Annotated in this window: 40 protein-coding genes (1 of these 40 only partly in view); 19 read left to right on the top strand and 21 right to left on the bottom strand. The window is 73.1% G+C overall.

All coding sequences use genetic code 11. The features are described 5' to 3' along the window. On the top strand, positions 1 to 200 hold the end of the coding sequence (locus Cba03nite_RS40450; protein WP_203755371.1) for a hypothetical protein. The gene continues 880 nt to the left of window position 1, outside the view; the window shows 200 of its 1,080 coding nt (coding positions 881–1,080); its start codon lies beyond the left edge, outside the window; its stop codon occupies positions 198 to 200. 225 nt (positions 201 to 425) lie between these two features. Then, positions 426 to 1,109 carry a YcnI family copper-binding membrane protein gene (locus Cba03nite_RS33855; protein ID WP_203755373.1) on the top strand — a complete coding sequence of 228 codons (684 nt, stop codon included), beginning with the start codon at positions 426 to 428 and terminating at the stop codon, positions 1,107 to 1,109. Between the two features lie 116 nt (positions 1,110 to 1,225). Here the strand turns inward: Cba03nite_RS33855 and Cba03nite_RS33860 are convergent, their stop codons facing one another. After that, positions 1,226 to 1,816, bottom strand: coding sequence for a sigma-70 family RNA polymerase sigma factor (locus tag Cba03nite_RS33860; protein ID WP_203755375.1), 591 nt, complete (start codon positions 1,814 to 1,816; stop codon positions 1,226 to 1,228). A 127-nt stretch (positions 1,817 to 1,943) separates the two neighbouring features. On the opposite strand from Cba03nite_RS33860, the gene Cba03nite_RS33865 reads away from it, so the two are divergent. The 3 genes from Cba03nite_RS33865 to Cba03nite_RS33875 all read left to right on the top strand — a co-directional run bounded on the left by Cba03nite_RS33865 (position 1,944) and on the right by Cba03nite_RS33875 (position 6,311). Then, the gene (locus Cba03nite_RS33865; protein ID WP_203755377.1) at positions 1,944 to 2,759 is read left to right on the top strand and encodes a zf-HC2 domain-containing protein; all 816 of its coding nucleotides are present in this window, start codon (positions 1,944 to 1,946) and stop codon (positions 2,757 to 2,759) included. 134 nt (positions 2,760 to 2,893) lie between these two features. Beyond that, a complete protein-coding gene (locus tag Cba03nite_RS33870) occupies positions 2,894 to 4,771 on the top strand; it encodes an ABC transporter ATP-binding protein (RefSeq protein WP_203755380.1) in 1,878 nt (625 codons plus the stop codon). A 79-nt stretch (positions 4,772 to 4,850) separates the two neighbouring features. After that, positions 4,851 to 6,311 carry a hypothetical protein gene (locus Cba03nite_RS33875; protein ID WP_203755383.1) on the top strand — a complete coding sequence of 487 codons (1,461 nt, stop codon included), beginning with the start codon at positions 4,851 to 4,853 and terminating at the stop codon, positions 6,309 to 6,311. 97 nt (positions 6,312 to 6,408) lie between these two features. On the opposite strand, the gene Cba03nite_RS33880 is transcribed toward Cba03nite_RS33875, so the two are convergent. The 5 genes from Cba03nite_RS33880 to Cba03nite_RS33900 all read right to left on the bottom strand — a co-directional run bounded on the left by Cba03nite_RS33880 (position 6,409) and on the right by Cba03nite_RS33900 (position 10,386). Further along, positions 6,409 to 7,011, bottom strand: coding sequence for an HIT family protein (locus tag Cba03nite_RS33880; RefSeq protein WP_239126219.1), 603 nt, complete (start codon positions 7,009 to 7,011; stop codon positions 6,409 to 6,411). A gap of 307 nt (positions 7,012 to 7,318) precedes the next feature. Then, positions 7,319 to 8,272 carry an NAD(P)-dependent alcohol dehydrogenase gene (locus tag Cba03nite_RS33885; RefSeq protein WP_203755385.1) on the bottom strand — a complete coding sequence of 318 codons (954 nt, stop codon included), beginning with the start codon at positions 8,270 to 8,272 and terminating at the stop codon, positions 7,319 to 7,321. A 74-nt stretch (positions 8,273 to 8,346) separates the two neighbouring features. Then, entirely contained in the window at positions 8,347 to 8,949 is a 603-nt protein-coding gene (locus tag Cba03nite_RS33890; protein ID WP_203755387.1) for a GNAT family N-acetyltransferase, read from the bottom strand. Positions 8,950 to 8,972: 23 nt separating this feature from the next. Next, a complete protein-coding gene (locus Cba03nite_RS33895; RefSeq protein ID WP_203755389.1) occupies positions 8,973 to 9,707 on the bottom strand; it encodes a class I SAM-dependent methyltransferase in 735 nt (244 codons plus the stop codon). Positions 9,708 to 9,786: 79 nt separating this feature from the next. Then, complete coding sequence (locus Cba03nite_RS33900; RefSeq protein ID WP_203755391.1) at positions 9,787 to 10,386, bottom strand: hypothetical protein; 600 nt, start codon at positions 10,384 to 10,386, stop codon at positions 9,787 to 9,789. Between the two features lie 281 nt (positions 10,387 to 10,667). Here Cba03nite_RS33900 and Cba03nite_RS33905 point away from each other — a divergent pair, with 281 nt between their 5' ends. The 5 genes from Cba03nite_RS33905 to Cba03nite_RS33925 all read left to right on the top strand — a co-directional run bounded on the left by Cba03nite_RS33905 (position 10,668) and on the right by Cba03nite_RS33925 (position 17,854). Continuing rightward, on the top strand, positions 10,668 to 13,484 hold the full coding sequence (locus tag Cba03nite_RS33905; RefSeq protein WP_203755393.1) for a PQQ-dependent sugar dehydrogenase: 2,817 nt from the start codon (positions 10,668 to 10,670) through the stop codon (positions 13,482 to 13,484). Between the two features lie 125 nt (positions 13,485 to 13,609). Next, complete coding sequence (locus Cba03nite_RS33910; protein WP_239126226.1) at positions 13,610 to 15,649, top strand: ThuA domain-containing protein; 2,040 nt, start codon at positions 13,610 to 13,612, stop codon at positions 15,647 to 15,649. 152 nt (positions 15,650 to 15,801) lie between these two features. Then, positions 15,802 to 16,557 carry a DUF6745 domain-containing protein gene (locus tag Cba03nite_RS33915; RefSeq protein WP_203755398.1) on the top strand — a complete coding sequence of 252 codons (756 nt, stop codon included), beginning with the start codon at positions 15,802 to 15,804 and terminating at the stop codon, positions 16,555 to 16,557. 134 nt (positions 16,558 to 16,691) lie between these two features. Beyond that, positions 16,692 to 17,189 (top strand): Imm61 family immunity protein, encoded by a 498-nt coding sequence (locus Cba03nite_RS33920; protein WP_203755399.1) that lies wholly within the window; start codon positions 16,692 to 16,694, stop codon positions 17,187 to 17,189. 119 nt (positions 17,190 to 17,308) lie between these two features. Continuing rightward, positions 17,309 to 17,854, top strand: a complete 546-nt coding sequence (locus tag Cba03nite_RS33925; RefSeq protein ID WP_203755402.1) for an EF-hand domain-containing protein — start codon at positions 17,309 to 17,311, stop codon at positions 17,852 to 17,854. Positions 17,855 to 17,962: 108 nt separating this feature from the next. Here Cba03nite_RS33925 and Cba03nite_RS33930 read toward each other — a convergent pair whose 3' ends face one another. Beyond that, entirely contained in the window at positions 17,963 to 19,162 is a 1,200-nt protein-coding gene (locus tag Cba03nite_RS33930; RefSeq protein WP_239126220.1) for an MFS transporter, read from the bottom strand. Positions 19,163 to 19,353: 191 nt separating this feature from the next. Between Cba03nite_RS33930 and Cba03nite_RS33935 the strand changes: the two genes are divergently transcribed. Further along, complete coding sequence (locus Cba03nite_RS33935; protein ID WP_203755406.1) at positions 19,354 to 19,866, top strand: hypothetical protein; 513 nt, start codon at positions 19,354 to 19,356, stop codon at positions 19,864 to 19,866. Positions 19,867 to 19,914: 48 nt separating this feature from the next. Here the strand turns inward: Cba03nite_RS33935 and Cba03nite_RS33940 are convergent, their stop codons facing one another. After that, positions 19,915 to 20,499: a hypothetical protein gene (locus Cba03nite_RS33940; RefSeq protein ID WP_203755409.1), complete on the bottom strand. Its 585-nt coding sequence runs from the start codon at positions 20,497 to 20,499 to the stop codon at positions 19,915 to 19,917. Between the two features lie 2 nt (positions 20,500 to 20,501). Then, positions 20,502 to 21,173 (bottom strand): class I SAM-dependent methyltransferase, encoded by a 672-nt coding sequence (locus tag Cba03nite_RS33945; protein ID WP_203755411.1) that lies wholly within the window; start codon positions 21,171 to 21,173, stop codon positions 20,502 to 20,504. 132 nt (positions 21,174 to 21,305) lie between these two features. Between Cba03nite_RS33945 and Cba03nite_RS33950 the strand changes: the two genes are divergently transcribed. Both Cba03nite_RS33950 and Cba03nite_RS33955 read left to right on the top strand, forming a co-directional pair. Beyond that, entirely contained in the window at positions 21,306 to 22,091 is a 786-nt protein-coding gene (locus tag Cba03nite_RS33950; protein WP_239126221.1) for a TIGR03089 family protein, read from the top strand. A gap of 69 nt (positions 22,092 to 22,160) precedes the next feature. Continuing rightward, positions 22,161 to 22,304, top strand: coding sequence for a hypothetical protein (locus Cba03nite_RS33955; protein WP_203755413.1), 144 nt, complete (start codon positions 22,161 to 22,163; stop codon positions 22,302 to 22,304). A 75-nt stretch (positions 22,305 to 22,379) separates the two neighbouring features. Here Cba03nite_RS33955 and Cba03nite_RS33960 read toward each other — a convergent pair whose 3' ends face one another. Then, entirely contained in the window at positions 22,380 to 23,444 is a 1,065-nt protein-coding gene (locus Cba03nite_RS33960; RefSeq protein ID WP_203755415.1) for a dipeptidase, read from the bottom strand. Beyond that, positions 23,441 to 24,742: an amidohydrolase family protein gene (locus tag Cba03nite_RS33965; RefSeq protein ID WP_203755424.1), complete on the bottom strand. Its 1,302-nt coding sequence runs from the start codon at positions 24,740 to 24,742 to the stop codon at positions 23,441 to 23,443. Before Cba03nite_RS33965 ends, Cba03nite_RS33960 begins: the two co-directional genes overlap by 4 nt. 81 nt (positions 24,743 to 24,823) lie before the next feature. Between Cba03nite_RS33965 and Cba03nite_RS33970 the strand changes: the two genes are divergently transcribed. After that, entirely contained in the window at positions 24,824 to 25,588 is a 765-nt protein-coding gene (locus Cba03nite_RS33970) for an IclR family transcriptional regulator (RefSeq protein ID WP_203755426.1), read from the top strand. Beyond that, positions 25,585 to 26,526, top strand: coding sequence for an ornithine cyclodeaminase family protein (locus Cba03nite_RS33975; RefSeq protein ID WP_203755428.1), 942 nt, complete (start codon positions 25,585 to 25,587; stop codon positions 26,524 to 26,526). Before Cba03nite_RS33970 ends, Cba03nite_RS33975 begins: the two co-directional genes overlap by 4 nt. A gap of 6 nt (positions 26,527 to 26,532) precedes the next feature. Here Cba03nite_RS33975 and fdhA read toward each other — a convergent pair whose 3' ends face one another. Next, positions 26,533 to 27,735 (bottom strand): formaldehyde dehydrogenase, glutathione-independent, encoded by a 1,203-nt coding sequence (fdhA, locus tag Cba03nite_RS33980; RefSeq protein ID WP_203755431.1) that lies wholly within the window; start codon positions 27,733 to 27,735, stop codon positions 26,533 to 26,535. 166 nt (positions 27,736 to 27,901) lie between these two features. Between fdhA and Cba03nite_RS33985 the strand changes: the two genes are divergently transcribed. Then, entirely contained in the window at positions 27,902 to 30,820 is a 2,919-nt protein-coding gene (locus tag Cba03nite_RS33985) for an RNA repair domain-containing protein (protein WP_203755433.1), read from the top strand. Positions 30,821 to 30,826: 6 nt separating this feature from the next. Here the strand turns inward: Cba03nite_RS33985 and Cba03nite_RS33990 are convergent, their stop codons facing one another. The 5 genes from Cba03nite_RS33990 to Cba03nite_RS34010 all read right to left on the bottom strand — a co-directional run bounded on the left by Cba03nite_RS33990 (position 30,827) and on the right by Cba03nite_RS34010 (position 35,978). Further along, the gene (locus Cba03nite_RS33990) at positions 30,827 to 31,681 is read right to left on the bottom strand and encodes a universal stress protein (protein WP_203755436.1); all 855 of its coding nucleotides are present in this window, start codon (positions 31,679 to 31,681) and stop codon (positions 30,827 to 30,829) included. A 172-nt stretch (positions 31,682 to 31,853) separates the two neighbouring features. After that, positions 31,854 to 32,741 (bottom strand): GNAT family N-acetyltransferase, encoded by an 888-nt coding sequence (locus Cba03nite_RS33995; RefSeq protein WP_203755439.1) that lies wholly within the window; start codon positions 32,739 to 32,741, stop codon positions 31,854 to 31,856. A gap of 119 nt (positions 32,742 to 32,860) precedes the next feature. Further along, entirely contained in the window at positions 32,861 to 33,937 is a 1,077-nt protein-coding gene (locus tag Cba03nite_RS34000) for a DUF3103 family protein (protein WP_239126222.1), read from the bottom strand. Between the two features lie 164 nt (positions 33,938 to 34,101). Then, on the bottom strand, positions 34,102 to 35,289 hold the full coding sequence (locus Cba03nite_RS34005) for an RtcB family protein (protein ID WP_203755445.1): 1,188 nt from the start codon (positions 35,287 to 35,289) through the stop codon (positions 34,102 to 34,104). A 65-nt stretch (positions 35,290 to 35,354) separates the two neighbouring features. Continuing rightward, the gene (locus tag Cba03nite_RS34010; protein ID WP_203755448.1) at positions 35,355 to 35,978 is read right to left on the bottom strand and encodes a PadR family transcriptional regulator; all 624 of its coding nucleotides are present in this window, start codon (positions 35,976 to 35,978) and stop codon (positions 35,355 to 35,357) included. Between the two features lie 53 nt (positions 35,979 to 36,031). On the opposite strand from Cba03nite_RS34010, the gene Cba03nite_RS34015 reads away from it, so the two are divergent. Together Cba03nite_RS34015 and Cba03nite_RS34020 are read left to right on the top strand one after the other, a co-directional pair. After that, positions 36,032 to 36,916 carry a CE1 family esterase gene (locus tag Cba03nite_RS34015; RefSeq protein ID WP_203755450.1) on the top strand — a complete coding sequence of 295 codons (885 nt, stop codon included), beginning with the start codon at positions 36,032 to 36,034 and terminating at the stop codon, positions 36,914 to 36,916. Between the two features lie 92 nt (positions 36,917 to 37,008). After that, complete coding sequence (locus tag Cba03nite_RS34020; protein ID WP_203755452.1) at positions 37,009 to 37,776, top strand: hypothetical protein; 768 nt, start codon at positions 37,009 to 37,011, stop codon at positions 37,774 to 37,776. Positions 37,777 to 37,814: 38 nt separating this feature from the next. Here Cba03nite_RS34020 and Cba03nite_RS34025 read toward each other — a convergent pair whose 3' ends face one another. Then, positions 37,815 to 38,444, bottom strand: coding sequence for a class I SAM-dependent methyltransferase (locus Cba03nite_RS34025; RefSeq protein ID WP_239126223.1), 630 nt, complete (start codon positions 38,442 to 38,444; stop codon positions 37,815 to 37,817). Positions 38,445 to 38,578: 134 nt separating this feature from the next. Between Cba03nite_RS34025 and modA the strand changes: the two genes are divergently transcribed. Beyond that, positions 38,579 to 39,364 carry a molybdate ABC transporter substrate-binding protein gene (gene modA / locus Cba03nite_RS34030; RefSeq protein ID WP_203755456.1) on the top strand — a complete coding sequence of 262 codons (786 nt, stop codon included), beginning with the start codon at positions 38,579 to 38,581 and terminating at the stop codon, positions 39,362 to 39,364. Between the two features lie 39 nt (positions 39,365 to 39,403). On the opposite strand, the gene Cba03nite_RS34035 is transcribed toward modA, so the two are convergent. From Cba03nite_RS34035 to Cba03nite_RS34045, 3 genes are all read right to left on the bottom strand, one after another. Beyond that, positions 39,404 to 39,844 (bottom strand): GNAT family N-acetyltransferase, encoded by a 441-nt coding sequence (locus tag Cba03nite_RS34035; protein WP_203755458.1) that lies wholly within the window; start codon positions 39,842 to 39,844, stop codon positions 39,404 to 39,406. A gap of 133 nt (positions 39,845 to 39,977) precedes the next feature. Beyond that, on the bottom strand, positions 39,978 to 42,173 hold the full coding sequence (locus Cba03nite_RS34040; RefSeq protein WP_203755460.1) for a xanthine dehydrogenase family protein molybdopterin-binding subunit: 2,196 nt from the start codon (positions 42,171 to 42,173) through the stop codon (positions 39,978 to 39,980). Continuing rightward, positions 42,170 to 42,670, bottom strand: coding sequence for a (2Fe-2S)-binding protein (locus Cba03nite_RS34045; RefSeq protein WP_203755463.1), 501 nt, complete (start codon positions 42,668 to 42,670; stop codon positions 42,170 to 42,172). The genes Cba03nite_RS34040 and Cba03nite_RS34045 overlap by 4 nt, the downstream gene beginning before the upstream one ends. Positions 42,671 to 42,965: the final 295 nt, after the last annotated feature.

Consider the following 42,965-nt stretch of genomic DNA (forward strand, 5'->3'; position numbering starts at 1 on the left):
CGGGCGGGCCTGCCCCCGACGCCGAGCACGGCGCGGGCGGTGCGGGCGGCTCCGGTGGCGCGGGCGGCCGGGGCGGCGACGGCGGCCGCGGCGCCTACCACCGCAGCCTCGCAGCCGAGGGCGGCTCCGCCGGCGGCAGCTCCCGCCCCGGCGCCACCGGCACCCCCGGCACCGACGGCTACGCCCGCCTCACCTGGTAAAAGAAAGGAAGGGCACCTTCTTAACGCTATGCGTATAAGAAGGTGCCCTTCCTAACGTGCGTCGTCTGTCGCGGCAGAAAGTTCCCGGCAAAGTGGTGAGGATGCACACGAACGTGGGGGAACCGCCGGTGCGGCGGCGGCGACTCGTGTGTCGCGGCGGTCCTGCCCGGACGCCGCCCGGCGCGCCGCGGGCGTGCCGTTCCTCCACACAGGAAGGGCACGCTGATGAGGTTCGGTGTGAAGGCCGGGGTGGTCGCCGTCGCGGCGGCGCTGCTGGCCGGGCTGGCCGCGGTGCCGGCCGCGGCGCACGTGACGGTGAACCCGAAGGAGGTCACGGCGGGCGGCTACGCCCGGCTGACGTTCCGGGTGCCGAACGAGCGCGACGACGCCTCCACGGTGAAGGTCGAGGTGGTGCTGCCCGAGGACGCGCCGCTGGCGAGCGTCTCGATCAAGCCCGCGCCCGGCTGGACGGCCGTGGTGGAGAAGCGCACGCTGGCCACTCCGATCAAGAGCCACGACCGGGAGATCACCCAGGTCGCCTCGAAGATCACCTGGACCGCGGACGCCTCCTCGGCGATCAGGCCGGGCCAGTTCCAGGAGTTCGACGTGTCCGCCGGGCCGGTGCCCGAGGTCGGCCAGCTGGTGTTCAAGTCGCTGCAGACCTACTCCAGCGGCGAGATCGTGCGCTGGATCGAGGAGGCCAAGCCGGGCGAGGAGGCCGAGCACCCGGCCCCGGTGCTGAAGGTGCTGCCCAAGGCGGGCGCGCCGAGTGCCCCGGCCCCGGCCGCCGCGGGCGCCGCCCCCGCCGGCGACGACCCCTGGCCGCTCGTCCTGAGCATCGCCGCCCTGGCCGTCGCGCTGGCCGCGCTCACCCTCGCCCTGCGCCGCCGCCCGGCCCCGCCGGCCTGACGGCCATACCCCCCAAGATCATCAGACTTGCCTGGCAACTGGGCGAACTCACGCGCAAGATTCGCCCGGCTGCCAGGCGAGTTCAAAGATCTTGAGGGGGTACGCCCGCCGCGGCGTCACACCGCGCGCAGGTGGCGGCGCGGGGTGGGGGTGCCGTCGGCGAGCGCGGCGGTGAGGTCGTCGCGGGCACGGGCGACCCGGGAACGGATGGTGCCGACCGGGCAGCCGACCACCTCGGCGGCCTCGGCGTAGGACAGCCCCAGCAGCTGGGTGGCCACGAACGCCTCGCGCCGGTCCGGGTCGAGCCCGCCGATCAGCTGGTCGAGCAGGATCTGCTCGTCGAACCGGGCCCCCGTTCCGGCCTGCGCGGCGTCGGCGACGCTCGCCCAGTCGGCGAGGTCGGCCGCGCGCGGGCGGCGCGACACCGAGCGCAGGTGGTCGACCACGGTGTGCCGGGCGATCGCGAGCAGCCAGGTGCGCGCCGAGGAGCGGCCCTCGAACGACGGCAGCGCCCGCATCGCCCGCAGGTAGGTGTCCTGGGCCAGGTCGTCGGCGTCGGCCGGGCCGGCCAGGTGCGCCACGAACCGGGTCACGTCCCGCTGGGTCGCCGCGACGAACGCCTCCGCGGCGCCGCGGTCGCCGCCCCGGGCAGCCAGGGCCAGCGCCGTGACGCGATCGTCGTCGCCGCCGTGGGAGCCGTAGGACATGACCGGAAGCGTAGCGTTCGCCGCCCGTCGATGCGATCCCCCCGGTGCGGGACGGCGCCGCAGGTCACAGCGTGGTCCGGGAACCAACTGGCGGCTACGGGCGACAATGTGTCGCATGGGAGTGGGCATGGATTGCGAGCAGGTACGCGAGCTGCTGTCGGCCCGCCTGGACGGCGAGGACGACCCGGCCGGCCGCGCAGCGGTCGACGCGCACCTGACCGGCTGCGCGGGCTGCGCGCGGTGGCTGGAGCGCGCCGAGTCGGTGACCCGGCTCGCACGTACGGCCGCCGCCCTGCCCGTGCCCCCGCTGCGCCCTGACGCGCTGGCCGCCGTGCTGGCCGCGGCCCCCGCCCCCGCCCCGGCCCCGAAGCGGCGCCGCCTGGAGGTGGCGCGGCTGCTGCGGGTGCTGCTGCTGGCGGTGGGGCTGGGCCAGCTGCTGCTCGGCGTCGCACAGATCAGCAGCCTGGCCGCCGCCGACCGGCACGCCCACCCGGCCGTCGGCTCGGTGTCGTCCGGCCACCTGTGGCACGAGTCGGCCGCGTGGAACGTGGCCATCGGCGCGGCGCTGGCCTGGCTGGCGTGGCGGCGCACCCGCCCCGCCGCGCTGCTGCCCGTGATGACGGCGTTCGTGGTGATGCTGACCCTGCTCACCGCCAACGACGCGCTCGCCGGCCGGGTCGAGGGCGCGCGGATCATGTCGCACGGCCTGGTGCTGGCGGGATACGGCCTGCTGCTGGCGCTGAACCTGCGCCGCTTCCGGGGTGAGGAGCCGCCCGGCGCGCGGCGGCGGCCGCCGTCGGCGTGGTCGCTGCGCGGCGGCGACGAGGACGACGGCCCGCTCGCGCCGGTGTACCCGTTCCCGGTCCGGGTCGCGGTCACCGAGGCACCCGTCCGAGTCGGTGGACACGGACGGGTGGATTCTGCCCTCCGGCGCGCCGCCTGACGGCGGTTCTTGTCCCACCCCTGCGGTAGACGTCGTGCGAAACGAAGTTGACGTCAACCTCGCTTGAGGTTCTACCGTGGCCAGCGGCGGCACCCGCCCGCCGTGCGCCCGTACACAGGGGAGAGGCAAGCCCGATGAGCATGGAGATGGCGGCGTGGAACTCGCTCTACCACGCCATGAACGCCCAGGACGAGAAGCGGCCGTTCTCGCGTGCCACGCTGAAGCGCATCCTCGGCTTCGCCCGCCCGCACCGCGGGCAGCTGCTGGCCTTCCTCGCGCTGAGCGTGGTCGGCGCGGTCCTCGCGGTGGCGACCCCCGTGCTGGCCGGGCGCGTGGTCGACACCATCACCAACAACGGCGCGGCCGAGACGGTGGTGTGGCTCGCGGTGATCATCGCGGTGCTGGCGCTGGCCGAGGCCGGGCTGAGCCTGGCCACCCGCTGGCTGTCCGCCACCATCGGTGAGGGCCTGATCCTGGACCTGCGTACGGCGGTCTTCGACCACGTACAGCGGATGCCGGTCGCGTTCTTCACCCGCACCCGCACCGGCGCGCTGGTCAGCCGGCTCAACAACGACGTGATCGGGGCGCAGCGGGCGTTCAGCGACACCCTGTCCGGGGTGGTGGCGAACCTGGTGATGCTCGCGCTGACGCTGGTCGTGATGATCCAGCTGTCCTGGCAGATCACCCTGCTGTCGCTGGTGCTGCTGCCGGTGTTCGTGCTGCCCGCCCGGCGCATGGGCAACCGGCTCGCCAAGCTGGAGCGCGAGGCCGCCGAGCACAACGCGACGATGAGCACCACCATGACCGAGCGCTTCTCCGCACCCGGCGCGACGCTGGTCAAGCTGTTCGGGCAGCCGGAGCGGGAGTCGGCGGAGTTCGCGGCGCGGGCGCGGCGGGTGCGCGACATCGGCGTACGCACCGCGATGGTGCAGTGGGTGTTCGTCACCGCGCTGATGCTGGTCTCCTCGCTCGCCCTGGCCCTGGTGTACGGCCTGGGCGGGGTGTTCGCGCTGCGCGGCACCCTGGACACCGGCGCGGTGGTCGCGCTGGCGCTGCTGCTGGCCCGCCTCTACGCTCCGCTGACCTCGCTGGCCAGCGCGCGGGTCGAGGTGATGAGCGCGCTGGTCAGCTTCGAGCGGGTGTTCGAGATCCTCGACCTCAAGCCGCTGATCGCCGAGCCCGCGCAGCCCAAGCAGGTGCCGGACGGGCCGGTCTCGGTGCAGTTCGACGGCGTCGACTTCGCGTACCCGTCGGCGGACAAGGTGTCGCTGGCCTCGCTGGAGGAGGTCGCGGTGCTGGACACCCGGGGCGGGGCGCAGGTGCTGCACGACGTGTCGTTCACGGCCGAGCCGGGCCAGCTGGTCGCGCTCGTCGGCTCGTCCGGGGCGGGCAAGTCGACGATCGCGCAGCTGCTGCCGCGCCTGTACGACACCGACGGCGGCACGGTCCGGCTGGCCGGGGTCGACGTACGCGACCTGCCCCAGCAGACGATCCGCGAGACGCTGGGCATGGTCACCCAGGACGGACACCTGTTCCACGAGTCGGTGCGGGCGAACCTGCTGCTGGCCCGGCCGCAGGCCACGGACGAGGAGCTGTGGGACGCGCTGCGCCGCGCGCGGCTGGCGGACCTGGTCGAGGCGCTGCCCGACGGGCTCGACACGATCGTGGGGGAGCGCGGCTACCGGCTGTCCGGCGGCGAGCGGCAGCGGCTGACCATCGCCCGGGTGCTGCTGGCCCGGCCGCGTGTGGTGGTGCTGGACGAGGCCACCGCGCACCTGGACTCCACGTCGGAGGCGGCGGTGCAGGAGGCGCTGGGCGAGGCGCTGGCCGGGCGGACCTCGGTGGTGATCGCGCACCGGCTGTCCACGGTGCGCCAGGCCGACCAGATCCTGGTCATCGAGGCCGGGCGGATCGTCGAGCGGGGCACCCACGCGGAACTGCTGGCGCGCAACGGCCGGTACACCGAGCTCTACCGCACCCAGTTCGACCAGCCGGTGCCCGCGGCGGCCTGACCGGATGGCTGTTTCGCCAAATAAGGGTCTGTTTGTCCGGATTGTGCCACGATGAGGCCTGATCGAGTGGAGGCCTCGAATGACAGCAACATCGGCGCACCGACCCTGGTCGCCCACCCGCAGAAGCCTGCTCACCGCAGGGCTGTCCGCCCTCGCGCTGGTGACCACGGCGGCGGGAGCCGTCGCGGCTCCCGCCGCACCGCCCGTGGCACCCCCGCCCGCGAACGGCCTCGGACACCTGGACCCGCCCTTCGGCGCCAACGGGACCGTGGTCACCACCTTCCCCGACCTCGCGTCGGGCGCGAGCGCGATCGCCGTACACGGTGACGGGTTCGTCGCGGCAGGAGGGTCGCTGCAGGACGACTCGCCGGACTTCCTGCTCGCCCGCTACCGCGCCGACGGCAGGCTCGACCGCCGGTTCGGCACCGGCGGCCAGGTGGTGACCCCGTTCTCGGCGGTCGCCGGCGCCGGCGGCGCCGAGGGCGTGGCGGTCCAGCGCGACCGCCGCATCGTCGCGGTCGGCACGGCCGGGCTGGGCACGGACAGCGACATCGGCTTCGCGTTCGCGCGCTACCGCGAGGACGGCAGGCTGGACCGCGGCTTCGGCGGCGGCGACGGCATCGCGGTCCTGCCGGTCGGCCCGGCGGGCGACTCCGGCGCCGCCGACGTCGCCGTGCAGCGCGACGGCAGGATCGTCGCGGTCGGTGGCGCGAACGACGCCGCGGGCAACGCCGTCTTCGCGGCGGTGCGGCTGCTGCCCGACGGCAGGCCGGACCCCTCCTTCGGCGACGGCGGCACCGCCCTCGTGCTCATCCCCGGTGGCGACGCCGCGGCGTCCGCGGTCGCCCTGCAGCCCGACGGCAGGATCGTGCTGGCGGGTACGGCCATCGGCCCCGGCCTGACCGGCCAGCAGTTCGCGGTGGTCCGGCTCACCGACCGCGGCGTGCCCGACAGCACGTTCGGCGAGGACGGGATCGCGGTCGCGCAGAACCAGCCCGAGCAGGGCAAGGGCGGCGCGGAGGACGTGGTCGTCGGCCGCGACGGCCGGATCCTGGTCGCCGGGCTCGGGCAGAACGCCGCCGGGCAGGGCGCCTTCGGGCTGGTGCGGTTCCTGCCGGACGGCTCGCCGGACCCGTCGTTCGGCGGCGGCACCGGCCTGGTGCTGACCGAGTTCCCGGAGGGCGAGTCGGTGGCCGCGAGCGTGCTGCTGCGGCGCGACGGTCGCATCGTCGCGGTGGGCAGCGCCGGGTTCCCGTCGCGGTTCGCGCTGGCCGGATACCTGCCCGACGGCACCCTGGACCCGGCCTTCGGCAGCTGCGGGCGTACCACGACGGTGATCGGCGAAGGGTCGGGCGCGACCGGCGCGGTGCTGCTCGACCGGGGTGCGGTCGTCGCGGCCGGATCCACGTTCGACAGCACCCAGACGAACGGCGGCTTCGCGCTGGCCCGCTACCTGGGCGACCCGCGCCGGCCCCAGCGCCCGGCCGAGGCCGCCGCACCGGTGGCAGCGGGCCTGGCGGCACCGGTCTGCCTGGGCTAGCGGCCGCGGCGTGCCGAGCTGAACAGCCGCCGCAGGTGCAGGAAGCTCCCGCCGCGCTGCGTCGTCAGCGTGGCGGGAGCTTCCTGCACGCTGCGGTTCAGGCGTAGGCGGTGCCGCCGTCCGCGGCCAGGGCCTGGGCGACGTGGGCCAGGTTGGCCTGCCACTCCTCGACCGGGGCCTTCGGCAGCACGTCGTCCCAGATGGCCAGGCATGCGCCGCGCAGCTGCAGCATGCCCTCGGGCCGGGCGATGAACCAGATGTGCAGGTGAGCACCGCCGTCGCCCCACCGGTTGACGTGCACCCGGGCGATGCCGCCCAGCGACAGGATCGCCCTCTCGATGCGCTGCATGAGCGGGCCCAGCTCGGCGGACCGCGCGGCGGGCAGGTCGAGGAGGTCGTGGTGGCCGCGCGGGTGCAGCATCACCAGCAGCGGCAGGCCGGACGGGTCGCCGACGTGGGTCACCACCCAGTGCTCGTCACCCCAGATGACGTTGCGCTCGGGGTTCTGGCAGCGGCGGCAGGTGTCCGGCCCGTCCTCGCCGTGGCGGGGCGGCTCCGGCAGCACCGGCGGCTCCAGCACCCGGACCTGGAACTCGCCCTCGAACGGGAAGACGTCCCAGCCGTTCATGGCGTTCTCGGGCAGGGGGATGCGCTCGCCGACGGGCAGGCGGGCGACGAAGGGATGCGGCGTCGAAGTCACCCGCGACATCCTCCCACCGCGGCCCGCCCCGCGCGGTCCCTCTCGTGCCTGGCGACGCCCCCGGTCGCGTTCGTGGCCCGCACCTGCCGCGCCGGCCGCCAAGATCGGTGTCTCGTGTCGAAACCTGTGGTCTGAGCAGAGGTTTCGACACGAGACACCGATCTTCGGGCGCCGGTGGGGCGCGGTGACGCGTGGCAGCGGCCGAAGGCGGTGGTGGGGTGGGTCAGCGGGCGGCGCGCTCGCGGCGGTCCGGTTCGGTCACCGTGCACTCGGAGCGGAGCGGAGCGGACGTCAGTCGCCGGCCTGGTCAGTGCACGCTCACGACGACCTTGCCGAGGGCGTGTCCCTCGCCAACCCAGGCCAGCGCCTGGGGCACCTCATCGAGGGTGAACGTGCGGTCGATGTGGATGGCGAGGTCACCCGCCACACACAGCTCGGCGACCGGTTCGAAGTGCGCCGGACCTTCCTTGACGGCGAGCACGCCCAGCCGGCGGTGCGTGAGCAGGCCGACCGCCGAGCCGATCGTCAGCACGCGCAGCAGCGCTCGTACCGATCCGCCGACGCACCGGTATCGGCCGCCGGGGGCCAGTGCCCGCCGGTAGGCGAACACCGACCGGTGCGCGACCAGGTCGAGAATGAGATCGTATGGACCGCTGCGAGTGAAGTCCTGCCTGCGGTAGTCGATCACCTCGTCCGCCCCGACCGACCGCATGAAGTCGAGCTTGGCCGCGTTGTCGACGCCGATCACCTCAGCGCCGAGTTGCTTGGCCAGCTGAATCGCGAACGCTCCCGAGCCTCCGCCGGCCCCGTTGATCAGGACCCGCTGCCCGGCCACAGCACCGGCGATGCCCTGGTGCGCGATGACGCCCGCCTGCGGAATCGTCGACGCCTCGGCGAAGGTCAACGCCGCGGGCTTGTGCGCCAGCGCCGACTCGGGAGCGATCGCGTACTCGGCGAAACCGCCCTTGAGCATGAGGTTGTCGCCGTACACCTCGTCACCGGGCCGGAACCGGGTGACGTCCGGGCCGACCGCGTCAACCCAGCCCGCGATGTCCGAACCGAGCACCCGGCGGGCCGGCGTGCGCAGCCCACCGATACGCGAGTACATCGGCGAGCCGAGCAAGGTCTCCCAGTCGCTGAGGTTGATCGACGTCGCCGCGACCTTGACGAGCACCTGCCCCGAGCCCGGCGCCGGCTTGGCGACGTCCTCGATCCGCAGCACGTCCGGCGGGCCGTAACGGTCGTACACCACTGCTCTCATCGGCAGACCCCTAATCCGTCCTGGGCCCGGCGGCCTCCCGGCCATCAGTAGCACCCGGGCACAAGCAGCGCCCGTCAGGGCAGGTCGAGTACCATGTCGACGCTCGGCCCGGCGGAGGTGGTGAACGTGCCCGCCTCGGTGAAGCCGCAGCGGCGGTAGAACCGGCGAGCGCGGTGGTTGTCCGCGTGCACACCGCCGAACAGCACGACGCGGTCGCGGCCGAGCAGGCGCACGGCCTCCCAGGTCGGCGGCACCAGAGCACCGGCGAGGCCGCGACCGTGCCAGGCGTCGGCGACACACGGCCCGAACCGGACGGTCCTGGTGGGATCCAGCACGATGCCGTAGCTCGCGTACCGCTCCGGTTCGGCGTCGGCAGGCAGGGAGAAGCTGAGGTCGACCACGGCGTCGAGCCGGTCGGCGCGGTCAGGATGATGGACGACGAGCCGCAGCTTGTCGTAGCGGCCGATGGCCTCGATCCACCCGGCGGCCTCACCCGCATGGTCGGCGTGGCCGTGCCAGAACCGGCGGCTGGTGTCGGACAGCCCGGCGAGAAACGACGTCAGCGCCGCGGCGTCCTCAGCTTGCAGCGCCCGGAAGGCGAACGCGGTGTCCGCCACCGTGAACCGCCGTGCCAGTGGGGCAGGATCAACGGCGAGAGCAGCGAGAACAGGCAACATCGCCGGAACCTCCACAGGCCCTGTCACGTGTTCGCGGGGCGGCGCGCGATGAAGACCATCTCGCGGCCCGGCCGGTCGGGTGCGCCACGCACCTCGTCCACGACGTAACCGGCCGCCTCCAGGGAGGCGGTCACCTCCGCGCGGCTGCGGAAGCGCAGTGTCGAGTCCGACGTCAGCACCGCGCCGTCGGCGTCGAAGACGTAGGTCCGCCGGAACGAGACCAGCTCACCCTCGACGGCGATCAGGTCGTACCAGGTGCGCAGGCCGCCGACGTCCGGCACGACCGTGTACTCCTCGGTCTGCTCGCGGATCCACTCCCGCCAGGCCTGCGCCGCCGGTTCGCGGGTCTCGAAGACCAGGCGCCCGCCGGGCCGCAGCGCGGCGTACGCGGCGAGCAGCACGGCCGACCATGCGGCGTCGGTCAGGAAGACCTGGGCGACGTTGCCGGTCATGGTCGCCAGGTCGACCTGGAGCGGGGGCAGGTCACCGCCCTGCCCGTGCACCCAGCGCACCCGGCCGGCGCCGGGTTTGCGCCGGGCGAGCTCCAGCGACGCGGCCGCCGGGTCGAGTCCGGTCACGGCCAGGCCGCGCTCGGCGAGCAGGCACGCGAAGGTGCCGGTGCCGCAGCCGATGTCGAGCACGGAGCGCGCCCCGAACTCGTCCGCGATCGCCGCGTAGACGTCCAGGTCGCCGCGGTCGGGATCGAGCGGGTCGTAGAGCGCGGCGAGACGGGGCTCGGTGAAGGCGGCATCGGGCATGGTCGCGACGTTAGATCCCGCCACGTGCGGCCGCCACGGGATATCGAGCCGGGTCCGCGGTTACGGGACGCCGGGCGGATCAGGACGGCGGCTCGGGAACGGTGTCCGGCGGGCGGCTGACGGCCGGTGTCGTGCCGCCCGCCGTCCCGGACGGGCCGGGCTGCTCGCGGAGGGCGCGCAGAACGCCGTGGTGGTGCAGGCGGCGAACCAGGCGGCGAGCGGTGCGGTGGCGCGCCAGCAGCACGATCACCTCGGCGAGCAGGGCGAGGCGGCGACGGCGGACGCCGTCCTCGGCGACCCGCAGCAGCAGCCCGCGCAGCCGCGGAGTCTCCAGGGTGGCGCGCAGGTCGGCGCGTACGACCGGGTCGTCGAGCGCGGCCGCGATGGTGACGACCAGCGCGGGCCGGTCGGCCAGCTCCTCGGCGACGGCCGCGACGATCTCGCGGCGGATGCGGTCGCTCTCCACGAGCAGCAGCACGGCCTCGCGGACCTCGGCGGAGTCCAGGGCCGACCGGATCAGGTCCACCGCGCGCCGCTCCTGCTCATGGTCCCCGGTCTCCGTGGACAGGGCGGCTAGCAGCGCGGACACCTCGTCGAGGTCGACGGCCCGCTGCAGTCCGGTGCGGAACTCGGGGTACTGCCAGGCGAACAGCAGGGCCCGGATCAGGTTGCGGTTCATGCCCGCTGGTACCCAGCCGTCAGGGTGGGGAAACAGGCCCGTCGAGCAGGCGAAGCGATCCACTTTCGATGGTGCGATCAGAACTTTCCGTCGACTGATCCGAAAGTATGGACACGTCGATGGAAAGTCCCTAGTGTGTCCGTCACGCAAGTGTTTCACCTTTGTAACCGGCGGCGCGGTTACCCTGGCCCACCCCCGGCATCAGGCGCGTCGGCGCGCGCCCTGCCTGGCCCATCCCCAGTCAGGAAGGGTTGGACGGCATGTCCAGAAGACATCCACGCATGAACATTCCGCTATGGCGTGCGGTCGCTGCCGCGCTTTTGACGGCCGGCACCGCGCTGGTCGGGGTCACCGCCACCACCGCGCCCGCGGCCGCGCACACCATCGATCCGACCAAGTTCCAGCAGGTCGAGCTGGCCCGCGGCGTCGCCGAGATGGGCGAGCCCATGTCGCTGGCCGTGCTCCCGGACCGCTCCGTGCTGCACACCGCCCGCAACGGCACGCTGCGCCGCACCGACGCCAACGGCGTCACCTCGGTCGTCGGCACCATCCCCGTCTACACCCACGACGAGGAGGGCCTGCAGGGCGTCGGCGTCGACCCCGGCTTCGCCACCAACCGTTTCATCTACCTGTACTTCGCGCCGCCGCTGTCCACCCCGGCCGGTGACGCGCCCGCGACGGGCACGAGCTGGTCGCAGTGGCAGGGCGTCAACCGGCTGGCCCGGTTCACCCTCAACGCCGACTTCACGGTGAACATGTCCAGCCAGGTCACGGTGCTGGACGTGCCCGCCGACCGGGGCCTGTGCTGCCACGTCGGCGGCGACATCGACTTCGACGCGGCGGGCAACCTCTACCTGTCCACCGGTGACGACACCAACCCGTTCGCCTCCGACGGGTACGCCCCGCTGGACGAGCGCACCGACCGCAACCCCGGTTACGACGCGCAGCGCTCGGCGGGCAACACCAACGACCTGCGCGGCAAGATCCTGCGCATCAAGGTCAACGCCAACGGGTCGTACTCGATCCCGTCGGGAAACCTGTTCGCGCCCGGCACCTCCGGCACCCGCGCCGAGATCTACGCGATGGGCTTCCGCAACCCGTTCCGGATGAGCGTCGACAAGGCCACGGGCGTGGTGTACGTCGGCGACTACGGCCCGGACGCGGGCACCACCAACGCCAACCGGGGCCCGAGCGGGCAGGTCGAGTTCAACCGGATCACCTCGCCCGGCAACTACGGCTGGCCGTACTGCACCGGCGCGAACACCACGAACGAGATCTACAACGAGTGGAACTTCGCCACCGCCTCGACCGGCCCGAAGTTCAACTGCGCAGGCGGCCCGACGAACAACTCGTTCCGCAACACGGGCCAGTCCACGCTGCCCGCCGCCCGCGCGGCCTGGATCAAGTACGGCGGCGACAGCGGCACGCCCACCGAGTTCGGCGGCGGCTCCGAGTCGCCGATGGGCGGCCCGGTGTACCGGTACAACGCGTCCTCGACGTCCACGGTGAAGTTCCCGCAGGACATGGACGGGCAGTTCTTCGCGACTGAGTTCGGCCGCGGCTGGATCAAGCCGATCCACGTCAACGCCGACGGCTCGCGGGGCACCATCGACGCGTTCCCGTGGACCGGCAAGCAGGTCATGGACTCCGCGTTCGGCCCGGACGGCGCGCTGTACGTGCTCGACTACGGCACCGGCTACTTCAACGGCGACGCCAACTCGGCGCTGTACCGCTTCGAGTACATCGGCTCCGGCAACCGGGCCCCGACCGCGGCCGCCTCGGCGACCCCGACCTCGGGCAGCGCGCCGCTGACGGTGCAGTTCTCCTCGTCCGGCTCCTCGGACCCCGAGGGCGGGGCGCTGACGTACTCGTGGGCGTTCGGCGACGGCACCAGCTCCACGGCCGCCAACCCGAGCAAGACCTACACCGCCAATGGCACGTACACCGCGACGCTGACGGTGCGGGACCCGCAGGGCGCCACCGCCAGCGACAGCGAGATCATCACGGTCGGCAACACCGCGCCGGTGGTCACGATCAACAGCCCCGGCAACGGGCAGCTGTTCGCCTTCGGTGACACGGTCAGCTACTCGATCGCGGTCAGCGACGCCGGTGACGGCACGATCGACTGCGCCCGGGTCAAGATGACCTACGTGCTCGGCCACGACCAGCACGGACACCAGATCACGTCGAAGACCGGCTGCTCGGGCACCATCACCATCCCGGTGGACGGCGAGCACGACGACGCGGCGAACATCTTCGCGATCTTCGACGCGGAGTACACCGACAACGGCGGCCTGACCACGCACACGCAGCACACGCTGCAGCCGCGGCACCGGCAGGCCGAGCACTTCGGCACCTCGTCCGGGATCAACACGTTCACCAAGGCCACGGCCGAGGGCGGCAAGACCGTCGGTGACATCCACAACGGCGACTGGATCTCGTTCACCCCGTACCGGCTGAGCAACGCCACGGGCTTCACCGCCCGGGTGTCCTCCGGCGGCGTCGGGGGCACGCTGCAGATCCGCGCGGGCTCGGCCACCGGGACCGTTCTCGGTACGGCGACCGTCCCGGTGACCGGCGGCTGGGAGACCTTCACGACCGTCACGGGCACCATCAGCAACGCGCCGAACAACACCACGCCGCTGTTCCTCACCTTCGCGGGCGGTACCGGGGCGCTGTTCGACCTGGACTCGTTCACGTTCACCACCGCCGCCGGGGTGGGCCCGATCAAGGGCCTGGCCGGCAAGTGCCTGGACGTGCGCAGCGGCGCCACCGCCGACGGCACCCAGATCCAGATCTACACCTGCAACGGCACCGGCTCGCAGACCTGGACCCGCAACGGCCAGACCCTGCGCGCCTTCAACAAGTGCCTGGACATCGCCGGCGGCGCCACCGCCGACGGCACCAAGATCCAGCTCTACACCTGCAACGGCTCCGGCGCGCAGAACTGGACCTACCAGACCAGCGACCAGACCCTGCGCAACCCGCAGTCCGGCAAGTGCCTGGACGTGTCCGGCAACAACTCCGCCGACAGCACGATCGTCCACCTCTGGACGTGCGTCGCGAACGCCGCCAACCAGAAGTGGACCCTGCCCTGATGAACCCGTTCCGGGTGGGACAGCCCCGTCCCACCCGGACCGCCGTCCCTGAAAGGAGCTCCGACGTGCGAACTTTCCTCAAGCCCGTGCTGGGCGCGGCCGCGGCCGCGCTCACCGTCGTGGCGATGACCGCGTGCCCGGCGGCCGCCGCCGACGCCCCGTACGACGTGCTGGTCTTCTCCAAGACCGCCGGCTTCCGGCACGACTCGATCGCCGTGGGCACCCAGGCCATCCGTGACCTGGGCGCCGCCAACAGCTTCACCGTCACCGCCACCGAGGACGCGAACGCGTTCACCACCGCCAACCTGGCCCAGTACGAGGCCGTCGTCTTCCTGAACACCACCGGCGACGTGCTCAACGACACCCAGCAGGCTGCGTTCGAGAGCTACATCCGCTCGGGCAGAGGCTACGTGGGCGTGCACGCCGCCGCCGACACCGAGTACGGCTGGGCCTGGTACGGCAACCTGGTCGGCGCGTGGTTCGCCTCGCACCCGGCGATCCAGCAGGCCAACGTCAAGGTCGAGGACCGCGGCCACGCCGCGACCGGGCACCTGCCGCAGACCTGGACCCGCACCGACGAGTGGTACAACTACCAGACCAACGCCCGCTCCACCGCGCACGTGCTGGCCACGCTCGACGAGTCGTCGTACACCGGCGGCGGCATGGGCGCCGACCACCCGCACGCCTGGTGCAAGGCGTTCGACGGCGGCCGCTCGTTCTACACCGGCGGCGGCCACACCCAGGCCTCCTACAGCGAGGCGAACTTCCGCAACCACCTGCTCGGCGGCATCCGGTACGCGGCCGGGCGCAGCAAGGCCGACTGCCGCCCCGAGACCGGCTACACCGCGATCTACAACGGCTCGACCACGGGCTGGTCGCAGGCCGGGCCGGGCAGCCTGACCAACTCCGACGCCACCCTGACCACGGTCGGCGGCATGGGCCTGTACTGGTACAGCGCCAAGCAGTACACCTCCTACTCGCTCAAGCTGGACTGGAGGCTCACCGGCGACTCGAACTCCGGCGTCTTCATCGGCTTCCCGGCGTCGACCGACCCGTGGTCGGCGGTCAACAACGGCTACGAGATCCAGATCGACGCCACGGACGCCGCCGACCGCACCACCGGCGCGGTATACACGTTCCAGTCGGCCAACATCGCGGCCCGCGACGCGGCGCTCAACGCCGCCGGCGAGTGGAACACCTACGAGCTGCTGGTCGAAGGCGAGCGGCTGCGCATCTACCTCAACGGCTCGCTGATCAACGATTTCACCAACACCAACCCCGCCCGTGACCTGGCCGGCTACATCGGCATCCAGAACCACGGCGCGGGCGACACCGCCGCGTTCCGCAACATCCGGATCAAGGAGCTGAGTGCCCCGCCGACCGGTGACGTGACCGTGCAGGCGGAGTCGTTCAGCACCCAGAGCGGCGTGCAGGCGTTCACCAAGGCGGGCGCGAACAACGGCCAGACGCTGGGCTACATCGAGCCGGGCGACTGGGCGTCGTACAGCAACGTGAACGTCGGCGGCGCGACCACCTTCCGGGCGCGGGTCGTGTCCGGCGGCGCGGGCGGCGGCATCCAGGTCCGCACCGGCTCCACGACCGGGCCGATCCTCGGCACGGTCGCGGTGCCCAACACCGGCGGCTGGAGCACGTTCGCCAACGTGCAGACCACGCTGACCGGGGTGCCGTCGGGCAACGCCAACGTGTTCCTGACGTTCACCGGCACCGGCACCGGCCTGTTCGACGTCGACGACTTCACCTTCGTGAAGACCGCGACGCCGGGCGTCGGGCCGATCAAGGGCCTGGGCGGCAAGTGCCTCGACGTCCGCAGCAGCGGCACCGCCGACGGCACCCAGATCCAGATCTACACCTGCAACAACTCGACCGCGCAGACCTGGACCCGCAACGGCCAGACCCTGCGCGCCCTGGGCAAGTGCCTCGACGTGTCCGGCGGCGGCAGCGCCAACGGCACGAAGATCCAGCTGTGGACCTGCAACGGATCCGGCGCGCAGAACTGGACCTACCAGACCAGCGACCAGACCCTGCGCAACCCGCAGTCGGGCAAGTGCCTCGACGTCTCCGGCAACAACTCCGCCGACAGCACCGTCGTCCACCTCTGGCAGTGCATCGCCGGCGCGGCCAACCAAAAGTGGACCCTGCCCTAACCAGCAAGGAAGGGCACCTTCTTAACGCTATACGTTGTAGAAGGTGCCCTTCTTAACGCCGCACCGTTAATCCGTTGCCCACGCCTCGGGCGCGCTGCCATCATCGTCGCCATGATTACCGCTGTACGAAAGGGCGTGCGCGCCCTCGCTCGATGAGCGCCCCGCGGCACCAGCGTGCCGCCTCCTGGCAGCGAGCGGCCGAGATCCGCGACGAGTGGGCGGCCCACGGGATCGCCTGCGGCCCGGCCGACCGGGCCCTCGCCGAGGACGCCGTCACCCGGCTCTACCACCGCATCGGCCGCCCCCGGCCGGAGTTCACGTGGGTCCGCTCGCCGCACGAAGCCCAGTCCCTCGTCACGCACCTGCCCACGCTGCAGGACCTGTACCGCTGGGTGAAGCATCCGCCCGTAGGGGAGCGGCCACCGCTGGCCAGCGACCTCGCCGCCGCCCTGTCCCACCTGCGCGGGGCCATGGACGACCGCATCAGCACACCGTGGTTCGATCCGAAGCCGCCCAAGCGGGAGAAGGACAAGCCGTGGCCCGACCAGGCGCCCGATAAAGCGCTGGACTTCGGCATCCCGTTCGTCGACATCATGCGCCGCCACGTGCGGGACACCCTGTACGCGCGGCTCGCCCACGGGTTCTACCTGCCCGGCAGGCGGTCTCTGGGCGCGCCGGGCCCGGTCTGCTGGTACGGCCAGCAGGAGGCGCACTGGATCGCCTACTACGACGCCTGGCGCCGCACGGGCCTGGCCGCCTACGGCTCCACACTCGACACCGAGCTGGACAACTGGCAGACGCTCGCCCGCAACGCGGGCTGGTTCTGGCCCGACGAGCACCGCTGCGTCATCTCCGAACGCCCCACCCACGGCACCACCTTCCCCGACGGCTGGACGATCACGCCGTAGCCGGTGCAGTTTCGGGGAAACTGCACCTTCGGCACCGCCGATTCGTGCAGTTTCCCTGAAACAGGGGGCAACGGATCGTCCAACCACGGCGGGGTACGGTGTCCGTCAAGATCCGGATTGGTGGGAGTGTGGGCGTGCGCGATTTCCTGGACGACGAGCGGCTGCGGGCATTCGGGGAGCCGGCGCGGATCACGGTGTGGCCCCACGAGGGCGCGCTGCTGTGCATCGGCGACCTGGAGACGCTGCTGCGGATCGTCGAGCGCGACGGCTGGTGCCACGTGGAGAAGCAGGACCGCGGCGGCCAGTGGCGGGAGCTGATGCGCACTGAGCAGCTCGCGGTGGCGCGCCGGTTCGTGCTGTGGGAGGTCGGCGGCTGGGTGCGGTCGGCGGCGAACCGGGGCCTGGCCACGCGCTCGCCCGAGCCGGAGCTGCGGGCCGGGTTCACGCTGACCGAAGACGGCGATGAGGTGGTGCTGAGCTGGCACGAGGCCGGGGCGGCACGGTCGGCCCGCATGCTGGGCGGCATCTGGCGATCCAAGGCCGTCCGCTTCTCGGCGTACGCCGATCTGCCGGAGGACGCGATCCTGGCGCGGTTCGGCGGGCCGCCGGTGACCGGCTTCGGCGCACGCTGACCGGTCGCGGAAGAGTCTGCCGGACGGAGGGCCGGCCGGGGAAGCATTTGCACCCGACCGGATGAAGACGGTTTGCCCGATATCGACAGCTCGCCAGGACAAACCCTAGATTTCCGGACATGGCTACGGAGATGCAGCTACGCAAACTGGACAAGGCTTTCAGCCACCTGGACGCCGACGGCAGCGGTTTCGTCGAGCGGCAGGACCTGAACAACCTCGGGGTACGCCTGCTGGCGAACTTCGGTACCGCGCACGACGCGCCCAAGGCGCAGCGCATCGCCGAGGACTTCGCGCTCTTCTGGCAGGAGCTGGCCAAGGCGCTCGACGTCGACCAGGACGAGCGGCTCACCCAGCAGGAGTGGCGGCAGGGCATGACCTCGGCGTTCGTGCACGGCGACGCCTTCGACCGCAGCTTCCGGCCCGGGGCGCTGGCGGTGCTGCAACTGGCCGACACCGACGACGACGGGCGAGTCAGCCGGGACGAGTTCGCCGCGATGCAGCGCGCGTTCGGCACCCCGGCCGGTGAGATCAACCTCGCGTTCGACAGGCTCGACGCCGACGAGGACGGCTACCTCACCATCGACGAGCTGATGGTCGGGGTACGCCAGTTCTACATCGGCGCCGACGAGACGGCGCCGGGCAACTGGTTCTTCGGCACCGTCTGACGTCGGCAGGATCAGCGCTTCGTGCCATGATCTGCGCTGGGACCGCAGATCATGGCACGAACTCGTGATCTCGACGGGCGGCTCGCGGAGGGCCGCCGGGGTCGGGGGTCAGGTGCGCTTGAGGTGGCCGAGGCCGCCCGTGGCCGCCAGGTAGGCCGCGATCAGGGCGGCGGCGAGCACGACCAGCGACGGCCCGAGCGCCTCGACGCCGGCCGCGCCCATCACGACACCGATCAACGCGGGGATGATCGAGCCGCCGAGACCGGCTCCCGCCATCTGCAGCCCGATGGTCCGGTCGGCATGTGCGGCACCCACCCGCTCGGCCGTGAGAAGCGTGAACATCGGGAACACGGCAGCGGCGGCGAAGCCGATGACCATGAAGCCGAACGCGGCCAGCCAGCCCGGCCCCGGGATCGCGACCAGCACCGCACCGGCCGCCATACCGCCGATGGACCAGACCACGACCCGGCCCGGCATGAACCGGTGCGCCGCGAAACCCTGCAACACCCGGCCCGCGAACAGGCTGCCCCAGTACAGCGACACGCACACGCCCGCCGCCGCGTCGCCCATGCCGCGCCCCTCGGTGAGCAGCTGGTACGCGAACAGACCGGCCGCCACCTCCAGCGCGACGTACACGGCGATGGTCAGCACGCTGAACCAGACCTTCGGCAGCTTGAGCGTGTCCCGTGCGCGGACCGGCCCGGCGTGGACCTCGTGCGGGTGCGTCTCGTAGGCGGGGCGCTGCGCCCACTGCCGCGCGGTCAGCACGAACGCCAGCGCCAGTGCGGCCTGCCCGGTGGCGACGAGCAGGTAACCCGGCCGCCACGCGTCGGCGTACTGGATGGACGCGGTCATGATGAGCGGCCCCATGGCCACGCCGAGCCCGAAGAACGCGTGCAGCCAGTTCATGTGCCGAGGACCGAAGGCCGAGGCGGCGTACGCGTTCAGGCCCGCGTCGATCGCGCCGCCCGCGAAACCGGCCGCCAGCGCGGCGACCATGGTCACCCCGATCGCGGGGGAGAGGCCGTAGCCGAACAGGGCTGCGCTGGCCAGCGCGGTGCTGCCCGCGAGCAGCCGCCCGACGCCCAGCTTGGACAGCACGAACCCGGCCGTCACGCTGGACACCAGGTAGCCGCAGGTGGCCGGGATGAGCAGCAGACCGATCGTCTCGCGTCCCACGTTCAGGTCGGCGCTCATCGACGGCCAGGCCACGCCGAGCAGACCGTCCGGCAGCCCGAGGCTGATGAACGCGAAGTAGGCCAGGACCAGCAGGGACATGCGCACGGGGGTGACTGTGGGAGCGCTCACCCAGTGATCATGCCTCATTGCGCCGCCCTGCGGCCTCCGGGCTCGGGGCGGTGCCGGTGCGCGGGGTACAACTTGTGAGTTGTACCCACAACTCAGAAGTTGTGGCCCGCCGGGAAGAAGGTCCGGCTCGGCGGCTTGGCCTAAGGTTGGCCGCGGGCGGACCGGCCGGGTGCGCAGGAGGGTGCGAGACCGTGGAGGACGCTGAGCGGGTGGCCGCGTCGCTGACGGCGTGGCTCGGCACGGTGACGTTCGAGGACCGGGACGCCGACCAGGTCACGGACCTGCTCGTGCAGTCGGCGCTCGCGTGGGGCGCCGCGCAGGGCTGGCGGGTGTATCGCCGGGCGCGTAGCGTTGCGCAGCTGCCGCCGCCTTACGCCGACCGGCACTCCTGGGTCGACGTCGGCATCGCGCGGCAAGGGCTGCCGCCGATCGTGGTCGAGGTCGACCAGTCCGACCGCAAGCGCACCCTGGAGAAACTCCAGGCCGAGGCCGCGCAGGGCCGGGTCGCCCTCTGGCTGCGCTGGGGCACCGGACCCTTCCACCACCCGCCCGCCCCGGTATGTCTGGTGGCCTATCAGGTCACCGCCCGCAAGGACGCCACCGGCAGGCGAACCTTCGGGACACCGGCCGCCGAGCGGCCCGCACCCGTGCACAGCGGCGTGGAGCTGGGCGACGCGGATCAGGGCGACCTGTTCGCGTCTTAGGCGGCCGACGGGCGGCGTCCCCCCAGTGCGTCGTCAGTGACGGTGGTGCTACGCGGCGGGATCCGGTGCGTAGAGCCCGAGCGAGGTGACGTCCTCGATCAGTGTGGGGTCGACGCTCCATGCTCCGGCCACGCGCATCACATCGGTCTCGTCGGGGACGGTGCGCCACCAGGCGTCCCAGCCTTCGTCATCGAGCGAGTCAGGATCATGCGGGTAGGGCAGCGTCGCCTTGCCGAGGGCGCGTTCGACGTCGGTGGGCTCACCCCCGAAGTGGTGCAGCTCGCCGTCGCCGACGCTGTACGCCCGCAGCACCCGGCCGTCCCGTGCGTGTGCCCAGGCCGCGTAGCCGACGCCGCGATGCGTGCCGAAGAACTGGACCTCGCCGAGAACGGTGCTCAGGCTGGACAGCCTGCCCGGGAATCCGGCGTAATCGCTGATGAGCGGCAGGTGCCGGCCGTGCGCCAGCGTCCAGCCCGCCACCGGGCCGCCGACGTAGACGCCCTGGCCGTAGGCGCGGTCCGTGCCGTCCTCCCAGGCCATCAGCTGTAGACCGGTCAGGCCGAGGGCCGCCGCGACGTCGGCGGCGGACCGGTCGCGTACCGCGATCCAGACGGTCTTGTACCCGATGGCCATGACTACTCCTTCGTCGCGGCGAAACCTAACAGGTCAGGTACACCGCCACCGCCCGCTTCGGCGACGCGCTCCAGGCGCAGGCCCGCGTCCATGACCGCATCGAGCAGATCCGCGAGCGGTATGTGCCAGCCGCCGACCCGGGCCCGCACGCCGTTCGGGTTCCAGGTCTCGTAGCTGTGCGCGCGGTCGGCGTAGCGCTGGTCGACGACCACGCGCGGCGCGCCGCTCCAGTCGGCGAAGGTGCCGATGAAACACGGGTGCACGCCCAGGTGCACGAACCGGCCGCCGGGTCGCAGCACCCGGGCCACCTCCCGGATCACGGCGGCATAGTCGGGCACGTCGGTGCTGGCCAGGACGCATATCGCGGCAGGCAGGCAGCCGCCGGCGAACGGCAGCGCGGCGGCGTCGCCGAGCACCGACGGCAGCCGGGCGGCGGCATGACGCAGCTGCCCCGCGGACAGGTCGACGCCGATCGGGGTCCAGCCCAGCGCGGCGACGGTGCGCGCGTGCGCGCCGGTGCCGCAGCAGACGTCGAGGCAGACCCCGTCACCGGGCCCGAGCAGGCCGGCGAGCGTGTCGTGGACCCGTCGCAGGTAGCCGCCCGCGGCGGGTGACATGTAGTCGTTGTACCAGTCGGCGTGCGCGTCGTACGCGGCGGTCGTTCCGGTCCCCATGCTCCGACGGTAGGCCGGGTAGACCGAGGCGGCCGCCCCGTTCGCTCAGGGCATGCGTCGGTGACATGGACGTCCAGGTCGGCGGAGTAGGGTGCCCGGCGTCCCGGTCGGACCAGAGCAAGGAGCGCGCGTATGAACACGACCACCGTCCCGCACGTACCGGCGCTGCTGGGACACGGGGGGCTCGCCGGGACCGAGGCGCCGCTGCTGACGTACTGCGACGACGCGACCGGCGAGCGCGTCGAGCTGTCCGCGTCCGCGCTGGCGGGCTGGGCCTCGCGGACGGCCGCGCTGCTGCACGAGGGCTGCGGGCTGGGCGCGGGCAGCCGGATGGCGGTGCTGCTGCCGCCGCACTGGCAGACCGCGGCCGTGCTGCTCGGTGCCTGGTCGGCGGGGATCGCCGTGTCGTTTCGGCTGGCGGCGACGGCAGGGCTGACCCCGGTCGGCGACGAGACGGGGCCGCTGGACGCGGTGTTCGCCGCGCGCAGCCGGATCGGCAGCTGGCTGGAGGACGTGCCGGAGGCGCCGCACCGGTTCGCGCTCGGACTCGCGCCGGATGGCGCGCCGCTGGCCGAGGTGCCCGACGGCTACCGGGACTTCATCGCCGAGGTGGCGCGGTACACCGACAGCCTGCCCGGATACGCGCCGGTGCGGCGTACGGACGCGGCGAGCGCGGACGGCACCACGTTCCGGGAGTGGGGCGGGGTGGCGCACGGCCTGACCGAGCTGATCGACCTGCGCCCCGGCGAGCGGCTGCTGGTCGACGCGGGCCGCTACGAGCATCCGGTGCAGTGGCTGCTCACGCCGCTGGCCGCCGGTGCGTCCGTCGTGCTGTGCGCGAACCTCGACCCGTCCGGCCTGCACGCCCGCGCGGCGGCCGAGGGCGCCGACCGCGTCCTGGGCGTCGGTCGGGCGTAAGCGCGGCCGGACAGCCGGGTGCGGTCGGGCTCCAAGCGTCAGGCAGCCACGCCTGGAGAAGGTGCCGCCGTGCCCTGCCACGACCTGATGGAGCCCGTGCGCGCCATGAGGTCCGTGGCGAAGCACACCACGCGATACGCGGGGTCGTCCCACTGCTCCTCGGTCGGCAGCACGTACGACGTGCCGATGTGGGCCGCGGCGGCGGGCGCGTAGCTGCGCAGGAGGTCGGCGCAGCGCTCGCTCCAGCCCTCGCGCCTCGGCGCTCCGTCGGCGTTTCGGAGGATGAGGTCAGCTCCAGATGCGGTCGGCGTAAGCGAGGAAGTTGGCACCCATGATCTTCTCGATGCGGGTCGAGGAGAGACCGCGCTGCTCCAGCAGGCGGATGAGCTTGTGGAACTGGTCCACGCCGCGCAGGTCCTCGACGAACGGGAAGGTGTCGGCGCGCTCGCCGGCCGCGCCGACCCCGGCGGCCTGCCGGTGGGCGACGTGCTCGGCGAGCCGCGCCCGGTACGCGTCGAGGTCGTCGATCGAGGTCACCGTCCCGTCGGTGCCGATGCCGACGGCGTCCTCGCCGCACACGTTCACCGCGTGCAGGATGTGCTCGACGACGTCCTCGGCGCGGGCGTGTCCCGTCGCGTTGACGAACGGCATGAAGTAGATCCCGACGAACCCGCCGCGCTCGGCGACCAGGCGCAGCTCCTCGTCGGTCTTGTTGCGGGGCAGGTCGACCAGGGCACGGCAGCCGGTGTGGTTGATGGACACCGGCAGCGTGGCCAGGCGGGTGGCCTCCAGGCAGGTGTGCTCGCCGCTGTGCGACAGGTCGACCATGATGCGGCTGTCGCACAGCGCTTCGACGACCTCGCGCCCGAACGCGGTCAGCCCGCGGTTCTCCGGTGCCATGGAGCCGTCGCCGAGGTGGTTGGCCTGGTTGTAGGTGAGCTGGATGACGCGTACGCCCAGGTCGTGGAACTGCTTGACGCGGGTGAGGTCGTCGCCGATGGCGACGGCGTTCTGGAAGCCGTAGATGATGCCGACGCGGCGGTCGCGGCGGGCGGCGCGGATGTCGTCGGCGGTGAGCACCTTGACCAGGTCGCCCGGGTTGTCCGCGATGATCCGGTCCCAGATCTCGATCTCGCGCAGCGTGTGCGGGTAGGGCTCGGCGTCGCCGAGGGTGTACCCGAGGGTGATGTTGACGGCGGTGAGGCCGGAGGCGTGCGCGTCGGCGATGGTGCGGGCGTCGATGGTGAGGTCGTCGCTGTCCTGGCTGAGCTTGTGCGCGGCGGCCAGGGAGTGCTCGGCGTTGGGGTTGTCCAGGATGCCCAGCGCGTTGATGATCATGTAGTCGGTGCTCATCGTGCGTCCTCGGTGTAGTCGGCCCGGTCGAAGCGGTGCCCGCGCTTCACGGTGTACTCGATGGTGCTGAGATTGGCCAGGTCGGCGGTGGGGTCGGCGGCCAGCACCACGAAGTTGGCGAGCTTGCCCGGCTCGACGGTGCCCATGTCGGCGAGCGCGCCCGCGCTGATCGCGCCGGTGCGGGTGGCGCAGACGAGCACCTCGGCGGCCGGGATGCCGCAGCGCTCGGCCAGGTAGCGCAGCTCCAGGTGCAGCGACGGGAACGGCTCGTCCGGCTCGGTCTCGTAGTCGGTGCCGGTCGCGAGCAGGACCCCCGCACGGTACGCGTCGGCGGTGAGCTTGGCCGACAGCGTGTCGTTGGCCGCGGCGCGGGCCTTGGCGTCCGCGTCGCCGGCCTGCTCGCCGAGGAACGTCCACATGCTCGCGGTCGCGTCGAGCACCGTGCCGCGCTCGCGCATCGCCGCGTAGAGGGCGTCCAGCCGCGGGTCGCCGTCACCCGTGAGCCGCTCGACGTCGAGCAGAGGCTTCGTCTTGTACGAGGTCAGCGGCTCGTCGGCGGCCTCCTGCGCGATGAGCGTGATGTGCGAGACGGCGTCCACGCCCGCGGCCACCACCTCGCCGGGCGTGGCCGGGAACGTGGCGGCGTGCGCCCAGACGCCGATGCCCTGCCGTTTCGCCTCGGCGGTGATGGCGGCGACGAGGTGCGCGGGCAGCTCGGCGTACACCTTGATCGCCTTGGCGTGCGTGCCGCGGGCCAGCGCGACGGCCATGACCAGGTCGGTGTCGTCGTCGATCGCCTGCATCCACGGCACGTGGCCGGGGGTCTCGCCCTGCGACACCTGCCAGGTGCGCGGGTCGTCGAAGAAGCCGGGCCCGGCCATCAGCGCGGCGTAGTGGATGTCGGGGCCGGGGATCTCGCCGACCAGGGTGCCGCGGGTGAGGTCGGCGATGTGGCGCAGGTCGTCGGCCATGTCGCGGATCGCGGTGACGCCCCCGTAGACCTGGCGGCGCAGCGCCGCCTCGGCCGCCTCGCGGTTGGGTGGGGTGGCCAGGTGCTGGTGCGCGTCGATCAGGCCCGGGATGACGCACCGGCCGGCCAGCTCGACGACCCGCGCCCCGGCGGGGACCTCGGCGTCGGGGCCGACGGCGGTGATACGCGCGCCGTCGACCGTGATCGACATGCCGGGGCGGGCGGGCGCGCCGGTGCCGTCGAACAGGGTCGCGCCCCGGTACACGGTCACGGTGCCGGTGGCGGGTGGGGCATACGGCGTGGGCGCGGGCTCGTCCAGGTGGGCCATCGGTGCTCCCTTGTTACAGCTGTTGTAACGTCTGTATCGTTCATCGCAACGTCTTTCGCACTGTACCCCAGGAGGCGATCCGTGCCGAGATCCGCCAGCACGGCGGTCGACAAGGCCCTCGACCTCATCGAGGCGGTGGCCCGCGCCGACCGCCCGCTGCGGCTGGGCGAGCTGGCCCAGGCCGTGGGCCTGCACCGGGCCACGGCCTACCGGGTGCTGCTCGACCTGGTCCGGCGCGGCTGGATCCTGCGCGCGGGGGAGCACTACCTGCCCGGCGTGGTCGCGCTGCAGGTGTCGCGCGCGGCGGCCACCCGTTCGCTCGGGGCGCTGTGCCGCCCGGTGCTGGAGGCGCTGGCCGAGCAGACCGGGCTGATGGTGAACCTGCAGGTGCTGGAGGCCGACCGGTCCCGGGTGATCGACGTCGTGCGCCCGCCGCGCCTGGCGATGATCAGCGACCTGCTCGGTGAGGCGCTGCCCGTGCACCGGTTCGCCGGGGCGCTGGCGCTGGTCGCGCAGCTGGACGAGGCCGGTCGCGCGCCGTATCTCGCCGTCGCCGAGGCGGCCGGGCATCCGCTCGGCGAGCTGCGCGCCGACCTCGACCGCGTACGCGACACCGGCTTCGCCGTCGAGCGCGGCCGCAACGACAAGGTGATCGCCTCGGTGAGCCGCGCGGTGACCAGCGCCAAGGGCGGCCCGCTGTGCGCGGTGACCATCGTCGGGCCGGACACCGAGTTCGGCCCCGAGCGCCTGCCCGAGCTGGAAGAACACCTCGCCGCAGCCACCGCGCGGCTGGCGGCGGAACTCGCCGCGCCGGACGGCGCCGCCCTGCGGGAGGGCCGCCGATGAGCCGGGTGCTGGTGCTGGACAAGGAGCAGACCCGGGGCGGGCTCGACCCCGGGCGGGTGCTCGACGCGGTGGCCGCCGCGCTGGTCGCGCTGAGCCGGGGCGAGGTGTCCGCGCCGCCGCGCATCGCCGCCGTGGCCCCCGCCGGGCTGCTGGGCGCGATGCCCGCGTACGTGCCCGGTCTCGGCCTGGCCGCCAAGCTGGTCTCGGTGTTCGCCACCCCGGGCGCGTCCGGGCGCAGCAGCCACCGCGGCCTGGTCGCGCTGTTCGACCACACCGACGGCCGCCCGCTCGCGCTGCTGGACGCCGAGCCGATCACCGCCGTACGCACCGCCGCCTCCGCGACGCTGAGCCTGCGCGCGCTCGCCCCCGACGCGCGGCGCGTCGCCGTGATCGGCACCGGCGTGCAGGCGTCGGCGCAGGTCGCACTGCTCGCCGCGCTGCACCCGGCGCTGCCGGTGACCGTCGGCGCGCGGGACGGCGGCCGGGCCCGCGCGCTGGCCGCCACCCACCCGGACGCGAGCGCCGCGTCCATCGAGCAGGCGGTGCGCGGCGCAAACGCCGTGTTCTGCTGCACCGGCGCGACCACGCCGGTCTTCCCCCGGGGCTGGCTCGGGGAGGGTGCGCACGTCAGTTCCGTGGGCGGCTCGCACGGGCACGAGCTGGACCGCGACGTGATCATCGATGGCACGCTGTTCGCCGAGTGGCCGGGCGCGGCGGCCGCCGCGCCGCCCGCCGGGGCGTACGAGCTGCAGGACGTCGACCCGCAGCGGGTGACCCTGCTCGGCGCGGTGCTGGACGGGCGCCACCCCGGTCGCGTGGACCGGGGTGGGCTGACGGTGTTCAAGTCGACCGGGCACGGCGCGCTCGACGTGGCGGCCGCGTCGGTCGTGCACGCCTGGGCCCGTGACCAGGGCGTGGGTACGGCGGTGGACCTGTAGCGGCGGCTACACGCCCGCGCCGGCCAGCATCTGGTTCGGGTCGAGGACGTACTTGCTGGCGGCGCCGTGGTCGAAGTCGCTGTATCCCTTCGGTGCCTCCTCCAGCGGCAGCACGGTGGCGTGCACGTTGCGGGCGATGTGCACCCGGTCGTGCAGGATCGCCATCATCAGCTGCCGGTTGTAGCGCTTGACCGGGCACTGGCCGGTGGTGAAGCTGTGCGACTTCGCCCAGCCCGTGCCGATGTTCACCCGTAGGCTGCCGACCTTCGCCTCCTCGTCCTTGCCGCCGGGGTCACCGGTGACGTACAGGCCGGGGATGCCCAGCCGGGCGGCCGGGCGGGCGATCGTCATGATGTCGTTGAGCACGGTGGCCGGCTCCTCCTCGGCGTTCTGCCCGTGCCCGCGCGCCTCGAAGCCGACCGCGTCGACGGCGGCGTCGACCTCCGGCTCGCCGGTGATCTGCTCGATCATCTCGGGCAGCGAGGCGCCGCTGGTCAGGTCGATGGTCTCGCAGCCGAAGCTGCGCGCCTGGGCCAGCCGCTGCTCGTTGAGGTCGCCGACGATCACGATGGCCGCGCCCAGCAGCTGCGCCGACGTCGCCGCGGCGAGCCCGACGGGTCCGGCCCCGGCGATGTAGACGGTGGAGCCGGTGGTCACGCCCGCGGTGTAGCAGCCGTGGTAGCCGGTCGGGAAGATGTCGCTGAGCATGGCCAGGTCCAGGATCTTCTCCATGGCCCGGTCCTTGTCCGGGAACTTCAGCAGGTTGAAGTCGGCGTACGGCACCAGCACGTACTGGGCCTGCCCGCCGAACCAGCCGCCCATGTCCACGTACCCGTACGCCGCGCCGGCGCGGGCCGGGTTCACGTTGAGGCATACGCCGGTGTGGCCCTCCATGCACATGCGGCACCTGCCGCAGGCGATGTTGAACGGCACCGAGCACAGGTCGCCGACCTTGATGTACTCGACGTCCGAACCCACTTCCACGACCTCGCCCGTGATCTCGTGGCCTAGGGTCTGGCCCTCCGGGGCGGTGGTGCGGCCGCGCACCATGTGCTGGTCGCTGCCGCAGATGTTGGTGGCGACGACCTTCAGGATCGCGCCATGGTTGATCTTGCGGTGCTGCTCCTCGAGTTCCAGCTTCGGGTAGTCGAGATCCTCGACTTCGACGTGCCCGGGGCCGTGATAGACGACGGTCTTGTTACCCGACATCGTGGTCACCCCCATGTCCGGGCCGGCCGGGTGCGCCGGCCTCCGTCTCCATCTTCGCAGCTCAGTAGCCTCAACAGCGATTCGCGGAGGCGGAAATCCGGTGGGCCGGGGCGCGCGGGCGGCTCATACTCGTAGCCGGTCATCGGCGAGGGGACGGCGGGTCGGCGTGTTCACCAGCGAGCAGATCTACCACCGCGTGCGCTGGGACCCCCGGTTCGACCCCGAGCGGTTCGTGCTCGGCGTACAGCAGCGCGGCGCGGCGCCCAAGCGGGTCCCGCTGCCCGCGTTCACGCCCGGCGGCGACATCCCCTGGCACCGCATCCTGTTCGTCGAGGCCGACGGCGAGGTGGTCTGGGACCGGGCGGCCGGCATCGACCGCCTCGACACCAGCGCGGCGGGCCGCGTCCGCGAGCAGCGGCTGCTCCCGGCGCCGTTCTTCACACCGCGTACGCCGCACGCCTGGGACCCGTCCCGCGGCTGGGCGCCCGCGGCGTCCCCGCAGCCCGGCCCCGGGCCGTCCCGGCTGCGCGTGGTCACCTGGAACACGCTTTGGGACCGCTACGACCGCGACCGCATCGACACCGCGCGCCGCCGCCCCCTGCTGGTCGCCGCCCTGGAGGCGGCCGACGCCGACGTCATCGCACTTCAGGAGGCCGAGCCCGGCCTGCTCGACCTGCTGCTGCGCCAACCGTGGGTCCGCGAGCGCTACACCCTGGCCGGGGACCCGGCCGACCCCGCCGATCTCGACGGCGGCGGCCTGCTGCTGCTCAGCCGCCTGCCGGTGCGCGAGGCGGGCTGGCACCGGCTCGGCCCGCACAAGGCCGCCGCCGCCGTCACGGTCGACACCGCGGCCGGGCCGCTGGTCGTCGCGGCGACCCACCTCAGCAGCGACCGCTCCGGCGAGGCCGTCCAGCGGCGGCAGGCGGAGCTGACCGCGCTGGCCGAGGGCCTGTCCGGGATCGGCGCGGACCTGGTGCTCGCCGGCGACTTCAACGACGGCGGCCCCGCCCCGACCGCGATGCTGGGCCTGGCCGACGCCTGGTCACAGGTGCACGGCCCGGCCGACGACACGCCCACCTTCGACCCGGGCGTCAACCCGCTGGCGGCGATCTCGTCGCTGTCCGGCCAGGCCCGGCGGCTGGACCGGGTGCTGCTGCGCGGCAGGCTCCGGCCCGATACGGCGGTGCTGCTCGGGGACCGGCCCGAGCCGGACGGGCTGTTCCCGTCCGACCACTTCGGGCTGGCCGTGGAGCTGTCCTGCGGGGGCGGCATGGACGTGCTCGACGTGGCGGCGACCGCGCGCACCGCGCTGGCGTGGCTGCCGCCGCAGCGGCTGTGGCCCGCCCTGCAGGAGCTGCGCCGGGCGCACGACCCGTCGTTCCACCGCTGGCCGCCGCACGTGAACGTGCTGTTCGGCTTCGTGCCCGAGGCGGGCTTCGAGGACGCCGCGCCGCTGCTGTCGGCGGTCGCCGCCGAGGTCGCCCCGTTCGCGGTACGCCTGGACGGGGTGCACACGTTCGGCCACCGTGACGACGCGACCGTCTGGCTGGACCCGGCCGCCGCCGGGGAGGAGCCGTGGTCCCGGCTGTGGAGCCGGCTGATCGAGCGGTTCCCGCGCTGCCGGGGCCGGGCCGAGGGCTTCACCCCGCACCTGACCCTGGGCCGCGCCAAGGACCCGCAGCGCGTAGCCGAACTCTGCGCCGCCCGGCTGAGCGCATCATCCGCTCAGGTGGGGGAGCTGGCACTGCTGTCGCGCCGGGGTGACGAGCCGATGCGTGTACGGGCGGTGCTGACCCTCGGCACCGGGCAGCTGCGCTGGCTGCCCGACGACCCTGCCGGCGAGGCGAGCGGCAGCGTCCATACCGGCGCGGGGGGCAACCCAGAAGTTGCCGGCGCATCTCCTGGGTTGCGGCCGCCCCGCCATGGCACACGGATCGGTGAGCGAGCGGCGTCGAGCGACCGCGCCGCCGGTACAGCCGTTGCGGTCGTCGATGCGCTGAGGTCAGCGCTGGGCGGCGGTGCGGTGCACGTGACCGGGTCCCGGCGGATGGGCTGCGAGCTGCCCGGCGCGGATCTGGATCTGGTGGCGGTGCTGCCCGGCACGGTCAGTGCGGCCGAGGTCGCCACAAGGGTCGCGGGAGCGCTGCCGGCCGTGGCGGGACTGCGTGAGGTCACAGGGGCACGAGTGCCGGGACTGCGGTTCACGGTCGGGGAGCTGGACGTCGATCTGGTGGTGGTGAGCAGCAGCGGAATCGCTCCGGCCGAGGCTGTGGCGCGGCGCGAGGAGCTGGGCGAGGCCGCGGCGGTCGCGCTGAGCGCGGTCAGCGACGCCGACGCGGTACTGAACATGCTCGGCGACCGCGACGGCACCCAGTCTGCGTTCGTGCTGCTGGCGCGGCAGGTCAAGGCGTGGGCGCGGGCGCGCGGGCTGGACGCGGCGCCGTTCGGCGGACTGCCGGGTCTGGCCTGGTCTGTGCTGGCGGCGCGGACCGTGGCCGGGCTGCGCGATCCGCTCCCCGAGCCGATGGAACTGCTGCGCCGCTTCTTCGAGGACTGGGCGGGCTGGGACCGGCGGCAGCCGGTGACGCTGTCCGGCGACGTGCCGGGCGGGTGGCCCGAGGGCACGGTGCTGACGCCGAGCGCCCCGGTGCGCTCGTGCAGCGCCCAGCTCGGGCAGGGCGGCCTGGACCTGCTCGAACAGGAGCTGTACCAGGCGTGGGAGGTGCTGGACGCGGCTTCGCGTACGGGCGCCGACCCGTGGCCACAGCTGCTCGCCGCGCCGCCGCTGCACCGCCGCCACGGCGCATGGGCGGTGGTCACCGTGCGCGGCGACGAGGAGCTGCACGGCCGGGTGCGCGGCCGGATGCGGGCGCTGCTGACCGCCCTGGAGGAGCTGGGCGTGACCGATGCGCATGCCTGGCCCCGGCCGTTCACCACCGGACCGGTGACCCGGTACGCGGTGGGCCTGGGCCGTACCCCGCCGGACGCGGCCACGCTGGCGGCGGCGGCCGCACGCTGGTCCGCCGGCCTGCCCGGGGTCGGCGTCGAGCGGGCCGACAACGGCGCGGTGCCGACGCTGCGCTGATCCGCCTCACTCGTGCACGACCACCACCGGGCAGCCCGCATGGTGGACCAGGGCGTGGCTGACCGAGCCGAGCATCAGGCTCGCGAACCCGCCCCGGCCCCGGCAGCCGACGACGACCGTCTCCGCCCCGGCCGACGCCTCGACCAGGGCTCGCGCGGCCGTCTGCTTCAGCACGAGCTTGCGTACGTCGACCTCCGGGTAGCGCGACAGCCAGGGCGCGAGCGCGTCGTTGAGCACCATCCGGGCCCGGACCTCCAGCGCGTCCTGCGCGTCGAGCCCGGCGGTGGCCTCGCTGAGCGAGCCGACCCAGGTGTGCAGCACGGTCAGCCCGATGCCGTGCAGGCTCGCCAGCTCGAACGCGACCCGGGCGGCGGCCGCCGAGCGCGGTGAGCCGTCGACGCCCAGCACGATGCGCCTGCCCTCGTCCGGATCCGGGGCGGTACGCGGCCGGATCACCGCGACCGGGCAGGTGGCGTGCATGGCGGTCTGCAGGCTGGTGGAGCCGAGCAGCAGGTCGTGGAAGCCGCCGTGGCCGCGGCTGCCGACGGCGAGCAGGGCGGCCTCCTTCGCCTCGCGGATGAGCCCGTGCGCCGCGTCGTCGCAGACGATGGCCGTGGTCGCGGGGACCTGCCGCGCCGCGGCCAGCTCCCGGGCGCCGGCCAGCAGGTCGTCGCCGAACGTGGTCACCTCGTCGGTGAGGTAGCCGTACGCGCCGCGCGGGCCGGGGGAGTCGACCACGTAGACGAGCCGCAGCGGCGCGCGGCGCAGCCTGGCTTCCTCGATCGCCCAGTCCAGGGCGAGATCGGAACAGGGTGAGCCGTCGACGCCGACGACGATCGGGGCGGGCAGCGTGGTGTTCATGGGGTCACCTCCGGCGGTGTCAGGCCGTGTCATGCCGATCCGCGGCGGGTCCCGCCAGCTCCAGCCTATACGTCCGCGCAGGTCGCGGCATGTTCGGCCGCACCCGTACGGGATCTCATGAATCTAAATGGATGACGTACATCCTGGAGGGTCGGGGCAGGATGGCGCAAGGTCATGAAAGTGAACAATGTAGCGGTTTGCGGAAGCGCGGCAGCCGCTGCTCGATCCGGTAACCGGACCGCTCGTAGAGGGCGACCGTGTGGTGCGGGTTCTCCGCGACGGTCCGGATCACCGCGGTCCGCGCGCCGTGCTCGCGCATCGTGGTGAGGCTGCGGGCCAGCAGCGCCGAGGCCAGACCCCGCCCCCGGTACGCCGCCCGCACCGCGACCCACGGCGAGTCGACGCTGCCGTCGTCCTGGCGCTCGTTGACGATCAGCCCGGCCACCTCGTCACCGTCCCAGGCGACCACCCACAGCCCGGTGTCGCGCGCGTCGGCCAGGTATTCGTCGTAGCCGACGGGGACGAACCCGTGCCGGTCGCCCGCGAAGCACTCCTCGATCGCGGCGTGGATCGCCGGGTGGTGCTCGGCCCGCACCGGCCGCAGCCGCAACCCGTCCGGCAGCGGCGGGATCGGCACGGCGTCCACCGGGCGGCTCAGCCGCACCACGGTGAAGGCGACCTGGTATCCGTGGTCGCGCAGCAGCTCCTGGGCATCGGTGTGGCCCTCGTCGGCGTTGCCGCCCAGCACCGCCTGGGGCACCGCGGCACCGAGCGCGGCGGCGCCCGTCTCCTGGCGGCGCAGCATCGCGGTGGCGTGGCCCCGGCCGCGATGGGCGGGATGCACGCAGCCGGTCACCAGGAACATCTCGGTGCCGTCCGACTCGGACCACCGGTCGAGCCGGCTGTAGCCGACGACCTGACCGCCCTCGACGGCGACCAGCCCGGACGTGCCCAGATCGGCCGGGCCGGGCAGGGACACGTCGCCGTCCACGGTGCGGGCCGCGTGCCACACCCGGTCGAGCGCATCATCGTCGCTTCTCGCGTACGCCCGCAGTTCCATGCCCTCGCACGCTACCGCCGCCGCTGCCCCGGCCCCCGCACATTTCTCCCCGCGCAGCCCACACCGGTGCGCCGACGTGGTACGGCCCGCCCGCCGAGGTGGGCGGGCGGGCCGCCCGGTCACAGTTCGGCGACCCAGTACGGGCCGACCTCCAGCCAGCCGTTCCCGGCGGCGCCGTTGAGGCGGCCGCTGCTGCCGGTGGACAGGGTGTACCACGAGTCCACATAGTCGGGGTCGTCCGTCCACCAGGACGTCGGGATCGCCGACAGGATCGGGTCGACCAGCGGGATGTACACCCCCAGGTCGAAGATCGTCAGTAGCGCCGTGGCGATGGCCGAGGCGAGCTGCTGGTAGTTGGTGTCGCCGTCGTCCTCCATCATCACGACGTCGGCGAGGTTGTACTTGTAGGCCGAGAAGTGGACGAGCAGCTGGTTGGGGTAGTACGTGGTGCCGTCGTGGTCGAGGTAGGGCATCTGCACGATGTCGACCTTGGCCTTGCCGTCGAGGCCGAACCCGCCGACGATGCTGTAGATCTCGGCCGCGCCCTTGATCCAGGGCTCCTCGTCGTCGGACAGGCGCACCGCGTTGACCTTGGTGGCCCAGTAGCCTCCGGCGCGGGTGGCGGTGCCGGTGACGCCCTTGCGGGCGAGTTCCCGGCGCACCACGTCCAGGCCCGCGGGCATGGCTTTGGCGACGTCCACCTCGATGACGATCACGGGCTGCGCGGGGGCCCGCCGGGCGTCGAGCAGGACCCGCCGGCCGTCGGGGGCGTACGCGACGACCGCCGCGTCCTCGTCGTCATCCGGTGCGGCCGCCACCAGCGGGGTCGCGCCGGAGGCGAGCGCCGCGCGCATCCCGTCGGCGGCCAGCCGGGCGCGGACCAGCGAGCCGGTGGACTCGGGCAGGCCCTTGGCGGTGCGTACGGCACGGTCGGCCGCCTGGGCGCGGCCGGTGAGGGCGGCGCCGGCCCGCAGCGTGGACAGGTCGACCGGTCCGGTCAGCAGCGCGGCGCCGAGCCGGTCGCGGACGGCGTGATCGGACAGCGAGCCGGCCACCTGCCGGGCGAGCGTGTCCAGGGCGGACGCCACGCCGGAAGCCGGGGCGGCGGGGGCCGGCGCGGCCGTGGCGGGTATCGCGGGCAGCGTGACGGCGACGGCCGTGCACAGGGGCAGGAGAAGGCGGCGCAGAGCGCGCATGGTGAAACTCCCCATCCGATCCGCCGCTCGTGGCGAAGGATCTCACGCATCTAAATGGATGCGCCTATGGTGAGCCTGTCCGGTTGGCGCTGGCAAGGGTGCAAAGGTTAAGAAGGGCACCTTCATCTACGCATAGCGTTAAGAAGGTGCCCTTCCTTTTGTGGTCAGCCCTTGACGCAGACGATCTGCTTGAGGCGGGCGACGACGGTGACCAGATCGGACTGCTGGGCCATGACCTCGTCGATGTCCTTGTACGCCGCCGGGATCTCGTCGACCACGCCGCTGTCCTTGCGGCACTCCACGCCCCGGGTCTGCTCGGCCAGGTCCTTGGCGCTGAACTGCTTGCGGGCCTGGGTCCGGCTCATCCTGCGCCCGGCCCCGTGCGAGGCCGAGTGCAGCGACTCGGCCGAGCCGAGCCCCCGCACGATGAACGACGAGGCGCCCATCGAGCCCGGGATGATGCCGAGGTCGCCCCGGCCGGCGCGGATCGCGCCCTTGCGGGTGACCAGCAGCTCCTGCTTGTCGTGGACCTCCTCCGCGACGTAGTTGTGGTGGCAGGAGATCTCCGGCTCGAACTCGGCCTTCTTGAACTGCCGCCGCACCACGTCACGCAGCAGCGCCATCATCACCGCGCGGTTGCGCCGGGCGTAGTCCTGCGCCCAGAACAGGTCCCGCCGGTAGGCGTCCATCGTGGGCTCGCCGGTGACGAAGACGGCCAGGTCCGGGTCGGCCAGGTCGGCGTTGTGCGGCAGGTCCTTGGCCTTGGCGATGTGGTACTGCGCCAGGTCGTTGCCGATGCCGCGGGAACCGGAGTGCAGCATCAGCCAGACGCGGTCCTCGCCGTCCAGGCACACCTCGATGAAGTGGTTGCCGCCGCCGAGGGTGCCGAGCTGCTGCATGGCCCGGCCCTTGCGGCGCAGCACGTGCTGGGCCGACAGGTCGTCGAAGTCGGTCCAGAAGCGGTGCCAGCCGCGCAGCCCGGTGTTCAGGTGGTCGACGTCGACCGAGTGCTTGTGCAGGCCGAGGCCCACCGGCACGGCCTTCTCGATCTCCGCGCGCAGCTTGCCCAGGTCTTCGGGCAGCTGGTGGGCGCGCAGCGACGTCAGCTGGGCGGTCATGCCGCAGCCGATGTCGACGCCGACCGCGGCGGGCGCGACCGCGCCGCGCATCGCGATGACCGAGCCCACCGTCGCGCCGATGCCGACGTGCACGTCGGGCATGACCGCGACCGAGTGGGTCCACGGCAGGCCGGCGACGTTGCGCAGCTGCTCCATGGCCCGTTCGTCGACGCCCGCGGGATCGGCCCACAGCCGCAGCGGCGCCGTGGTGCCGGTGATGGTCTGGAATGGCATGTGGTGTGTCCCCCCGTAGTCGGTGCCGACACAGGAGTGTGCCGAGCCCGGCACCTTTCGACCACTCAATATCCATTGTCCCGCGGCGCGGGCGGGTGGGGGTAGGGCACCGGCGCGCCGCCGTCCAGCGACGCGGCGAGCCAGGCTGACCAGCGCTGCACGACGCGCTGCGACTCCAGGCCCATGAGCAGCACGGCGTAGTTGCCGAACCGGGGGTGCGCCGGGTCGTCCATGCCCTGGGCGCGCATGTCCGCGGCGTCCTGCTCGTACTCGGCCAGGGTGCGCGCGGCCTGCGCGGCGAGGCCGCCGTACAGCGCCGCCATCGCCGCCGGGTCGCCGCTGTTGGCCGCGTACGCCTTCAGCGTGATCTCGCTGCGCGGCTGCGCCACGGGCGGCACGACCAGCCAGGCCCGCAGCGCGGCGAGCCCATCGGGCGTCAGCTCGTACGTCTTCTTCGCGCGGGGACCCGGTCCGGCCTCCTCGGCGGCGCGCACCCACCCGGCGGCCGCGAGCCGGGCCAGCTCCGGGTAGATCTGGCTGTGCTTGGCCGTCCAGAAGTGGCCGATCGGCGCCTTCACCCTGCTCGCGAGCTGGTAGCCGGTCGCCGGGCCGCGGGTCAGCAGGGAGAGCAGCGCATAGCCCAGCGTCGAACCGGCCGTTGCCGAATCGTCACCGTCGCGGGCTCCCATGGCGCCTCCTTGCTATGTAACTTTTGACATGTCAACTCTGACATATTCGCGACGTGAGACAGGGGTCCGCCGTGAAACGCGTCATCGCCCTCGCGGGCATCGTCACCGTACTCAGCGCCTGCGGTCCGGCCACTCCGGCACCGCCGTCCCCGGCGGCGAGCCCGGCGCTCAGCCTGCCCGCCGAGCAGCCTGGCCCCGGCGATCACCAGCTGGCCATGGCCCACGACGGGGTCCGGCGTGACTTCACGCTGCACGCGCCCGCCGCGTACCGGCCGGGCCTGCCGGTGGTGCTGGTGCTGCACGGATACGGCAGCGACAGTGCCGGGGCCGTCCGGCAGAGCGGCCTGAACGCGGTCGCCGACCGGGCCGGGTTCCTCGCCGTCTACCCGCAGGGCCTGGGCGGCGCGTGGGATCCGGGCGCGGGCGGGCCGACCGGCGGCGACGTCGGCTTCCTCGCCGCGCTGGCCGATCACCTGGTGACCGTCTGGGGTGCGGACCGGACCAGGGTGTACGCCGCGGGCTTCTCGGCCGGGGCAGCGTTCACCTACCGGCTGGCCCGCGAGCTGCCCGGCCGGTTCGCGGCGATCGCGCCGGTCAGCGGCCGGATGGACAACGTGCCGGCCTGGCGTACGCCGCTGGGCGCCGGCAACGCGGTGTCGGTGGTGACCTTCCAGGGTGGGCGCGACCAGATGGCGGCCTCCTGGGACGGCACCAACGAGGCGTGGTCGGCCGCGGCCGGATGCGGCACGCCGAAGGCCGCCGCGGTGGGCAACGCGCAGGGCAGCGCCGAGCGGCGGGTCGCCACCTGCGCCAACGGCGCCGAGCACGTGGTCTTCGCCATCCCGGCGATGGGCCATGAGTGGCCGAACGCGACGGAGCACCCGGTTGCCGCCTCCGAACTCATGTGGGAGGTCTTCTCCCGGCACCGCCTGCCCTGAGCCGTCCCGCAGGAAAGGGGCGCGCCCGAGTAACGGATCTTCGCTATCCTTCGGCACCGTCCACCTAGGGCGACACCACGGGGGTACGAACGATGCGACGTCGCACGCTGCTCATATCCGGTATGGCCGGAATCGCGCTGATCGGCGGTGGCTGCTCCGCCCCGGAGGAGCCACCGCCGACCGGCTCGAAGTTCCGCTCGCCGAGCCCGCTGCCGTCCATGGACGACTCGGTCCGGCAGGAGCTGATCGCGGCGCTCCAGCGCACGCAGACCGTGCCGTACCAGTACACGGTCAAGAGTGATCTGACCAGGGGCGACTGGCTGGAAGGCAGTGGGGCCGTCGACATCGCCGCGCGCCGGTACCGGTCGACGATCAATAGTTCCGGCGGGCCGCTGCCCGAGGTCCTGGAGCGGATCAACATCGGCACCGACTCCTACGCGCGCAGGGGCGGTGACAAGAAGTGGGTGCGGCTGGACATGAGCCGGGTGTCGGCCAAGAGTTTCGCCTACTTCGACATGGCGGACCCGATCGGGCTCGTCAAGTTCATCTCCACGGTGGCCCTGGCGGAACGTACCGGCCCGCACGGCTACTCGGGCTGGTTCAACCCGAACGGGATCGACGACCCGTTCCTGCCGGTGGGCGCGCCGAGCCTGTACGGGTTCGGCCTGCGCGGCACGCCGTTCCAGGTCACCACCGACGAGCACGGCTGGGTCACCTCGCTGACGTTGACGCTGACCGATCCCGAGGACTCCGGCAAGCTCACGATGACGACCACGTTCAGCGGGCACGGCAAGCCGCTGAAGATCGCCGCCCCGGCGCGCTCGGCGACCCTGGAGGCCGACGACTTCTGGTACGCCTAGCCCGCCCGCCCGCCCGCCCGCCCGCCCGCGGCGTCGCGTCACCCGGTGCGAGTAGCCAGCGCGCAGAAGCGCGCGCCGTCGTCGTAGCTGTCCAGCGCCCAGCCGCTCGCGTGCAGCGCCTCGCGCAGCGGCGTCTGGGCCAGCGGCTCGTCCGGGGAGGGCGTCCGGCCGTGCCGGGCGGCCAGCACGGCGCGGCCGGAGGGATGGAACAGCACGAGCCGCCCGCCGGCCGCGGTGACCCGGGCGAGTTCGGCCAGCCCCGCACGCGCGTCGGGCAGGTGGTTGAGCAGCCCGGCGGCGAACACCGCGCCGAGCGCGGCGTCGGGCAGCGGCAGGTGCCGGGCGTCGGCGAGCACGAGGTACGCGCCCGCGGCGCGGCCGAGGTCGCGGGCCGTGGTGAGCATCTCCGCGGTGACGTCGATGCCGAGCACGGTGCCGCCGGGCCCGACCGCGGCGCGCAGCGCGGGCAGCGCACGGCCGGTGCCGCAGCCGACGTCCGCCACGGCGGCACCGGCCGGGATGGCGGCGGCATGCACAGCCGCGGCGTAGGCGGGCATGTCGTCGCCGAACTTCACGTCCCAGGTCGCGGCGCGTTCGGCGAAGAAGGCCCGGGTCCGCGTCAGGTAGTGCTGGTCGTCCGTGCGTCGGTGCGGCGCCGGGTCGGTCATGGTGTCCATCATGCAGTTGCGATGTTGAAATCACCAATGGTTCGTACTACAACTAGTTGATGGGTGAAGAAGTCCTCGCATCTGCGAGGGTTGGCTTAGCCCGGCGCTCGTCGTTGTGCCAGGGGAGGAACGTCATGCGTTGGTGGGTACGGTCCGCGGTGGCGGGCCTCGCGCTGATGGCGGCGCTGGGCACGGCCGCCTGCGGTTCCGGCGAGCCGCAGGCCGGTGCCTCCGGGGCGGGCGCGACCGGGGAGGTGACGGTGTTCGCGGCGGCGTCGCTGACCGAGTCGTTCACGAAGCTCGGCCGGGAGTTCGAGGCCGCGCACACGGGCACGAAGGTGACGTTCAACTTCGCGGGCAGCTCGGCGCTCGCGACCCAGATCACCCAGGGCGCGCCGGCCGACCTCTTCGCCGCTGCCAGCCCGGCCACCATGAAGACGGTCGTCGACGCCGGCGACGCCGACGGCACGCCGACCGTGTTCGTGAAGAACCAGCTGGTCATCGCGGTGCCCAAGGGCAACCCGAAGGGCATCACCACGCTCGAGCAGCTGTCCAAGCCGGACCTGAAGGTCGCGCTGTGCGCCGAGCAGGTGCCGTGCGGCGCGGCGGCGAAGAAGGCACTCGGCGCGGCCGGGGTGAAGGTCACGCCGGTGACGCTGGAGCAGGACGTCAAGGCGGCGCTGCAGAAGGTGCGGCTCGGCGAGGTCGACGCCGCGCTGGTGTACCGCACCGATGCGAAGGCGGCCTCCGCCGATGTGGACGGCGTCGAGTTCCCCGAGTCCGCGCAGGCGATCAACGACTACCCGATCGTGGTGCTCAAGAACGCCCCGAACAGGGCCGCCGCGCAGGCGTTCCTGGCCTTCGTCAGCTCCGAGCGGGGCAGGGCCGTGCTCGGCGAGGCCGGCTTCCAAGCGCCCTGACGGCAGGCACGCTGGCCGGCCGCGCCCTGACGGCACGGGCTACGACGGCTGGTCCGCGAGCCGGTACACCTTCGAGTCGCGCACCCGGAAGCCGAGGCGCTCGTAGAGCCGGTTCGCCGCCTCGCGGGACGGCCGCGAGGTCAGGTCGACGGTCCGTGCCCCGTCGGCGCGCGCGAGCCGGATCGCCTCCCGGGTCAGCGCGGCGCCCACCCCGCGCCCCCGGGCCGCGTCGTCGACGACCACGTCCTCGATCCAGGCCCGCAGCCCCGACGGGATCGGAAAGACGGCCAGCGTCAGGGCGCCGACGATGCGCCCGTCCACGCGCGCGACGAGCAGGCGGTGTCCCGGCCAGGTGACCAGGGTCCGCAGCTGCCGCGCGTCGGGTGCGGCGGCGGAGCCGGTCAGCTGCGGCAGCAGCCGCGCGAACGCCGCCACCACCTCGTCGGTGACGTCCCGCACGACCTCGATGTCCACGCCCATGCCGCTGACTTTAGCGGCGGTCCCGCCGGTGCATGCCGATCGTGTTGTGCGGGCTGCCGGATCATGCCGACGGCCGCGCCCGGCGGCGTTGGCGTATGCGGCCGCTCGTGCGGCGGGTGCGAGCGGCCGACGCTCACGGGCGCAGCGGCAGCGTCCGCAGGCGTGGCCCGCCGGCCGCCCGGACCGCGTTGGCCACCGCGGCGGGCACCGGGCCGATGACCGGCTCGCCCATGCCCTGCGGCACCTCGCCGTCGCCGGTGAAGGTCACCCGGATCGGGGGTGTGCTCGCCATGTCGATGATCGGGTAGCTGTCGAAGTTGTCGGAGACGACCTGGCCGTCCTCGATCCGCAGCTCCTCGCGCAGGGCCGAGCTGAGTCCCATCACCACGGAGCCCTGGGCCTGCAGCTTCGCCCCGGCCGGGTTGACCACCAGCCCGCAGTCCACCGCGACGTCCATCCCGGTGACCCGCAGCCGCCCGCCCGACAGGTCGACCTCGGCGACCATCGCGACCACCGTGCCGACGTCACCCGAGCAGGCGATGCCGCGCCCGCGCCCCGGCGGCAGCGGCTCACCCCAGCGGGCCATCTGCGCCGCGGTACGCAGGACCGTACGCAGCCGTCGTGCCTCCGGATCGGACTCGCTCAGGTGCGCGAGCCGGAATTCCAGCGGGTCGGCGCCCGCGGCCTCCGCCAGCTCGTCGACGAAACTCTCCAGCGCGAAGGTGTTCGGCATCAGCCCCAGCCCGCGCCACGGCCCGGTCGGCACGGGCAGCTGCTCGCGGCGGTTCACCAGCCGGTACGCGGGCAGCTCGTACGGCAGGAACAGGCCGAGCAGCCCGCCCGGGTCGAAGCCGAGCAGGTCGCGCACCGGCTCGGGCAGCCCGGCGACCGCCCAGATGATGTCCCCGGCGGCGGTGACCTGCTCCACGCCCCGGATGCGCCCGTCGGTGCCGACCGAGCCGCGCATGACCGTGTGCGTCGGCGGGCGGTAGAAGCCCTGCCGCATGTCGGTGTCCCTGGTCCAGCCGACGTGCACCGGCCTGCCCGCGGCCGCGGACAGCCGGGCGGCCGCGACGGCGAGGTGCTGGCCGCCCTTGCGCCCGAACGAGCCGCCGAGCTGGGTGACGTGCAGCACGACCTCGCGCTGCTCGCCGAGCGCCGCGCGTACGTCCTCCACCACGGACCCCGGGCTCTGCGTCGGCACCCACAGCTCCACCCGGCCGCCCGCGCCGGGCTCGACCCGGGCCAGCGCCGCCAGCGGCTCCAGGTGCGCGTGCGCCGCGAGCGGCGTACGGTACGCCGCCTCGACGCGGGTGCCCTCGGCGAGCGCCCGGCTGATCGAGCCGTCCCGGCGCAGCACCACGCCGTGGCTCGCGGTGACCTGCTCTTCGACGGCTGCCGTGTCGGTGCGGCTGCCCTCGCTCCAGCGCAGCCGCAGGGCGTTCAGCGCGGCCCAGGCCCTGGTCCTCGTGTCGGCGACCACGCCCGCGAATCCGGCGGGCAGGTCGATGACGACCTGCTGCACCCCCGGCATGCCGGCGGCGTCGCCCGGCTGGGCGTCGAGCAGTTCGGCCCCGAACCGGGGCGGGACGGCGTACGCGCCGTAGCCCATGTCCGGCAGGCGCGCGTCGTAGCCGTACACCGCCTCGCCGAGCAGCTTGGCCCGGAAGTCGACGCGCGGCGCGGACCGGCCGATGCTGGTGAACTCCTGCACCGGGCGCAGTTCCGGCTGCTTCGGGGGCTCCTGCCAGGGCCCGCTGTGCGCGCTGATCACCTCGCCGTAGGCGAGCCTGCGGCCGGTCCCGCTGACCTGGAACGCGCCGTCGGCGGCGGTCAGCGCCTTCGCGTCGACGCCGAGCTGGCGGGCTGCTTCGAGGGCGAGCATTTCGCGTACGGCGGCGGCCGCCTCGCGGATCGGGGTGTACAGCGAGGCCACCGACGTGGAGCCGAAGGTGAACAGGGTCTGCGCCGGGAACCCGCGCGCGGTGTCGGCCTGCACCACGGCCAGCCGCTCCGGCGGCACCCGCAGCTCCTCGGCCGCGATCTGGGCCAGCGCCGTGTGGACGCCCTGTCCCATCTCGATCTTCGGCACGTACACGGTGACGCCGTCGCCGGTCAGCTCGAACCACACCAGCGACGACTCGGGGATCTCCGCCGGGCCGGTGCCGCGCCCCAGCATCCACTCCGCCAGCGCCGGGCGGCCGTACTCCACGGCCAGTGGCACGCCCACGACCAGCGCACCCACCGTGGCACCGGCGCCGATCAGCAGCCGGCGCCGGGTGGCCCGCCGGCGCAGGCGGCGGCCGTACGACTCGTAGGGGCCGGTCATGAGCTGCGCGCCAGCTCGGCCGCGCGGGCGACCGCCGCCTTGATCGTGTTGTAGCCGCCGCACCGGCACAGGTTGGGCTGCGCGGCCTCGGCGATGGCGGCCTCGTCGGGCGCCGGGTTCCGGTTGAGCAGCGCGACCGCGCACAGGATGTGACCCGGCAGGCACCAGCCGCACTGCAGCGGCGTCTCCAGGAACGCCTGCTGCACCGGGTGCAGCGCGGTCACCTGGCCGTCCGGGCCGCGCTCGGCGAGACCCTCCATGGTCGTCACGGGGCGCTCGCCGACCGATGCGGCGGTGACCTGGCAGCTGCGCACCGGCTCCCCGGCCACCAGCACGGTGCAGCAGCCGCACGCGCCGATGCCGCAGCCGTAGTGGGTGCCGGTCAGGCCCAGCTCGTCGCGCAGCACCCACAGCAGCGGCTCGTCGGCGTGCTCGATCGGGTGGGATCGTCCGTTCACGAGGATCCGAGTCACGTCCGCCGCTGCGCTGCTGGGCATAGCAAGCAGTGTAGGGATGCGAACTGCTCCGGTGTTTGTCGACAGGTGTAGTCATGCGTCGCCATGTGTGGTGTCTGATGGTGGGGCGATGGGGGCGCCGCTGCGGGCTCGCCCGCTGGGGGTGCTGATGTAGGGGCATGTATTGTCGGTATGTGGTGCTTCGCCTGTTGTCGGCCGGTATTCGGGTTGTCGCCGTTCGGCGGTCTGCCTGCGGTGGGCAGTCCTTGTGCGGCGGATGTTCGGCTGTGTGCGCAGGCGGCCAGGTGTGAAGGGGTTTGAGCCGCGGGCTGGGTTT

Origin of the sequence: Catellatospora bangladeshensis (assembly GCF_016862575.1) — a bacterium.
In the GTDB taxonomy this organism is placed as follows: domain Bacteria; phylum Actinomycetota; class Actinomycetes; order Mycobacteriales; family Micromonosporaceae; genus Catellatospora; species Catellatospora bangladeshensis.

Coding starts and splice junctions, on each gene's coding strand:
- Cba03nite_RS33885 (WP_203755385.1), bottom strand. CDS start 8,272: ATGAGAGCAGTGGTGTACGACCGTTACGGCCCGCCGGACGTGCTGCGG.
- Cba03nite_RS34040 (WP_203755460.1), bottom strand. CDS start 42,173: ATGACCGGCCCCTACGAGTCGTACGGCCGCCGCCTGCGCCGGCGGGCC.
- modA (WP_203755456.1), top strand. CDS start 38,579: ATGCGTTGGTGGGTACGGTCCGCGGTGGCGGGCCTCGCGCTGATGGCG.
- Cba03nite_RS33905 (WP_203755393.1), top strand. CDS start 10,668: ATGAACATTCCGCTATGGCGTGCGGTCGCTGCCGCGCTTTTGACGGCC.
- Cba03nite_RS33965 (WP_203755424.1), bottom strand. CDS start 24,742: ATGGCCCACCTGGACGAGCCCGCGCCCACGCCGTATGCCCCACCCGCC.
- Cba03nite_RS34020 (WP_203755452.1), top strand. CDS start 37,009: ATGCGACGTCGCACGCTGCTCATATCCGGTATGGCCGGAATCGCGCTG.
- Cba03nite_RS33860 (WP_203755375.1), bottom strand. CDS start 1,816: ATGTCCTACGGCTCCCACGGCGGCGACGACGATCGCGTCACGGCGCTG.
- Cba03nite_RS33870 (WP_203755380.1), top strand. CDS start 2,894: ATGAGCATGGAGATGGCGGCGTGGAACTCGCTCTACCACGCCATGAAC.
- Cba03nite_RS33855 (WP_203755373.1), top strand. CDS start 426: ATGAGGTTCGGTGTGAAGGCCGGGGTGGTCGCCGTCGCGGCGGCGCTG.
- Cba03nite_RS33960 (WP_203755415.1), bottom strand. CDS start 23,444: ATGAGCACCGACTACATGATCATCAACGCGCTGGGCATCCTGGACAAC.
- Cba03nite_RS34025 (WP_239126223.1), bottom strand. CDS start 38,444: ATGACCGACCCGGCGCCGCACCGACGCACGGACGACCAGCACTACCTG.
- Cba03nite_RS33950 (WP_239126221.1), top strand. CDS start 21,306: ATGAACACGACCACCGTCCCGCACGTACCGGCGCTGCTGGGACACGGG.
- Cba03nite_RS33875 (WP_203755383.1), top strand. CDS start 4,851: ATGACAGCAACATCGGCGCACCGACCCTGGTCGCCCACCCGCAGAAGC.
- Cba03nite_RS33910 (WP_239126226.1), top strand. CDS start 13,610: ATGACCGCGTGCCCGGCGGCCGCCGCCGACGCCCCGTACGACGTGCTG.
- Cba03nite_RS33990 (WP_203755436.1), bottom strand. CDS start 31,681: ATGAACACCACGCTGCCCGCCCCGATCGTCGTCGGCGTCGACGGCTCA.
- Cba03nite_RS34005 (WP_203755445.1), bottom strand. CDS start 35,289: ATGCCATTCCAGACCATCACCGGCACCACGGCGCCGCTGCGGCTGTGG.
- Cba03nite_RS34010 (WP_203755448.1), bottom strand. CDS start 35,978: ATGGGAGCCCGCGACGGTGACGATTCGGCAACGGCCGGTTCGACGCTG.
- fdhA (WP_203755431.1), bottom strand. CDS start 27,735: ATGTCGGGTAACAAGACCGTCGTCTATCACGGCCCCGGGCACGTCGAA.
- Cba03nite_RS33890 (WP_203755387.1), bottom strand. CDS start 8,949: ATGTTGCCTGTTCTCGCTGCTCTCGCCGTTGATCCTGCCCCACTGGCA.
- Cba03nite_RS33895 (WP_203755389.1), bottom strand. CDS start 9,707: ATGCCCGATGCCGCCTTCACCGAGCCCCGTCTCGCCGCGCTCTACGAC.
- Cba03nite_RS33975 (WP_203755428.1), top strand. CDS start 25,585: ATGAGCCGGGTGCTGGTGCTGGACAAGGAGCAGACCCGGGGCGGGCTC.
- Cba03nite_RS33995 (WP_203755439.1), bottom strand. CDS start 32,741: ATGGAACTGCGGGCGTACGCGAGAAGCGACGATGATGCGCTCGACCGG.
- Cba03nite_RS33865 (WP_203755377.1), top strand. CDS start 1,944: ATGGATTGCGAGCAGGTACGCGAGCTGCTGTCGGCCCGCCTGGACGGC.
- Cba03nite_RS33940 (WP_203755409.1), bottom strand. CDS start 20,499: ATGGCCATCGGGTACAAGACCGTCTGGATCGCGGTACGCGACCGGTCC.
- Cba03nite_RS34000 (WP_239126222.1), bottom strand. CDS start 33,937: ATGCGCGCTCTGCGCCGCCTTCTCCTGCCCCTGTGCACGGCCGTCGCC.
- Cba03nite_RS34035 (WP_203755458.1), bottom strand. CDS start 39,844: ATGGGCGTGGACATCGAGGTCGTGCGGGACGTCACCGACGAGGTGGTG.
- Cba03nite_RS34045 (WP_203755463.1), bottom strand. CDS start 42,670: ATGCCCAGCAGCGCAGCGGCGGACGTGACTCGGATCCTCGTGAACGGA.
- Cba03nite_RS33945 (WP_203755411.1), bottom strand. CDS start 21,173: ATGGGGACCGGAACGACCGCCGCGTACGACGCGCACGCCGACTGGTAC.
- Cba03nite_RS33925 (WP_203755402.1), top strand. CDS start 17,309: ATGGCTACGGAGATGCAGCTACGCAAACTGGACAAGGCTTTCAGCCAC.
- Cba03nite_RS33915 (WP_203755398.1), top strand. CDS start 15,802: ATGAGCGCCCCGCGGCACCAGCGTGCCGCCTCCTGGCAGCGAGCGGCC.
- Cba03nite_RS33900 (WP_203755391.1), bottom strand. CDS start 10,386: ATGAACCGCAACCTGATCCGGGCCCTGCTGTTCGCCTGGCAGTACCCC.